The organism is Lentzea flaviverrucosa, from assembly GCF_003350445.1.
GTDB lineage: Bacteria > Actinomycetota > Actinomycetes > Mycobacteriales > Pseudonocardiaceae > Lentzea > Lentzea californiensis.
On record NZ_QQAU01000009.1, the window covers coordinates 172,430 to 228,104 of the forward strand.

Below are 55,675 nucleotides of genomic sequence, written 5' to 3' on the forward strand. Positions count from 1 at the left end.
CACTCCTGACGGCCCACCACGACGCTCGTGTTGTTGACCGCCTCCGGGTAAACGTGCTGGAACGGTTCCACAGGCCCGGGCAGCACGCGCAGGGCGCTGTTCACCCAGAGCACGCCGCGATCCATGTTCACGTCGTCGTAGGACCCGACGATCCGGCTGTTGTTGGTGCTGCTGCCTTCCGTCCACGCACTGGTGACGCCGGCGGGCAGCGGCAGGTCCTGCCGGCTGTACACGCACTCGGCGGCAGCCGCGGCCTGAGGTGATGCGACGACCGACATGACCGCGACCAGGCTGACCAGGCTCGCGAAGACTTTGCGCTGTTTCATCTTTCCTCTGCTTGCAGTGATCAACTGCAGGTCCAGACCCAGCGAGCCGGGTGAGAGCTGTCGTCGGCGTCCCGATAGGTGCCGATCAACGTGGCCGCGTCGGTGACGTCGGCGTGATAAGCGGGGTCGGGCAGCTTGTCCGCCACGACGCCGGTGCGACCGGTCTTGCGCCACAGACTCGGCGCGGTGGTGCCGAACGTGCCGAAGACCGTGCCGCTTCCGTTGCGGCCGTAGGGGTTGACGCCACCCTCGTACGTCGCGACGCGCGCGCCGCCGAGGTCCCACTCGACGAGTTGGGTGCCGGTGGCGGTGAACTCGAAGTGCAACGCCCTGTCGTTGTCGAACACCATCGGTGTGCGCGCACCGGGCAGCTTCGTCTTCGCGCCGGTGTCGCCGTCGATGATCCACCCCGACATGTCAGGGCCCTGCGGGTCGACCATCACGATCTTGCGCTGGGCGTTGACGCCGATCGCCTGCCCGGCACCGAACGACTTGCGCGGGCCGGTCCGCGGCCACATCACCACGGTCCGCTGCGCCGGCGTCGCCTCCTGCCACACGAGGCCGAGCACGTCACCGCCGTCGTTGATCGCGACACCCTCGGAGTGCTCGCCCGGCTCGGCGGGGAGGAACTCGTAGGCGTTGTTCTCGTAGCGGAACGCCCGGTGCAGGTCCGGCCCACCGCGGTAGATCTCCTGGTGGCCGGTGACGACACCGGTGTTGTTCACCCCACTCGGATGCACGCTGTCCTGAATGGACGCCGGTGGCGCCATCAGCCGCAACGCGCTGTTCGTCCACACCGCGCCGCGACTGCCGTTCTGCCAGTACGCGCCCACGATGCGGCTGTTGTTGGTGCTGCTCCCCTTGGTGTGCGGGTAGGTTCCGCCCGCGGGAACCGGGAGGTCCTGCCGCGTGTACTGGCACGCGGCGGCCACGGCCTGCGGTGTGACGACCGCGGACGCGAGGACCAGCGCGCCGAGCACACCGGCGGTGAGACTTCGACTCATGTTGTTCTCCCCCAGCACGAAATCAGCTGCAGATCCAGAGCCACCGCGCCGGGCGTGCGACGGAGTCCGCACCGGAGTAAGTGCCGATCAACGTGGCCGCGTCCGTGACGTCGCTGTAGCTGGAGTCACTGGGCAGGAAGTCCGCGACCACGTCGGTCCGGCCGGTCTTGCGCCACAGGGCCGGAACGTTGGCGCCCGTACGTCCGGGGTGTCCACCGAACACCGTGCCGCTCCCGTTGCGCCCGAACGGCTTCGCCCCGCCTGGGTGGGTGGCGACCTTCGTGCCCGCGAGGTCGTACTCGCTCATCTCCCAGCCGACCTGGTCGACGTACTCGCTGATCAGCACGCGGTCGTTGTCCAGCACCACCCACGAGGGACGGCCGGGGATCTCCACCACCGAGCCGGTGTTGGTGTCGATCACGTCCGTGGTCACCACTCGCTGGACCACGACCTTGCGGTCGGCGGTGATGCCGATGGGCTTGCCGGAGGAGACCAGCTTGCGAGGTCCGTTGCGGGGCCACAGGTACACGTCGCCGTAGTACTCCGAGGTGCCGGAGAACTGCAGGCCGATGACGTCACCGGTGTCGTTGATCGCATACGCGGTCGAACTCTGACCCGGATCCGTCTCCAGGTACTGGTAGGCGCCGTTCTCGTAGCGGAACGCCTTCTTCGTCCTCTCGCCGTCGCGCTGCTCGTACCCCGCCACGACGCTGGTGTTGTTGATCCCGGTGGGAATCACGTGGTACCACGTCGACAGGGGCGACGGCGGCATCTCCCGCAGCGAGCTGTTGACCCAGTAGGCGCCCCGGCCGAACTGGCCCTTCATCACCAGGCCGGCGATGCGGCTGTTGTTCGTGCTGCCGCCCATGGTGCTGACGTGCCCGGACCCGGCGGGCACGGGCAGGTCCTGGCGGTTGTACTGGCAGGTGGCGGCGACGGCCTGCGGCGCGGCACCCACCGACGCGAGCACCAGAGCGCTCAGCAAAGTGGCCGTGGTTCTCGGCTTCATCGGTTCGTTTCCCCAGTGTTCCGGTGAATCAGCTGCAGACCCAGAGCCACCGCGCCGGCCGCACGACGTCACCCGTCGTCCGGTAGGTGCCGATGAGCGTCGCGGCGTCGGTGATGTCGGAGTAAGTGCTGATCAACGGCATCGGGTCCGCCACCACGTCGGTCCGGCCGGCCGGGCGCCACAGGCCGTGGACCTGGGTGTTGGTGCCGGGCGTGATGTAGGTGCCCCACAGCGTGCCGCTGCCGTTGCGCCCGAACGCCCTCTGGGCGCCGGGGTGCGAGACGATCTTCGTGCCGTTGAGGTCGTACTCCGCGATCTCACGCTCACCGGACGCCAACCGCTCGGTGAGGAACACGCGGTCGTTGTCGAAGGTGGCCGTGCCGGCGCCACCGCCGGGGATCTGCACCGTCGGGCCACCGTTGGTGTCGTGCACCAGCACCCCCGAGGAGCCGCGGGCGACGATCTTCCCACCGTCGGTGATGCCGATCACGCTGCCGCCGTCGGCGGCGATCAGCTTCCTGGCACCGTTGCGCGGCCACAGGTACACGCCGCCGTCCTGCTGGGTACCGGCGACGTCACCGGCGTTGTTGACCGCCTGCGCCAGCGAGTTCTTGCCCTGATCGGTCTCCAGGTACTCGTACGCGCCGTTCTCGAAGCGGAAGGCCCGCAGCGTCGACGGCTGGCTCCCCAGCTCCTGCTCGAAGCCGACGACGACGCTGGAGTTGTTCACGTCGATCGTGAAGACGTTGTCCGCGCCCGTGGACGGCTGTGGCAGCTGCCGCAACGTGCTGTTCACCCAGTAGGCGCCGCGGGTGAACTCACCGTCCTGGACATGGCCGGCGATCCGGCTGTTGTTCGAGCTGCCACCGTTCAGGTACACGTTGCTCACCCCGGCGGGGACGGGCAGGTCCTGCTTGACGTAGGTGCAGGTGGCGGCCGAGGCCTGAGGCGTGGCGACGAGCGTCGCGAGCACAACGAGGCATGGCAAAACCGCGCGGGTGCGCTTCATGTGATTCCCCCAGAACAGATGTTTCCGACGCACACCCTAACTCGCCAGGTCGCCAGGTCAAGAGGTCAAGAGGTCAGCCGAGCTTGTTCAACCTCTCCACGGCCTGGGCGAACTCAGCCAGCAGGTCCGCCATGACGTCCGCCACAGGCCGCACCTCGTTCATCCGCCCGACGATCTGCCCGACCGGCATCGAGACCACGGACGGGTCGTCGGACCGGGCGATGCGCAGGTGCGCCTCGCTGACCAGGATGTTCTGCAACGGCATCGGCAACGGTTCCGGCGCCTCCGCGGACGTCCACGCCTCGGTCCACCGGGTCTTGAGCAACCGCGCCGGCTTGCCGGTGTAGATGCGGGTGCGGACGGTGTCGCTGGAACCGGCGGCGAGCAGGGCCTCCTGCGTGCTGGAGTTGCCCAGCGCGTACTCGGCGGTGGTCAGCCAGTACGAGCCCATCCACACGCCGGACGCACCGAGCGCCATCGCGGCGGCGGCCTGCCGTCCCGACCCGATGCCCCCCGCGGCGAGCACCGGGACGTCCACCGCGTCGACGATCTCCGGCACCAGCACCATCGTCGCTACCTCACCGGTGTGGCCGCCGGCCTCGTAGCCCTGGGCCACCACGATGTCGACGCCGTTGGCCACGTGCCGTCGTGCGTGCTCGGCCTTGCCCGCCAGCGCCGCCACCGGGACTCCGGCCGCGTGCACCTGCTCGATGACGTCGGTGGGTGGCGAGCCGAGGGCGTTCGCGATGAGCCGGATGGGGTGGCTCAGGGCGACGTCGACGTGGGATCGCGCGACCGAGTGCAGCCAGCCGAGCACGCCCTCGCCGCCTTCACCGTCGGGCAGCGGGGGGACTCCGAGCTTCAGCAACGTCTGTTGCACGAACTCCTTGTGGCTCTGCGGGATGAGGCTCGCCAGGTCGATCTGCGTGCCCTCCTTCGGCACGGTGGCGGGCATGACGATGTCGACGCCGTACGGCTTGCCGTCGGTGTTCTCGTCCATCCACGTCAACGCGCGGTCGAGGTCGTCCGCGTCGTTGAACCGCACGCACCCGAGGACACCGAGCCCGCCTGCCCGGCTGATCGCCGCCGCCACGTGCTCGGACGGCGTGAAGCCGAAGACGGGGTGCTCGATGCCCAGCTCGTCACACAGGCTGGTGCGCATGATCCTCCACGTGGCGCTTCGCCCACTGGTAGTCGGGTTTGCCGCTGGGAGTGCGGCCGATCTCGGCGACGAGCCACAGCGACCGCGGCACCTTGTAGCCGGCGAGGGTCTCGCGGACGTGAGCGTCCAGTTCGGACAGTGTCGGCGTCGCGCCGTCGCGAGGCTGGACGATCGCACCGACGCGCTGGCCGAGCAGGTCGTCCGGGATGCCGATGACGAGCGCGTCGAACACGTCCGGGTGCGACTTCAGCACCCCTTCGACCTCTTCGGGGAACACCTTCTCGCCGCCGGTGTTGACGCAGGTGTTGCCGCGCCCCAGCAACGTGATGTCGCCGTCCTCCTCGAACCGGGCGAAGTCACCGGGCACCGTGAACCGCCTGCCGTCGACCTCGACGAACATCCGCGCGGTCTTCTCGGGGTCCTTGTAGTAGCCGAGCGGGATGTGCCCGCCGCGGGCCAGCTTGCCGATGACGCCGGGCTTCGGCTCCAGCCTGTTGCCGTCCTCGTCGATGACGATGGTGTCCTCGTTGAGCTTCACCTTGGTGCCGTCGGTCTTCACGATCTCCTTGGGCACCGCGCCGATGCCGGTGGACCCGGTCTCGCTCGACCCGATCGACTCCAGCAGCGTCGTGTGCGGCAGGTGTTCGTGGTACTGCTTCTTCACGGTGTAGGAGAACAACGCGGCACTGCTGTTGAGGATGTACAGCGACGAGCCGTCGTACGTGCCGCGCTGGAACTCCTCGATCAGCGGCCGGCCCATGGCGTCGCCGGTGATGACGGCGACCTGGACCTTTTCCCTTTCGATCACCCGCCAGATCTCGGCGGGGTCGAACTTGGGCACCAGCACCACCGTGCTGCAGCTGAACAACGCGCCCAGCACGGCCCACTGCGCCGCGCCGTGGATCAGCGGCGGCAGGCACAGCCTGATGAGCCCGTAGTCCTTGCCCGCCTTGGCCTGCTGCCACTCGTCGGTCAGCCGTTCGCCCGTGACGAAGTCGATGCCGCCGCCGAGCGTGCGCCACACGTCCTCGTGCCGCCACATCACGCCCTTGGGCATGCCGGTCGTGCCACCGGTGAACAGGATGTAGAGGTCGTCGGGGCTGCGCGGCTCGAAGTCACGCTCACCGGACTCCTCGGCGAGTGCCGTTTCGTAGTCGGCGCCGGCGAAGTCCTCGTCCGTCTCGTCGTCGATCACGACCGCGTGGCCGGGCACGCCGACCTCCGCGACCAGCGGCGAGTACCGCCGTTCGTGTACGAGAGCGGTCAGATCCGCTTCACCGAACAAGTATTGCAACTCGTTCTTGGTGTAGCGGTAGTTGACGTTGATCGCCACGGCGCGCAGCTTGTAGACGGCGAGCATGGCTTCGACCAGTTCGATCGAGTTGCGCGCGTAGAGCCCCACGTGCGCACCCTGCGTCACGCCGTTCTTTGCCAGGTGGTGAGCCAGTTTGTTGGCTCGCGACTCAAGCTCGGCGTAGGTGACCCGCTTGGACCCGCACACGAGCGCGGTCCTGTCGGGCACGGTGTCGGCGGCGTGTTCAACGAGGTCTGCGACGTTGAGGGCCATGGTGTGCAAAGTAGAACGTGTTACTGTTCTGGACAATCCCCCGTGCGGTCAGACTCGATCCAGGAGGCGCGCGAATGACGACCACGACAGAACCACATGCCCTGGTGGAACTGGCCGGCAACGTCCTGGTCGTCACGATGAACCGCCCGGAGGTCCGCAACGCCCTGTCCGGCCCGATGCTGGCCATCATGAGACAGGCGTGGGACCGGGTGGACGCCGATCCGGACGTCCGCGTCTGCATCCTGACCGGAGCGGGCGGAGCGTTCTGCGCGGGCGCCGACCTCAAGGCGATGACGTCCAACCACCCCAGCGAGAACGCCGGCAAGTTCGACTTCTCCGTCATCGAACCGCTGCTCAAAGGACGTCGATTGACGAAACCGCTGATCGCCGCGGTGGAAGGTCCCGCAGTCGCCGGCGGCACGGAGATCCTTCAAGCGACCGACATCCGCGTGGCCGGTGAGAGCGCGCGGTTCGGCGTTTCGGAGGCGCGCTGGGGCCTGTTCCCCCTGGGCGGCTCGGCGGTGCGGTTGCCGCGCCAGATCCCCTACACCGTCGCGGCCGATCTTCTGCTGACCGGACGGCACATCCGTGCGGCGGAGGCCAAGGAGATCGGGCTGATCGGGCACGTGGTGCCGGACGGTCAGGCCCTGGACAAGGCCATGGAACTGGCCGGGCTGATCACGGCCAACGGGCCCGTTGCGGTGCAGAAGATCCTGCAGACCATGCGGGAGACCGAGGTCATGCACGAGAACGAAGCGTTCACAGTGGACGCCCGGCTCGGCATGGAGGTGTTCTCCAGCGAGGACGCCAAAGAGGGGCCGCGGGCGTTCGCAGAAAAGCGCAAGCCGGAGTTCAAGGGCCGGTAGACAGCTCGCGAACGAATCCGTTCGTACCCGTAACACTTCTCGGCACCGCTCCGATCTGCGAGTCAAACATCCGCAGTCCGGGGCAGGGGTCAGTCGTGGCACACGTCGATCGGGAGACCGACAACGAGATCGAGGGCAACGTCAGCGGCACGGCGTTCCAGGCCGGGTCGATCGCGTTCAACCTCGGTGTCGCCGACAAGTCCAAGCGGGGCCGGGCGTTCTGGGGTGTCACCGCCTCGGTCGCGGTGGTCGCCGTCGCGGGTGTGTCCACAATGGCGATGAACCTGACGTCTCCCGGCGAGTCGACGGGAGAGACGCCCGCGGCGGTCACCAGCGCGCATTCGACTGAGGCCACCGTCACCTCGGCACCGGTCTCCGCCGGAATCCCGCCCGCCACGACCACGGCCGGCCGACCGGCCCCGATCGTCACGACGGCGCGCCGGACCGTCAGCGCCCCGCCCGTCGTCCCGCCGGTCGTCACGACGACCGCCGCCGAGGCGGCCACGCTCCCACCCGCGTCCACCGGCGACGGCGTGCGGTTCAGCGGCACGGTGCCGTTCGGCAGCTACAACCTCGATCTCGAACAACCTCGCGGCATGGACGGCATGAACGTCTGGCCCCTGACGCCCGGCCGTCTGCACGGGGACGAGAACTACTGGCTGGCGGAGTGGGCCGGCGACGGCACGCCGGGCAGGGCCGAGTGCGACACCGACATCTCCCAGCGCGGCACGAGGGACGCCACGAACCTGGTCGCCGGCAGCCGGGTCTGCGGGAGGACACCCGGCGGCCGGATCTTCCTGGTCGACGTCACGGCCGTGGACAGCATGACGATCACCGGTCAGGTCACGGTGTGGGAGTGATGCTCCTGTGTGCCAAGGTCTGTTCATGAACCACGCCGTCGTCCTCGTCGATCTCGACGACTGCCTGATCCCGGACGGGGCGGCGGTGCGCGCCGCCATCCGGGCGGTGCTGGAAGAGCTCTCGATCGTCGCCGACGAGCAGGCGGTGGACACGGTGCTGGCCGCCGCCCGGCGTGAGTGGCGCGGCAACCCGCACTGCGGCCATCCCGAGGTGCAACGGGTCGCTTCCTGGGAGGCGCTCTGGGCGGACTTCCACGACCTGCCCGTGCCCGAGGCGGTGGTCAGGGCGCTGGTCGGCAACGACGTGCGGGCGTGGCGTCTCGCTCTCGACGACCTGGACAGCTCCGCGGACGCCGAAGCAGCCGCGCTGGCCTTCCGCAGGCTGCGCAGCGCCCTGGTGATCCCGTTCCCCGGCGTGGAGTCCGCATTGGACTCGCTCGGCGAACGCCACGAGCTGTGGCTGGCCACGGACGGCTGCCGGTCGCTGCAACGCGCGAAGCTGCGCCTGTCCGGTCTCGCCGGCCGGTTCCAGCGCGTGTTCGTCTCGGGCGAGGTCGGCCATCCCAAGGGGACGCCGGAGTTCACGGCCGCCGTCAGCACGGCGTTGACCGGGGGACGAACCGTCTGTTTCGTCGTAGGTGACAGCGTGACCACCGATCTCCTGCTCGCGGAGACCGGTGGCTGGCCGTTCGTGCGCATCACCGACGAACTGAGGTTCGCCGGCGCGCCCGCGTTCTGCCGTTGCCCCTAGATGTTGTTGGCCGCGATGTACCCGAACGTCATGGCGGGCCCGATCGTCGACCCCGCCCCGGCGTAGCTCCGCCCCATCACGGCCGAACTGACGTTGCCCGCCGCGTACAGCCCGGGGATCACCGAACCGTCGGCCCGCAGCACACGGGCACGAGCGTCCGTCACGAGTCCGCCCTTGGTGCCCAGGTCGCCGGGCACGATCTTGAAGGCGTAGAACGGCGGCGCCCACAGCGGTGCGAGGCACGAGTTCGGGAAGACCGCCGGGTCGGTGTAGTAGTGGTCGTAGGCACTGTCGCCGCGCTTGAAGTCGGGGTCGCGGCCGGTCAGGGCCTGGTTGTTGAACCGGCTGACGGTCGACCTCAGGTTCGCGCCGGGGACGCCGATGGCCGAGGCCAGTCCGTCGAGCGACCAGTTCTTCACCACGGCACCGGACTGGTACCAGCCGTCCGGCAGCGGCAGGGCCGGTGCCACGTCGGCGAACAGGTACCTGTTGCGGTAGTTCTGGTCGACGACGAGCCAGGCCGGGATGCACGGGTCAGTGGGGTTCTTGTCGTACATGACGTGCACGACGTCGCTGTAGGGCGCGGCCTCGTTGACGAAGCGGCGGCCGGCCGCGTTGATCATCAGGCCACCGGGCAGCGTGCGTTCGGCCAGACAGAAGTACGGCGTGCCGGGCACCGGGATCGCGGGACCCCACCAGGCGTCGTCCATCAGGTCGAGCGCCGCGCCCGCCCGTTGGCCCGCCCGGTGACCGTCACCGGTGTTCTCCTTCGCACCGACCGTCCACTGAGTACCGATCGGCTGGCGCTGGTACTGGGCGCGCATGGCCGCGTTGTGCTCGAAGCCGCCGGAACCCATGATCACGCCACGTCGTGCGCGCACGGCTCCCCGGGAGGTCAGCACTCCCTTGACGGCGCCGTTCTCCACGATCAGGTCCTGCAGTCCCGTGTTCAGCCAGACCGGGACGTTCGACCGCAGCAGACCGGCCCGCAGCCCGCCGGCCAGCGCCTGGCCCATGGTGAGCGGTTTCTGCCCGGCCAGGGCGGCCGCGGTGCCGCGTGCCAGTGCCGCGGCCGCCGTCGCCGCGCCCTTCGCGTTGACCAGGGCCAGTGCGAGCCACTTGTAGTCCGCGCCGTAGATGACCATGCCGGCCGGTGTCGCCAGGTAGGGGGCGTTCAGGTTCGCCAGTTCGGCGCCGAGGACGCGGCCGTCGAGTATCTCCGGCTCGATCGAACGGCCCTTCGCGATGCCGCCGGGGTACTCCGGGTAGTAGTCGCTGTAGCCGTCCATGTGCCGGAAGCGCAGCGGGCTGTTGCGCATGACGAACGAGATCATCTGCGGCCCGTGCGCCAGGTAGGCCTGCTGCCGCGCGAGCGGGATGTCACCGACGACCGCCGCCAGGTACTGCGCGGCCTTCGCGGGCGTGTCCGGGATGCCCGCCGCCAGGATCACCTCGTTGTTGGGGATCCAGATGCCCGCGCCCGAGCGGGCGGCCGAGCCGCCGTAGGTCGGCGCCTTCTCCACGACCACGCAGCTCAGGCCGCGTTGGGCGGCGGTCAGCGCGGCGGTCATGCCGGCCGCGCCGGCACCGACCACCACGACGTCGAACTCGCCGAGATCGGCGGAGGCGGTCCCAGGTCTGACCAGTCCGGAGGCCAGCGCGAGACCGGCTCCGGCGAGCACCTGACGGCGGTTCAGGTTCACGGGTTCACTCCAGACATCGTCTTCCGGTGGTCCCAGCTGGCGGTCTTGGTCGGACGGAAGATCACGGCGACGCGTCTCGACATCGCCTTCCGCAGTGCTTCACGGGCTTCGGGATCGGCGCCGACCTCGCCGAAGTTGCGCGCCACGACGGCGTCCACGACCCGGCCGAGATCCGGCGTGAACTCGGTGACGCCCTCCATGTGCACGCCGCGCAGCTGGTCGTAGGTCTCCCCCGCCTCGGCCAGCACGCTGCAACGCGGATCGCGTCGCAGGTTCACGATCTTCTGCGACTTGCGGTCCGTGCAGAACACCAGCTCGCCGTCCACCCACGCGAACCACATCGGCGCGAGGTGCGGCAGGCCGTTGCGGCCGATGGTCGCCACGATCAACGTCTTCTGGCCCTCGAGGAAGGTCTCGACCTCGGCCGGCGTCATCTTGATGAGATCACGCAAGGTCGCGCAGCTTTCGCTTGTAGAGCTTGCCGTTCGGGTCGCGCGGTAGCTCGGCCGTGTACTCGATCGTCCGTGGCAGTTTGAACTTCGCGAGGCGGGTACGAGCGAACTCCAGCAGTTCCCCGGTCAGGGCCTCGGAGGCCTCGACGCCGTCCGCGGGCTGCACCACGGCCTTGATCGACTCACCCCAGTCCGGGTGCGGCACGCCGAACACCGCCACGTCCGCGACCTTGGGGTGGCAGATCAGCTCGCCCTCGATCTCCGCCGGGTAGATGTTCACGCCACCGGAGATGATCATGTCGTTCTTGCGGTCGCACAGGAACAGGTAACCGTCCTCGTCCAGGTAGCCGATGTCCTGCAACGTGAACAGCTTGCCGACGCGCGCGGCCCGGGTCTTCTCCGCGTCCTTGTGGTACTCGAACGTCGCGTCGCCCATCCGCATGTAGACCAGGCCCTGCTCGCCCACCGGCAGCTCGGTGCCGTCCTCGCCGAGGATCTTGATCTCGGACGTGGGCCACGGCAGGCCGACCGATCCCGGCTTGCGCAGCCATTCCTGAGCGGTGATCGCGGTGCCGCCACCCTCGGTGGCCGCGTAGTACTCGATCACGACCGGCCCCCACCAGTCGAGCATGCGGCGCTTGACCTCCAGCGGGCACGGTGCCGCGCCGTGGATCATCGCGCGGAGCGATCCCATGTCGTACTTGGCTTTCACGTCGTCCGGCAGAGCCAGCAACCGGTGGAACTGGGTCGGCACCATGTGGCTGTGGGTGACCTTGTGGCGTTCGATCAGGCGCAGCATGTCCTCGGGCGCCCAGTGGTCCATGAGCACCGTGGTGTGGCCGAGCTGGATCGAGATGACGACGAAGTTGAGAACCGCCGTGTGGTAGAGCGGCGACCCGCACAGGTGCACGTGCCCGTCGTGCGGCTTGATCCCGAAGACGCCGAAGAACCAGGCTGCGGACGGCGGCACGACGTCCGGGTCGGCACCGGTCAACGGCCTGCGCACGCCCTTGGGGCGGCCGGTCGTGCCGGAGGTGTAGAGCATCGGTGACCCCGTGGTGCGGCCGTCGGGCCTGCGTTCCTCGCCTTCGCCGAGCTTCGCCAGCGGGGTGAAGTCCGCGATCTCACCGACGGCGAACTTCGCCGCGGGCGGAAGACTCGACGCGGCTTCGACGGCCGCCGCGGCGAACCGCTCGTGCGCGACGAAAGCCTTGGCACCGCTGTCCTGCACGAGGTACGCGACCTCGGCACCGGTCAGGTGCCAGTTGGCCATCACGACGTAGAGGCCGGTCTGGAAGGCGGCGAAGTACACCGCCACCAGGTCGGCGCTGTTGGGCAGCATCAGCACGATGCTGTCGCCGGGTTCCAGCCCCAGCGCCCGGAACCCGCGCCCGTAGCGGTTCGCGGTGCCCGCGAGCTCCGAGTAAGTGATCTCTCGACCACTCGGATCGACCAGCGCGGTCAGGTCCGGCTGATCGGCAGCGATGTTCCAGAGTCCTGTGACCACACCCTCAAAGTAGAACGCGTTTCACCTACTGACAAGCCTCCGACAAGGCCTTGATCGAAGCAACGTCGCGGCATCCGACGAGCAGCGTCGTGACACCCGCCTTCTCCCAGCGACGGACCTCGTCGCGCACGTGCTCGGCGTTGCCGACGATGCTGATCTCGGCCACGAGCTCGTCCGGAACCACCTGCGCCGCCTCGTCCTTGCGCCCGGCCTGGAAGAGCTCGCCGACGTCCTGGACGACCTCGCCGTATCCCATGCGGGTGAACACCTCGGCGTGGAAGTTCATCCCTGGCGCGCCCATTCCGCCGATGTACAAAGCGACGAACGGCTTTAGCATCGCCCGCACGGCCGCCGGATCGTCCGTCACGACGACCTGGCAGGTGGCGGCGACCTCGAAGTTCTCCCTGCTGCGAGGAGAATCCTTTTGGCGCGATTTCGCGAAGCCTTCGTCGAGCCACTCGTCGTACATGCCGGCAAGCCTTGGCGCGTAGTAGATCGCGAGCCACCCGTCCGCGATCTCCGATGTCAGCGCGACGTTCTTGGGACCCTCCGCACCGAGCCAAATGGGCAGGTCAGCGCGCAGCGGGTGGGTGATGGGCTTGAGCGGTTTGCCGAGCCCCAGAGCACCGGGCCCCTGGTAGGGCAACGGGTAGTGCGGGCCGTCGTTGCGGACCGGCGCCTCGCGGGCCATCACCTGACGCAGGATCGACACGTACTCCCTGGTCCTGGCCAGGGGTTTCGCGAACGGCCGCCCGTACCAGCCCTCCACGACCTGCGGCCCGGACACGCCCAGCCCGAGCACGAACCGCCCACCGGAGAGGTGGTCCAGCGTCAGCGCGTGCATCGCGCAGGCGGCCGGCGTGCGTGCCGACATCTGCACGACAGACGTACCCAGCCGCACCCTCGAAGTCTCGGATCCCCACCACGCCAACGGGGTGAACGCGTCCGATCCCCACGCCTCTGCGGCGAACACCGCGTCGAAGCCGAATTCCTCCGCCGCCGCCACGAGTTCGGCGGCGTTCTGGGGCGGACCGGCGCCCCAGTACCCGAGCTGCAGACCGAGCTTCATGCACCCATCTTGCCACCATTTCGAGAACCTGTTTCACTTTGATCTGTGACTCGGCCGCTGAGTGCTCCGCTCGACGTTGGCTTCGACTACACGCGCTCCCTCGGTCCGACGCTGGGCCGGTTCCTCTCGGATCTCCGCCGCCGCAAGGTGACCGGGATCCGCGGCAGTGACGGGCGCGTGCACGTGCCGCCGCTCGAGTACGACCCCGTGACCGCCGAACGTCTGCACGAGTTCGTGGACGTGACGGCGACCGGTGTCGTGCGCGGGTGGTCGTGGATTCCCGAGCCCCTCGAAGGACAGCCGCTCGACCGGCCGTTCGCGTGGGCGCTCATCCAGCTCGACGGCGCGGACACCTCGCTGCTGCACGCCGTGGACGCGGGCTCACCGGACCGGATGGCGACCGGAACACGGGTGCGTGCGAGGTGGCGTCCAGAACGCGTCGGCGCGATCACCGACATCGAGTGCTTCGAGATCTCCGACGAACCGGCCGACCCGCCAGCGGAGGCCGACGACGTCACCATGGTCACCACGCCGGTGAACCTGCACTACACACATTCGGCGTCACCGACGGAGGACCCGTTCCTGCGCGGCCTCATGGAGGGCACGCTGATCGCCCAGCGCTGCCCGGTGTGCGAGAAGGTCTACTTCCCGCCGCGCCCCGCCTGCCCCGTGGACGGCGTGCCGACGACAGACCAGATCGAGCTGTCCGACCGCGGCACCATCACGACGTACTGCGTGGTCAACGTCCCGTTCCTGGGTCAGCGCATCCCGCCGCCGTACGTCTCGGCGTACGTGCTGCTCGACGGCGCGGACATCCCGTTCCTGCACCTGCTGCTCGGCGTCGCACCGGAGGACGTGCGGATGGGCATGCGGGTCGAGGCGGTCTGGAAGCCGCGCGAGGAGTGGGGCCCGACGATGCAGAACATCGACCACTTCAAGCCGTCCGGCGAGCCGGACGCGCCGTTCGACTCCTACTCCCAGCACCTGTGAGGCTCGCGTGCGTGACATTGCGGTAGTCGGCTTCGCGCAGACGCCCTGCGTGCGCGAGACCGACGGCACCACCAACGGTGTCGAGATGCTGGTGCCGATCTTCCACGAGGTGCTCGGCGGGCTCGGGATCACCAAGACCGACATCGGGTTCTGGTGCTCGGGTTCCTCGGACTACCTGGCCGGGCGCGCGTTCTCGTTCGTCTCGGCGGTCGACGCGATCGGCGCCTTCCCGCCGATCGCCGAGTCGCACGTCGAGATGGACGCCGCGTGGGCGCTCTACGAGGCGTGGGTGAAGCTGCTCTGCGGCGAGATCGACACCGCCCTGGTCTACGGGTTCGGCAAGTCGTCGGCCGGGCAACTGCGCCGGGTCATGGCCATGCAGCTCGACCCGTACCTCGTGACACCGCTGTGGCCGGACTCCCTCGGCCTGGCGGGCATCCAGGCGCGCATGGGCATCGAGAACGGTCTCTGGGACGAACGCGCGATGGCCTCCGTGGCCGCGCAGAGCCGTTCCGCCGCCCTCTCGAACCCACTGGCGCAGCTGTCCGGCGAGGTCGACGCCGACGAACTGCTCGGCCTGCCCTACGTCGCGGACCCGTTGCGCCGTCACGACTGCGCGCCGATCACCGATGGCGCGGCCACGATCGTGCTCGCAGCGGGCGACAGGGCGCGGGAGCTGTGCGAACGTCCGGCGTGGATCACCGGCTTCGAACACCGCACCGACTCGCCGTCGTTCGGCACGCGTGACCTCACGACCTCCCCCTCCGCGGTCGCCGCAGGTAAGGCGGCGGGCGCCGACGGCGTCCAGGTCGCGGAACTGCACGCGCCGTTCACCCATCAGGAGATCCTGCTGCGCCAGGCACTCGGGCTCGGCGACGACGTGACCGTGAACCCCTCCGGCGGTGTGCTGGCGGGCAACCCGATGTTCGCGGCCGGGCTGGCGCGCATCGGCGAGGCCGCGCGCAGGATCCACGACGGCTCGGCGACCAAGGTCCTCGGACATGCCACCAGCGGACCGCTCCTCCAACAGAACCTCGTCTGCGTGATGGAAGGGCGTGAGTGATGCGACCGGCAGCAGTGGTCGGCGTCGGCCAGACGCACCACGCCGCGAAGCGCCTCGACGTGTCGATGGCGGGCCTGTGCCGCGAGGCGATCGACCGCGCGATGGCCGACGCGGGCGTGGACTGGCCCGACATCGACGCCGTGGTCCTCGGCAAGGCACCGGACCTGTTCGAGGGCGTGATGATGCCCGAACTGTTCCTCGCGGACGCGCTGGGCGCGGTCGGCAAACCGTTGCTGCGCGTGCACACCGCCGGTTCGGTCGGCGGCAGTACAGGCAACGTGGCCGCGTCCCTCGTCCAGTCCGGCGTGCACGACCGCGTCCTGGCCGTGGCGTTCGAGAAGCAGTCCGAGTCGAACGCGATGTGGGCGCTGTCCGTGCCGACGCCGTTCACCATGCCGGTGCACGCGGGCGCGGGCGGCTACTTCGCGCCGCACGTGCGTTCCTACATCCGCCGCGCGAGCGCTCCCGAGCACATCGGCGCGATGGTCGCGGCCAAGGACCGGCGCAACGGTGCTCGCAATCCCTATGCGCACCTCAAACAACCGGACATCACCGTCGAGTCGGTGCAGGCCTCGACCATGCTGTGGGACCCGATCCGTTACGACGAAACGTGTCCGTCCTCGGACGGCGCCTGTGCTGTCGTCATCTCCTCGGAACCCACCTCGGGCCAGGCCGCCTGGATCCGCGCGACCGCGATGCGCACCGAGCCCACGACGTTCGCCGGCCGTGACCAGGTCAACCCGCAGGCGGGCCAGGACGCCGCCAGGGCGTTGTGGAAGCAGGCGGGCATCACCGACCCGCTGTCCGAAGTGGACGCCGCCGAGATCTACGTGCCGTTCTCGTGGTTCGAGCCGATGTGGCTCGAGAACCTCGGCTTCACCGACATCGGGCAGGGCTGGAAGCTCACCGAGGCCGGCGAGACCGAGATCGGCGGCCGCCTGCCGGTGAACCCGAGCGGCGGCGTGCTGTCGTCCAACCCGATCGGCGCCTCCGGTCTGCTGCGCTTCGCCGAGGCCGCCATGCAGGTCATGGGCACCGCGGGAGACCACCAGGTCGACGGCGCGCGGGTCGCGCTGGGCCACGCGTACGGCGGTGGTTCGCAGTTCTTCGCCATGTGGGTCGTCGGATCGGAGAAGCCGTGAAGTTCACCGTGGGCATCGCCATGAGCCCGCTCGACCAGCTGACCGAGTTGGCCCGGTGCGCCGAGGAGTGCGGCTACGCCTCGATCGCGTTGCCGGACTCGCTGTTCTTCTCGGAGAAGGTCTCCGCGGACTACCCGTACACCCCGGACGGTTCCCGCATGTGGAACGCCGACACCCCGTGGGTGGACCCGTTCGTCGCCGCGGCCGCGATGGGCGCCGTGACGTCCCGGATCAACTTCTACACGCAGGTGCTGAAACTGGGCTCCCGCAACCCGTTGCTGCTCGCCCGTCAGGTCGGCTCGGTCGCGCACATGACCGGCAACCGCTTCGGCTTCGGCGTCGGCCTCGGCTGGTCGCCGGAGGAGTTCGAGTGGTGCGGTGTGCCGTACAAGAACCGCGGCCCGCGCGTGGACGAGATGATCGACGTGCTGAAGCTCGTGCTCGGCGGCGGGATGGTCGAGTACCACGGTGACTACTTCGACTTCGACCGGCTGCAGATGTCGCCGGCACCCACTTCGCCGGTGCCGTTCTACGTCGGTGGCCACTCCCCCGCCGCGTTGAAGCGCGCCGCCCGCGTCGGTGACGGCTGGACGTCGGCGATGATCAAGTTCGAGGAGCTGAAATCGGTGATCGCCCAGCTCACCGATCTCGGCTGCTTCGAGCGGCCGTTCGAGGTCCAGGCGGTGTGCATCGACCGCTTCGGGCTCGACGGGTACAAGCAGCTCGACGAGATCGGCGTGACCGACACGATCGTCGTGCCGTGGCTGTTCTACGGCGTCGGCTTCGACGGCAGCCTGCAGGCCAAGAAGGACGGACTTCGGCGCTTCGCCGACGAGGTGATCGGAGAGTTCGCGTGACCGCTCTGACTTGGACTGCGTCCAAGACCGAAACCCCTGCCCGCGTGGCCTCCTGGCGTTCCATGGAGGCCGTCTCGAGCGGCAAGAAGGACGAGTGGCTGGCCCTGTTCGCCGAGGACGCCGTCGTCGAGGACCCGGTGGGACCGTCGATGTTCGACGCCGAGGGCAAGGGCCACCACGGCAAGGAGGCGATCGCCGCCTTCTGGGACCTCGCCATCGCCAACGTCGAACGCTTCGAGTTCGCGATGCACGACTCGTTCGCGGCGGGCTCGGAGTGCGCGAACGTGGGCACGATCAGCGCGTTCCTGCCCGGCGGGGCGCGCGTCGACACCGAGGGCGTGTTCGTCTACAACGTGGGCGAGGACGGTCTGATCAAGTCGATGCGGGCGTTCTGGGAGACCGAACGAGCACTCGCGACCCTGCGCGTCGAAGCCTGACGCCACCCAGCATGAGGCCCCTCCATCCGCAGGTGGAGGGGCCTCAGTCGTCTGTCACGCGTACTGGACGCGGAACTCCTTGATGCCGTTGAGCCAGCCCGAACGCAGCCGGCGCGGTTCCGCGACCTGCTTGATGTTCGGCATGGCGTCCGCGATCGCGTTGAAGATCAGGTCGATCTCCAGCCTGGCCAGGTTCGCGCCGACGCAGAAGTGCGCGCCGCTGCCGCCGAACCCGAGGTGCGGGTTGGGGTCGCGGGTGATGTCGAACTCCTGCGGGCGGTCGAAGACCTCCTCGTCGAAGTTGGCCGACGAGTAGAACATCCCGACGCGCTGTCCCTGCTTGATCTCCACGCCGCTCAGTTCGGTGTCGGCCATCGCGGTGCGCTGGAACGACACCACCGGCGTGGCCCACCGGACGATCTCGTCGCCGGTCGTGGCGGGCCGCTGGTCCTTGTACAGCTCCCACTGCTCGGGGTGGTCGAAGAACGCCTTCATGCCGTGCGTGATGGCGTTGCGCGTGGTCTCGTTGCCCGCCACGGCGAGCAGCAGCACGAAGAAGCCGAACTCCTCCGACGCGAGCCCCGCGCCGTCCACGTCCGCCTGGACCAGCTTGGTGACGATGTCCTCGCGCGGGCACTTCCGCCGGTCCTCGGCCATCGTCCACGAGTAGCCGAGCAGCTCGGTGGCGGCGGTGAGCGGTTCGATCTCGAACTCGGGGTCGTCGTAGGCGATCATCTGGTTCGACCAGTCGAAGATCTTGCGGCGGTCGTCCTGCGGGATGCCGATCAGTTCCGCGATGGCCTGCAACGGCAGCTCGCAGGCGACGTCGGACACGAAGTCGCCGCTGCCCTTGTCCAGTGCCTCCGCGACGATCCGCTCGGCGCGTGCGGTCAGCGCCTCGCGCAGGCTGTTGACCGCGCGCGGGGTGAAGCCGCGGGAGATGATGCCGCGGACCTTCGTGTGCGTCGGCGGGTCCATGTTCAGCAACAGCAACCGCTGCATCTCGATGTTGTCGCGCGGCATGTCCTCCTTGAACCGGATGATCGCCGTGTTCTCGCGACTGGAGAACAGCTCGCTGTTGCGCGAGACCTCCTTGACGTCGCGGTGCTTCGTCACCACCCAGAAGCCGTCGTCGGGGAACCCCGCCGACCCCTGAGGTATGGAGTTCCACCAGATCGGCGCGGCCTGGCGCAGCTCCGCGAACTCCTCGAACGGCAGCCGGTTCGCGTACATGTCGGGGTCGGTGAAGTCGAAGCCATCAGGGATGCGCGGCCTGCCCACAGGAACCTCCTAGGTGGAACGCGTTCTATCCGATTCAAACACGCTTGCGGCTTGTGTTGAAGCCCCCACACGGCCAATCTGGAACCACGCAGGAACGTGTTCTAGTTTCCAGGAGGCTCGCGTGGGCAGTCCGGTGATCGTGGGAGCGGTGCGCACGCCCATCGGCAGGCGCAACGGCTGGTTGTCCGGCCTGCACGCCGCCGAGCTCCTCGGTGCGGCACAGCGGGGACTGCTCGACCGGACCGGTCTCGATCCGTCCACCGTCGAACAGGTCATCGGCGGCACCGTCACCCAGGCGGGCGAGCAGTCGAACAACATCACCAGGACGGCGTGGCTGCACGCGGGCCTGCCGCAGACCACCGGCTGCACCACCGTCGACGCCCAGTGCGGCTCGGCCCAGCAGTCCACGCACCTCATCGCCGGCCTGATCGCGGCGGGCGCCATCGACGCGGGCATCGCCTGCGGCGTCGAGGCGATGAGCCGCGTGCCGTTGCGCAGCAACATCGGTGACACCGGCATGCCGCGCCCCGACTCGTGGAGCATCGACCTGCCGAACCAGTTCGTCGCCGCCGAACGGGTCGCGGAACGGCGGGGAATCGGGCGCGAGGAGGTCGACCGGTTCGGCGTCCAGTCGCAGAACCGGGCACGGGCCGCGTGGGCGGCGGGCCGGTTCACCGCCGAGGTCGTGCCGGTGAAGGTCGGAGAGGACCTCGTGGACACCGACCAGGGCCTGCGCGAGACGTCACTGGAGGCGTTGGCGGCCTTGAAGGCCGTCGTGCCGGACGGCGTGCACACCGCCGGAACGTCGTCGCAGATCTCGGACGGCGCGTCGGCCGTGATGGTGGTGGACGAGGAGTTCGCGCGGGCGCACGGACTCAAGCCGCGCGCCCGGATCGTCACGCAGTGCCTGGTCGGGTCGGACCCGTACTACCACCTGGACGGGCCGGTCGACGCCACCGCGCGGTTGCTGAAGCGCAGCGGCATGAAGATGGCGGACATCGACCTGTTCGAGGTCAACGAGGCGTTCGCGTCCGTCGTGCTGTCGTGGGCGGCGGTGCACCGGCCGAACCTGGACCGGGTCAACGTCAACGGTGGCGCGATCGCGATCGGTCACCCCGTCGGCAGCAGCGGGACCCGGCTGATCACGACCGCGCTGCACGAGTTGGAGCGCAGGGACGCAACGACGGCGCTGATCACGATGTGCGCCGGCGGGGCCATGGCCACCGGCACGATCATCGAACGGATCTGAGGTCCGCGGCGGGGTACGGCGTCCGCCTGCTCTCGTGCTGGAAGCGGCGGTAGAAGTCCTTCATCACCACCGCGACGTCGTTGTGGCGGTGGAGGACCGCCGCGACCCGTGGCGGAACTCCCTGCGAGCGCAGCTGGTACGCGAACCACATCACCAGGTGCGTGACCGTGTAGTTGCGGTCGTAATCCTGGTTCTCGGCGAAAAACGCGATCTCCTCCTCGGACAGGTCGAACCGGGAGGAGATCGCGAGGCCGTAGTCGGCGAAGTACAGGCGTTCGCCGTCGGTCAGGACGTTCTGGAAGTGGCCGTCGAAGTGCAGCAGGCCGCGGGAGTTCATGAACTCCACCGTGGCGGCCATCTCGCGTTCGACCATCTCGCAGGCGCTTTCGAGGTCGTCCTGGCCGTTCAGCCAGTCGTGCAGGTTCTGCGGGACGTACTCCAGGAACAGCGCGATGCTCGCGGTCGACTTCTTCAGCGCCTCGATGCGGGGACCCACCTCCGGTCCCCAGTAGTCGACCGCCTGGTCCAGTTCCGCGGACAACGTCTGGTCCGGGTGCGGCAGGACCCGCCAGTGGTACGTCAGCGGAAAGCCCTCGTGCTCACCCGCCAGCACCCAGTCCGTCGTCATGGTGTGCACGGCCAGCTCACGCCAGGCGCCGAAGCCCGCCGACCCGACCAGCCCGACGCCGTAATGGGCGTGCACGGGCAGGTCGTAGAGGTTCGCCGTCGATCCGGTGTGCCGCAGTTCCAGGTCGGTCAGCGGCAGCCGCTTCACGAAGACCGGGATCCCGCCGACGTCCGCCAACGCCGTCGGCCCGCCGATTCCCGCCCCTCTCGGCTCGGCGCGGTTCACCAGGTCACCGAGTTCGCGGTCGCTGAGCAGCGACAACGCGGCCGAGACGGTCCTGTGGGCGTCCAGACGGGTCACATGATCGAACCTACTCGGCTCCGTAGACCGGCGTCGGGTGGTCGTCGGCGACCAGCTTGCGCACAACGCCGCCCAGCTCCTCGGGCGACCACCGCTCGCCCTTGTCGACCTCCGGCCCGCGCTGCCACCCGTGCACGACGCAGACGCGTCCACCGTCGACCTCGAACATCCGCCCCGTCACGTCCCCGGCCTCCTCGCTGCCCAGCCACACGACCAGCGGTGAGATGTTCTCCGGGGCCATCGCGTCGAACCCGTCCTCCGGCGCCGCCATCGTCTCCGCGAACGTCGCCTCGGTCATCCGCGTGCGGGCGGCCGGGGCGATCGCGTTGACCGTGATCCCGTAGCGGGCCAGTTCGGCGGCCGCGACCAGCGTCATCGAGGCGATGCCCGCCTTGGCCGCCGAGTAGTTCGCCTGCCCGACGCTGCCGAAGATCCCCGCGCCGGACGACGTGTTGATCACCCGGCCGGACACCGCGCCACCGGCCTTGTGCACGGCACGCCAGTGCGCGGCGGCGTGGTGCAGCGTCGCGAAGTGGCCCTTCAGGTGGACGCGGACGACCTCGTCCCACTCGTCCTCGCCGCAGCTCACGATCATGCGGTCGCGCACGATGCCGGCGTTGTTGACGAGCACGTCCAGTCCGCCGAACTCCGACACGGCGGTGTCGACCAGCCGTTTCGCGCCCGCCCAGGTGCCGACGTCGTCGGTGTTGACGACGGCACGGCGCCCGATCAGCTCCGCCACCTCGCCCGCGACCGCCGCGGACAGGTCGTTCACCACGACCCGTGCCCCTGCTGCGCCGAACGCCAGCGCGTGGGCCCGGCCGATGCCACGCCCGGCCCCCGTCACGATCACAACCCGGTTCATGAAGAGCCCCCATCGGCAGCGGTCAGGAACGCGGGTGTCTCTCCCCCGCCGTGCACGACCAAGGTCGCGCCGCTGACGTAGGACGCCAGCGGTGAAGCCAGGAACACCGCGCACGCGCCGACCTCGTCCGGCGTCGCGAGACGTCCCAACGGCACGGTCTTCGCCACGGCCTCGATCCCGGCCTCGGAGCCGTAATGCAGGTGCGACTGCTCCGTGCGCACCATGCCGACAACCAGCGCGTTGACCCGCACCTTCGGTGCCCACTCGACGGCCAGCGACGAGGTCAGGTTGTCGAGCCCGGCCTTCGCGGCGCCGTAGGCGGCGGTGCCGGGTGACGGACGACGTCCGCTGACGCTGCTCACGTTCACGATCGACCCACCGGAGTCCTGCTCCTGCATGACCTCGTTGGCCGCCTGGGCCACCAGCAACGGCGCCAGCAGGTTCAGCTCGACGATCTTCGAGTGGAACCGCGGCGAGGCCTTGTCCGCCAACGCGAACGGCGCACCACCGGCGTTGTTGACCACGACGTCGAGGCGGCCGTGCTCAGCGACGATCCCGGACACCAACGCGCCCACCTGATCGGCATCCCGCACGTCACACGGCACGAACGACGCTCCGTCCACCTCCGATGGACGCCGGGCGCACGTGACGACGACGGCCCCGGCCGCGAGGAACGCGCGGGTGATGCCGAGACCCACACCCCGCACGCCGCCCGTCACGAGGACCACTGCTCCGTCGAGGTCCAGTTCCACATGCACCTACCCCGGTCGCTTCGGCACTGCTAAATTACCAAGCAATCGCTTGGTTCGGAAGGCGGCTCCATGGGAATCTCCAGCAGCCACACCGAAAACGGCATCATCGAGGTCACCGTCGACTACCCCCCGGTGAACGCCATCCCGTCGCAGGGCTGGTTCGAGCTGGCCAGGGCGATCACGTCCGCGGGTGAGGACCCGGAGGCACGGGTGGTGATCCTGAGGGCCGAGAACCGCGGCTTCTGCGCGGGCGTCGACCTCAAGGAGATCCAGCGGGCCGAGGGCTACAACGCCCTGGTCGCGGCGAACCGGGGGTGCGCCAAGGCTTTCGCGGCCGTGTACGACTGCGAGGTGCCGGTGATCGCCGCGGTGAACGGGTTCTGCCTCGGTGGTGGCGTGGGACTGGTCGGCAACGCGGACATCATCGTGGCGTCCGACGATGCCACGTTCGGGCTGCCCGAGGTCGACCGCGGCGCGCTCGGCGCTGCCACACACCTGGCCCGGCTCGTGCCGCAGCACCTGATGCGGACGCTGTACTACACGGCCCGCAACGTCAGCGCGCAGACGTTGCACCACCACGGCAGCGTCGTGGAGGTCGTGCCGCGCGCAGAGCTCGACGACGCGGCGCGCGAGATCGCCAAGGAGATCGCGAAGAAGGACACCTCGGTGATCCGGGCGGCCAAGGAGGCCATCAACGGCATCGACCCGCAGCGCGTGCACCAGAGCTACCGCTTCGAGCAGGGCTTCACCTTCGAGCTGAACCTCACGGGTGTGTCGGACCACGCCCGGCAGGCCTTCCTGGACGGAGACCATGCGCGACAAGCGAATGACAGCTGACCAGGTCGTCGGCGAGATCAAGGACGGGATGACCGTCGGCATCGGCGGCTGGGGGTCGCGGCGCAAGCCGATGGCACTGGTCAAGGCGTTGCTGAAGAGTCCGGTCACAGACCTGACGATCGTCACGTACGGCGGACCGGACGCCGGGTTGTTGTGCGCGGCGGGCAAGGTCCGCAAGCTGGTCTACGGCTTCGTCTCGCTCGACTCGATCCCGTACGACCCGTGGTTCAAGCGGGCGCGCGAGACCGGTGCGATCGAGGTGCTGGAGCTGGACGAGGGCATGTTCCAGACCGGGCTGCGCGCCGCCGGGCACCGGTTGCCGTTCCTGCCGATCAGAGCGGGTCTCGGCTCGGACGTGCTGAAGTACGCGCCGGAGCTCAAGACCATCAGGTCGCCCTACGACGACGGCGAAGAGCTGGTCGCCATGCCGGCGTTGAAGCTCGACGTGACACTGGTCCACCTCAACCGCGCCGACAAGCACGGCAACGCCCAGTACCTCGGCCCGGACCCGTACTTCGACGACCTGTTCTGCCTCGCCGCGGACCGGCGTTATGTCTCGTGCGAACAGGTCGTGGAGACGTTCGACGGGCCGCCACAGACGTTGCTGCTCAACCGGATGATGGTCGACGGCGTGGTGGAAGCACCAGGTGGCGCGGGGTTCACCAGCTGCGTGCCCGACTACGGCCGCGACGAGGCCCTCCAGCGCGAGTACGCGGAAGCGGCCTCCGACCTGGAGAAGTGGCCGGACTTCTACGAGAGGTTCCTGCGATGAGCGACATCACGCGAGCCGAGGTCTGCGTCGCCGCGTGCGCCGACCTGTTCCTCGGAGCCGGCGAGACGCTCGCCAGTCCGATGGGCCTCATCCCGTCCCTCGGCGCGAAGCTGGCCCGCCTGACCACCGAGCCCGACCTCCTGCTCAGCGACGGGGAGGCGTTCCTGCTGACACCCGAGTCCAGTGTGGAGGGGTGGCTGCCGTACCGGAAGGTGTTCGACGTCGTCGCGCACGGCCGCCGGCACGTGGTGATGGGTGCGAACCAGGTCGACAGGTTCGGCAACCAGAACATCTCCGCGATCGGCGACCACGCGCGGCCCACCCGGCAGTTGCTCGGATTCCGCGGCGCGCCCGGCAACACCGTCAACCACCGCACCAGCTACTGGGTGCCCCGGCACAGCACGCGGGTGCTGGTCGAGGCCGTGGACGTGGTGTCCGGCGTCGGCTACGACCGCGCGGCGGGCCCGTTCCACGACGTCCACCGCGTCGTCACGCACCTCGCCGTGCTCGACTTCGACACCCCCGACCACTCGATGCGCGTCGTCTCCGTGCATCCCGGAGTGTCCGTGGACGAGGTCCAGAAGCAGACGTCGTTCCCGCTCGTCGCCCAGGACGTCACCGAGACCCGGCTGCCGACCGACGAGGAGCTGGAGCTGATCAGGACCAGGCTCGACCCGAGCAGCAAGCGGGACAGGGAAGTTCCGTCATGAGGACCGCGCTGACCGACCTGGTCGGTGTCCGGCACCCGGTGGTGCAGACCGGGATGGGCTGGGTCGCGGGGCCACGCCTGGTCTCCGCGACGGCCGAAGCGGGCGGGCTCGGCATCCTGGCCTCGGCCACCATGACGTACGCCGAGCTCGAAGCCGCGATCAAGGAGACCCGCTCCCGCACGTCCGAGCCGTTCGGCGTGAACCTGCGAGCGGACGCGCACGACGCCCCGGAGCGGATCGACCTGCTGATCCGCGAACGCGTGAAGGTCGCTTCCTTCGCGCTGGCCCCGAAACCGGACATGATCGCGAAGCTGAACGACGCCGGGGTCGTCGTGATCCCGTCGATCGGTGCGGCCCGGCACGCCGAGAAGGTCGCGAAGTGGGGCGCCCACGCCGTGATCGTGCAGGGCGGCGAGGGCGGCGGTCACACCGGTGGTGTCGCCACGACGTTGCTGCTCCCGAGCGTGCTGGACGCCGTCGACATCCCGGTGGTCGCGGCCGGTGGCTTCTTCGACGGCCGGGGACTGGCCGCCGCGCTCGCGTACGGCGCGGCCGGCATCGCGATGGGCACCAGGTTCCTGCTCACCCAGGAGAGCACGGTCCCGGACGCGGTGAAGCACGCGTACCTGCAACGGGACCTGAACGGCACGGTCGTGACCACGCGCGTCGACGGCCTGCCGCACCGGGTCCTGCGGTCGGACCTCGTCGAGCACCTCGAGAAGTCCGGCCGGGTCAGCAGCCTGGTGAGGGCCGTGAGCAACGCGGCCAGGTTCCGGCAGCACACCGGTCTGAGCTGGCGCGCGATGATCCGCGAGGGCCTGGCCATGAAACACGGCAGGGACCTCACGTGGTCGCAGGTCGTCATGGCCGCGAACACGCCGATGCTGCTGCGCGCCGGCCTGGTCGAGGGCAGGACGGACGCGGGCGTGCTCGCGTCCGGTCAGGTCGCCGGGTTGCTGGGCGACCTGCCGACGTGCGCGGACCTGATCGAGGGCATCGTGAAGGACGCCGAGGCGGCGATCGACCGGCTCAGAGCCGTTCGATGATCGTCACGTTCGCCTGACCGCCGCCCTCGCACATCGTCTGCAGCCCGAACCGGCCGCCCGTCCGCTCCAGCTCGTGCAGCAGCGTCGTGAACAGCTTGGTGCCGGTCGCGCCGATCGGGTGCCCGAGTGCGAGCGCTCCCCCGTTGACGTTCACGCGTCCCATGTCGATCTTGAGCTCCTTGGCCCACGCCATGGCGACCGACGCGAACGCCTCGTTGATCTCGAACAGGTCGATGTCCGCAAGGGACATCCCGGCGCGTTCCAGCGCGTACCGGGTGGCCCGGATCGGCGCGGTCAGCATGTAGATCGGGTCGGATCCGCGCGCCGACATGTGGTGCACACGGGCCCGAGGCGTCAGCTTGTGCTCACGCACCGCCTTCTCCGACACCACCAGCACCGCCGAGGCACCGTCGGAGATCTGCGACGACAGCGCCGCCGTCGTGCGCCCGCCCGGCCGCAACGGCTGCAGCTTCGCCATCTTCTCCGCACTGGTGTCGGGACGCGGGCACTCGTCGGCCGCGACACCGTTGACCGGCGCGATCTCGCGGTCGAACCGGCCCTCCTTGATCGCGGTGATCGCCCGCAGATGGCTCCGCAGCGCGAACTCCTCCATCTCGCGCCGCGACAGGTCCCACCGCACGGCGATCAGGTCGGCCGCCCGGAACTGGTTGACCTCCTCGTCGCCGTAGCGGTGCTGCCAGCCCTCGCAACCCTCGAACGGGCTGACCGTCATGGCCGACCCGATCGGCACCTGCGACATGTTCTGCACACCGCCCGCGACCACGACGTCGGCCGTACCGCTCATCACCGCCTGTGCCGCGAAGTGCAGCGCCTGCTGGCTCGACCCGCACTGCCGGTCGACCGTCACGCCCGGCACCTGCTCCGGGAAACCGGCCGCCAGCCAGGACGTCCGCGCGATGTCGCCGGCCTGCGGGCCGACCGTGTCCACGCAGCCGAAGATGACGTCGTCCACGTCCGTGGGGTCGACGTCGACGCGGTTGAGCAGTGCCGTGATCACGTGCGCGCCGAGATCGGCGGGGTGCACGTGGCTCAGCTCGCCACCACGCCTGCCCGCCGGGGTCCGCACAGCCTCGATGATGTACGCCTCGGCCACGAGGGCCCTCCTTCTACGGCTTTGCTACGTCTTTGAGTTCTTCCGCCGGCCCGTGGCGATGCCGTCGAGCAGGATCGCGAGGTACTGGTCGGCCACCTCGACCGCTGCCAGACCGCCGTCCGGCCGGTACCACCGCACGGCCACCCACACCGTGTCGCGGATGAACCGGTAAGCCACGTCGACGTCGAGGTCGGCGCGGAACACTCCCGTGCTCATGCCCTCCTCCAGCAACACCGTCCACAGCTTGCGGAACTCCACGCTGCGGTCCTCGATGTAGGAGAACCGTTCGAGCGGCGTGAGGTGCTTGGCCTCGTTCTGGTAGATCGCGACGGCGGCGTGCCGGGTGTCGATCGCCTCGAACGACGCCACCACCAGGGCTTTCAACGTCTGCTTCGGGCCGAGGCCTGCCTCGACGACCTCCCGGTAGCGCGTGAACAGCTCGTCCAGGAACGTCCGCAGGATCTCGTCCACCATCGACTCCTTCGAGTCGAAGTGGTGGTAGAGGCTGCCGGACAGGATGCCCGCCGCGTCCGCGATGTCGCGCACGGTCGTCTGCCCGTACCCGCGTTCGGCGAACAGCTGTGCCGCCAACGCGAGCAGTTCCTGCCTTCGGCCACTCATCGGTCTTACCTTCCTCACGGATGCTGACTGCTCACCGAGACGACCTCGCCCGTCAGGTACGACGAGTAGTCGCTCGCGAGGAACACGATCACATTCGCGACCTCCCAGGGCTCGGCGGCGCGCCCGAAAGCCTCACGGGACGCCAGTTCGGTCAGCAACTCCTCACTGGTGACCTTGGCCAGGAACGGGTGCGCCGCCAAGCTCGGGGCGACGGCGTTCACCCGGATGCCGTGCTCGGCCACGTCCATCGCGGCGCACCTGGTCAGCGCCATGACTCCCGCTTTCGCTGCGGCGTAATGGGCTTGACCCCTCTGGGCCCGCCAGCCGATCACACTGGAGTTGTTAACGACGACACCGCTTCGTTGGACGACCATTTGGCGCAACGCGGCCCTGGTGCAGCGGAAGGTGCCGTTCAGCGTGACGTCCAGGACGCGGGACCACTCGTCGTCCGCCATGTCCAGCACGGACTTCTCGCCGCCGAGGCCGGCGTTGTTGACCATCACGTCGATGCGGCCGTAGCGCTCGACCGTCTCGTCGACCAGCCGTTGGACCTGCTGCTCGTTCGTGACGTCGCACGGGACGGCGTGGTCGGTGCCCAGCGCCTCGTGGGTCTCCTCGAGGCGGCGCTCGTGCCAGTCGCTGATGACCACCGTGGCGCCCTCTTCGAGGCACCGTTTCGCGGTGGCCGAGCCGATGCCGGTGCCCGCCGCGGCCGTCACGACGACGATCTTGTCCTTGAGCAGGTCGTGGCCGTTCATCGCGGCAGCCCCAGGATGCGGTGGGCGATGATCTCGCGCTGGATCTCGTCCGAGCCGCCGTAGATCGTCTCCGCGCGGCTGAACAGGAACATCCGCTGCCACTCGTTGTCGTCGATCATCGACTCGGGGCCGAGCGAGTCCATGGCGAGCTCACCGAGCCTGCGGTGCCAGCCCGCCCAGAACAGCTTGAGCACGGACGCCTCCGGGCCTGGGTCGTCGTTCAGCGTTCTCATCGTGTGCGAGCGCATGACGTGCAGTTCGAGCCACGCCCTGGTGAGGCGTTCGTCCTGGGGTGCCTTCGCCATGATCGCGTCGACCTGCCGGCGGAAGCTCACCTGGTGGCCGAGCATGGCGGTGCCGCGCTCGAAGCCGAGGGTGGCCATGGCGATCTTCCAGCCCTCGCCCGGCTGGCCCACGACGTTCTCGCGTGCGGTGAGGGCGCCGTCGAAGAAGACCTCGTTGAACTCGGACGTGCCGGTGAGCTGGCGGATCGGCCGCACCTCGATGCCCGGCTGGTCCATCGGCACGAGGAGGTACGAGAGGCCTTGATGCCGTTGCGAACCGGGTTCGGTGCGGCACAGGACGAAGATCCAGTCGGAGTAGTGCGCGTTCGACGTCCAGATCTTCTGGCCGGTGATCACCCACTGGCCGCCCTCGAGGGTGGCCCTGGTCGTGACCGAGGCGAGGTCCGAGCCCGCGCCCGGTTCCGAGTAGCCCTGGCACCACAGCTCTTCGAGCGTGCGGATCTTCGGCAGGAAGCGTTCCTTCTGCTCCGGTGTGCCGAACGCGACGAGAGTCGGCCCGAGCAGGCCCTCGCCGACGATGTCGACCTTCGCCGGGGCGTCGGCCTCCGCGTACTCCTCGTGGAAGATCACCTGTTCTTCCACACTGCGCTCGCCGGGCCAGCCGAGGCACGTCCACCCGCTCCTGGCGAGGTGCCGGTGCCACCGCAGCCGTCCCTCGAACGCCTCGTGCTCGCGGCCCGGCCCACCCAGGCCGCGCAGCTCAGCGAACTCACCGACGAGGTTGGCGGACAACCATTCCCGCACCTCGCGCCGGAAGGACTCCATGGGCCATACTCTAACCTACCAAGCACTTGCTTTGGAGGGCGTGATGGCGGACGTTCCAAGCAGGCAAACGGTTTCAGCCGTGCTCGACCGCGCTGCTGCTTCGTACATCGACGCGGAGGCGTTGGTGGACGGGGAGGTTCGCCTCACCTGGCTCGAGTTGCGTTCAGCGGTGCTGGACGCGGCGCGCGCACTCGTGGGAATGGGTGTGCAGCCCGGTGATCGGGTGGCTCTGTGCGCGCCCAACTCCGCTCAATGGGTGGTCGCTGCGCTCGGAGCGTTGTGCGCCGGTGCGGCTCTGGTACCGATCAACACCCGGTTCACCGCCACGGAGACGTGGGACGTGGTGCGGCGCAGTGCCGCGCGCGTTCTGGTCGTGGAGGGCGAGTTCCTCGGGCGTGACCGCGAGGCGGAACTGCGGGCGCTGTCGCCGGAACTCCCCGCGGTGGTGCGATTACCGGTCGAGTGGCTCGCCTCGGACGTCGATCTCCCTGAGCTGGCTGAAGACCAGCTCTGCGACGTCATGTTCACGTCCGGCACGACCGGGCGCAGCAAGGGGGCGATGAGCGCGCACCGGCAGTCGCTCGGGGTGGCGGAGGCCTGGGCCGCCTGCGGTGAGCTGACGTCCGCCGACCGCTACCTGATCGTCAACCCCTTCTTCCACACCTTCGGTTACAAGGCCGGGATCCTGGCCTGTCTGATGACCGGGGCGACGATCGTGCCGCAGCCGGTGTTCGACGTCGTGGAGACGATGCGGCTGATCGAACGGGAGCGGATCACCGTGCTGCCGGGGCCGCCGACGATCTTCCAGGCACTGCTCGACCACCCCGACCGAGGCTCGTTCGACCTGTCCAGTCTGCGGCTGGTGGTCACCGGAGCCGCGGTCGTCCCCGTCGTGCTGATCGAGCGGCTGAGGACGGAGCTGTCGCTGACCGTGCTCACGGCCTACGGGCTGACCGAGGCCGTCGTCGCCACCATGTGCCGCCCCGGCGACTCCCCCGAGACGGTCGCGCACACGTGCGGTGCGCCGATGGCGGGGTTCGAGCTCCGGCTGGGCGAGCGGGACGAGGTGCTGCTGCGCGGCCCGAACGTGATGCTCGGCTACCTCGACGACCCCGATGCCACGGCGGCTGCCATCGACGCCGACGGCTGGTTGCACACGGGTGACGTCGGCGTCCTGGACGAGCGGGGCTATCTCTCGATCACCGACCGGCTCAAGGACATGTACATCTGCGGCGGGTTCAACGTCTACCCCGCCGAGGTCGAGCAGGCGCTCGCGCGGTTGCCGGGAGTCGCGGAGTCGGCCGTGGTCGGGATGGCCGACGCACGGCTGGGCGAGGTCGGTGTGGCGCACGTCGTCACGGCTCCTGGTTCCTCGCTCTCCGCGGACGACGTGATCGCGTTCTGCCGGGAGCGGCTGGCGAACTACAAGGTGCCGCGCGCCGTCGAGTTCCACCCCGCACTCCCCCGCAACGCCATGGGCAAGGTCCTCAAAACCCAACTGCGCAAGGAGAACGCGTGACAGTCTCGTATGAGCGGCGGGACTCGGTCGCCGTCGTGACCATGAACCGCCCCGAGTACCGCAACGCGCAGAACTCGGCGATGACCTACGCGTTGGACGAGGCCTTCACCCGTGCGGTGGACGACGACGAGGTCAAGGTGATCGTCCTCGCGGGCGCCGGCGACCACTTCTCCGCGGGCCACGACATCGGCTCGCCCGGTCGTGACGTCGGCACGTCCTTCGAGCGCAGGGCCGTGATGTGGTGGGACCACGTCGGCCGCGAGGGCGGTGACCTCCGCTTCGCCCGCGAGATGGAGGTCTACCTCGGCATGTGCCGGCGGTGGCGGGAGATCCCGAAGCCGACGATCGCGATGGTGCAGGGCGCCTGCGTCGCCGGCGGCCTGATGCTCGCCTGGGTGTGCGACCTGATCGTGGCCGCCGAGGACGCGTTCTTCGCCGATCCCGTGGTGCGCATGGGGATTCCGGGTGTCGAGTACTTCGCGCACCCGTGGATGCTCGGTCCGCGCGCCGCGAAGGAGGTGCTGTTCACCGGTGACCGCTTCTCGGCACAGCGCGCCTACGAGTGGGGCATGGTGTCGCGGGTCGTGCCTCGTTCTTCTTTGGAGTCCTCGACTTTCGAACTGGCGGGGCGCATCTCGGTGATGCCGCGGTTCGGGCTCGCGCTGGCCAAGAAGGCGGTCAACCAGTCCGAGGACCTGATGGGACTGCGTGCCGGCATGGACTCGGTGTTCGGCCTGCACCACTTCGCGCACGCGCACAACGCCGAGGTGAGTTCCGACGCGCTGGCCGGCATGGACGCCCGCGCGATGAAGAAGGCCTCCGGCTGATGGACCTCGACCTGGACGCTTCGACACTGGAATTCCAGGCCGAGGTGCGGTCGTGGCTGGCGGCACACGTCAGGCCACTGTCCTCGATGGACACCGCGCAGGGCTTCGAGGAGCACCGTTCGTGGGAACGGCTGCTGGCCTCCGAACGGCTGTCGGTGGTCTCGTGGCCGTCCTCGTACGGCGGCCGGGAGGCCTCGCTGCTGCAGTGGCTGGTGTTCGAGGAGGAGTACCACGCCTCGGGTGCGCCGGGCCGGGTCTCGCAGAACGGCATCTTCCTGCTGGCGCCGACGTTGTTCGCGCACGGCACCGACGAGCAACGCGCCAGGATCCTGCCGTCGATGGCGCGCGGTGACGAGGTGTGGGCGCAGGCCTGGTCCGAACCCGAGGCCGGGTCGGACCTGGCTTCGTTGCGCAGCACGGCCGTCCGTTGCGATGGCGGCTGGCTGCTGCGCGGCCAGAAGACCTGGAGCTCGCGGGCGGCGTTCGCCGACCGGGCGTTCGGCCTGTTCCGCACCGGCCCCGGCGAACGTCACCGCGGCCTGACCTACCTGCTCTTCGACCTGCGAACCTCCGGTGTGACAGTGCGCCCGATCGACCAGCTGGACGGCGAACCGGGCTTCGCCGAGATCTTCCTGGACGACGTGTTCGTGCCGGACAACGACGTCGTGGGCGAGGTCGGCGACGGCTGGCGCGTGGCGATGAGCACGGCGGGCAACGAACGCGGCCTGACCCTGCGCAGCCCGGGCCGTTTCACCGCCGCCGCATCCAGGCTGGTGGAGCTGTACCGCAAGAACCCGGACCCGGCACTGCGCGACCGCGTCGTGGACGCGTGGATCGGCGCGCAGGCCTACCGCCTCCACACGTTCGGCGCGCTGGCCCAACCGCTGTCCGGGCCCGCGGCCAGCGTCACGAAGGTGTTCTGGTCCGAGCTGGACGTCGCCCTCCACGAAACGGCGCTCGACCTGCTCGGCGAGGTCGCGCCGGGATGGCGGGACGGGTGGCTGTTCTCGCTGTCGGGCCCGATCTACGCCGGCACCAACGAGATCCAGCGCAACGTGATCGCCGAACGACTCCTGGGGCTGCCGCGATGATGTTCACGCTGTCGTCCGAACAGACGGACCTGGCCGGAGTGCTGCACGGCTTCCTGGCCGCGGGGAAGACGGACCTGGCGTCGCTCGGGCTGGACGAGGTGACCGACCCGGTCGACCTCGCGGTGGTGTTCGAGGAGCTGGGACACCACGCGGTCGCCGGACCGTTGATCGAGTCGCTCGCGGTGCTCCCGGCACTCGGCGCCGGCCCTGGCTCGGTCGCCTTCCCGCCGCACGTTCCCCACGCGGTCGAGGCCGACCGGTACTTCCTGGTCGAGGGCGACACCCTCCGCGAGGCCTCCCCCACGGCCGAACTCCAGTCCGTCGACCCCGGCCGCCGCCTCTTCGCACTCTCCGCCGGCCCGGTGATCGCCACCGACGTGCCCGCCGCCCGCGCGTTCGACCTGGGCGTCCTGACCTGCGCGGCCCAACTCCTCGGCCTGGGCCGTGCCATGCTCGACATGAGCACCGCCCACGTGCTGGCGCGCACCCAGTTCGGCAAGCCCATCGGCCAGTTCCAGGCGGTCAAGCACCACCTCGCGAACGTCCTGATCGGCCTCGAACTGGCCCGCCCACTGGTGTTCGGCGCGGCAGTGACCATGACGCCTCGGGACGTCTCCGCCGCCAAGGTCGCCACCTCCGACGCCGCGTGGCAGGCCGCCCGCATCGCGTTGCAGGTGCACGGCGCCATCGGTTACACCGCCGAGCACGACCTCGGCCGGTTCCTGCTGCAGACCCGAGCCCTGCGCACGGCGTGGGGCAGTCCGTCGATGCACCGAGCACGCGTGCTGGAGGCGTTGTGACCCCGGAACAACTCGCGTTGCGCGACGCCGTCCGAAGCCTGCTCGACAAGCACTCGGACGTCCGCGCGGCCATCGAGACCCCGCACGGCTACGACAAGGACGTGTGGTCGCGGCTGTGCGACATCGGCGTCCTCCCGATCCCCGAGCGGCACGGCGGCTCCGGCGCCGGCCTGGCCGAAACCCGCATCGCACTGGAGGAACTCGGCCGCACCCTCACCCCGTCACCACTGCTGGCCTCGACCCTCGCGGCTCAGGCACTGCTGGCGACGGGGAACGAGGAGGCGTGCGACCGGCTGCTGCCCAGAATCGCGGACGGAACCGTCGCCACCCTCGTCTGGCCGTGGGACAACGCCCGGACCAGCCTCGACGGCCCAGCACGCTACGTCCTGGACGGCGACCTCGCCGAGATCCTCCTCGCCACCGACGGCACCGACCTGTACGAGATCGACCTCGCCGGCGTCACCCGCGAACACACACCGACGATGGACCCGACCCGTCGCCTCGCGGTGATCCACCTGGCCGGCGCGGGTGCGACCCGCCTCGGTCGCTGGTCACCCGCGATCCGTGACGTCGCGCTGTCCCTGCTGGCCGCCGAACAGGTCGGTGCCGCGGCTCGAGCCCTCGAGCTCACCGTCGAGTACACCAAGACCCGGGTCCAGTTCGGCAAGCCCATCGGGTCGTTCCAGGCTCTGAAGCACCGCATGGCCGACATGCATGTTTTGGTGGAGACGGCGCGGTCGGCCGCTCTGGCCGCCACCTGCGAGGTGTCTGCGGCGGTGGCCAAGGTCTACTGCTCGGAGGCGTTCTTCAAGGTCGCGGCGGAGATGGTCCAACTGCACGGTGGTATCGCGATCACCTGGGAGCACGACGCGCACCTTTACCTCAAGCGGGCTCATGGCAGCGGGCAGCTGTTCGGGAGCCCGGCCGTGCACCTCGAACGGCTGCGGGCCAAGATCTGACCTGTGGACGTGCCTGGGACTCGGCGCCTCGCCGAGGATTGGCCGATGACTCAAGACCTCGTGACGTTCCTCAGACTTGCCCGACACGCCGCGCCCTACTCCGAGCACCCCCACTAACCCCAGGCAGCCCTGACCGGAGGCAGTCGACGTGCCTCAGGCCTGGCCCAGCACGCGCCGGAACGTCGGGCACTCCATGTGCGTCGGCGCACGGCAGGCCGCCGCGTGCCGCAGGTCGTCCCGCATCAACGCCAGCTTCCGGATCGTCTCGTCCAGCTCATCGGCCTTGGCGGCGAGCATCTCGCGGTTCGGTGACGGGCGGCCGTCCGGTGCGAACATCAGCAGGATCTCGTCCAGCGAGAACCCCGCGGTGCGGCAGACCGCGATCAAGGCCAGCTGGTCCAGCACGGCGACCGAGAACACCCGTGCGAGGCCCTGGCGGCGCACGCAGGTGATGAGGCCGCGTTCCTCGTAGTAGCGCAGGGTCGAGGCGGGCACGCCGGAGCGTCGCACCACCTCGCCGATACCGATCTCGTCCACGACACTTGACCTCAAGCCGACTTGAAGTAGGACGGTAGGAGCATGACAGCAGAGGTGAACAGCGAGCAGGCCGCCTGGTGGAACGCCGCGGGGCAGGGCTGGGCGAACGTGCAGGACATCGTGGACTTGATGCTCCGCCCGTTCCAGGACCTGCTCGTGCAGGCCGCGCTCGAACGGCCGCGCGAGCGGGTTCTCGACGTCGGGTGTGGCACTGGTGGGGTCACGAGGGCGATCACCGAGGCCACCGGAGCGGCCTGTGTGGGTGTCGACATCTCCGAGACGATGCTCGCCGCCGCGCGCGAGCACGGGAAAGCCGAGTACCTCCTGGCCGACGCACAGGTGCACACGTTCGACGAGAGCTTCGACCTGGTCGTGAGCAGGTTCGGGGTCATGTTCTTCGACGACCCCACGGCCGCCTTCCGCAACCTGCTGCGAGCCACGGCGCCGGGAGGCGACCTGTGCTTCATCACGTGGCGCTCCGCGGACGAGAACCCGTTCATGACCACCGCGACCAGGGCCGCCGCCCCGTTCCTGCCTGACGCGCCGGCGCCGGATCCGCACGCGCCGGGTCCGTTCGCCTTCGCCGACCCCGGCAGGACGCGCAAGATCCTCGAAGAGGCAGGCTGGGGCGAGATCGACATCCGGCCGGTGGACCAGCTTCGCGCCCTGCCCGAGGAGCTGCTGGACCCGTACCTGAGCAACCTCGGCCCGATCTCCCGTGCGCTCAAGGAAGCCGCGGAGTCCGAACGGCACCGGATCATGAGCGAACTCCGGGGCGCGTTCGACGGCTTCGTGCACGGCGACGAGGTGCGGGTTCCGGCCGCGGTGTGGCAGGTCACCGCATCAGCTCCACTCTGACTGGCGCTGCCAGGTCAGCAGGTTGTCCAGGACCTCTCCGGACCAGCCGCGGGGGTCCAGCTCGGCGTGCGAGGCGTAGCGGCCGCGGTAGAACAGCAGCGGCTGCGCCTCGCGCACCGGACCGAGTTCGACGACCGAGCCGACGACCATGTGGTGGTCGCCGGCCTCGTGCACCGTCGAGACCTGGCAGTCGACCCACGTCAGCGCGCCGTCGAGCACCGGGGCGCCGGTCGGGGAAGGCGTCCACGACACGGTGGAGAACTTGTCCGTGCCCGCCTTCCCGAACACCGTCGACACCTCGCGCTGGTCCTCCGCGAGGACGTTCACGCAGAACGAGCCGGCCGAGGCGATCGCCGCCCAGCTGCGCGAGGTCCGCTGTGGACAGAAGACGACCAGCGGCGGGTCCAGCGAGAGCGCCGCAAAAGCCTGGCAGGCGAACCCGACCGGTCCGTCCTCGGACATGCCGGTCACCACGGTCACCCCGGTGCAGAAGTGACCGAGGACGGAACGGTAGCGGGCCGTTACTTCTGGACGCCCACGCTGAAGTCGTGTCCCCACAGGCTCACCGCCGTGCTCTCGCGTGCGATCCAGTCCTCATCGTCGACCTGCCGTCCCTCACAGCCGAACTCGACGTCGAACCCGCCGGGTGTCTTCATGTAGAACGACAACATCAGGTCGTTGACGTGCCGGCCCAGGGTCGCGGACATCGGCACCTTGCGCCGTGTCGCCCGGTCCAGGGTCAGGCCCACGTCGTCGGTGTTCTCCACCTCGACCATCAGGTGCACGATGCCGCTCGGCGTCGGCATCGGCAGGAACGCGAGGCTGTGGTGGCGCGGGTTGCAGCCGAAGAAGCGCAGCCACGCGGGTGGTCCGTCGGCGGGCCTGCCGACGAACTGCGGGGGCAGGCGCATCGAGTCGCGCAGCCGGAACCCCAGGACGTCGCGGTAGAAGTGCAGTGCGGCCTCGTCGTCCGAAGTGGACAGCACGACGTGCCCGAGGCCCTGCTCCTCCGTCACGAACCGGTGCCCGTACGGCGACACGACCCGCCGGTGCTCCAAAGCCGCGCCGTGGAAGACCTCCAGGGTGTTGCCGGACGGGTCCTCGAACCGGATCAGCCCGGTGACCCGCCGTTCCGCCAGGTCCTCGGCCGAGCCTTCGACGTACGCGACACCGGCCGATGCCAGGCGCTTCGCGACCTCGTCCAGCTCTGCCTCGGTGGCGGCCTCCCAACCAGATGCCTGCAAACGGTCGGTGTCCCCCGGCACGATCACGAGCCGCGCCGGGAAGTCGTCCATCCGCAGGTACAGCGCGCCCTCAGTCGTTCCCCTGCCCTCCACCATGCCGAGGACCTTGAGTCCGAACTCGCTCCACCGGTTCATGTCGGTGGCCTCGATCCGGAGATACGCCAGCGACCGGATGCTCATGACGCCTCCGTCAGGAAATCGAGGGCGAGCCTGTTGAACTCGTCGAACTTCTCGAGCTGCGCCCAGTGCCCACATCCGCCGAACACGTGCAGCTGCACGCGCGGGATCAGCTTCGTCGCCAGCAGCGCGCCGTCCAGCGGGTTCACCCGGTCCTCGCGGCCCCACACCAGCAACACGCGCTGGCGCAGCATGTAGGCCTCACGCCAGAGCATGCCCTGCTCGAAGTCCGGGCCGGAGAACGACTTGCCCAGCGCGGCCATGGCGCGCAACGACTCCGGCTGCGACGCGGCCTCGAACCGTTCGTCGATCAGCTCGTCGGTGATCAGCGACTGGTCGAACACCATGATCCGCAGGAACTCCTCGATCTTCTCCCGCGTGGGGGTGCGGGCGAACGCGCTGAGCTTGCGCACGCCCTCGGTCGGATCGGGCGAGAAGACGTTCAGCGACAACCCGCCCGGGCCCATCAGCACCAGCCGACCGGCACGTTTCCCGTTGTCCAGCGCGAAGCGGACCGCGGTGCCGCCGCCGAGCGAGTTGCCCAGGATGTGCGCCCGCTCGATCTCCAGCGAGTCCAGCAGGTCCTTCAACGCCCCCGCGGCGAAGGTGAAGTACTGGTCGTGCTCGGCGGGCTTGTCCGACTGGCCGTAGCCGGGCATGTCGACGGCCAGCACCCGGAACGACTTCGCGAACACCGGGATGTTCGCGCGGAAGTTGCTGAGGGCCGACGCGCCGGGCCCGCCGCCGTGCAGCAGGACCAGCGTTTCCGCGTTGTCGGTACCGGCTTCGTGGTAGTGCAACCGCACGCTCATCAACGCCCCCTCAGAACAAGCCGTCGCGGACCTGGATGCCGAGCTCGTTCTTGCCGTACAGCACGAGCACGCGCTCCGGGTCGTTGGCCGCGTGCACGCGTGCGGCGTGCGCGTCGCGCCAGAACCGGGGCAACGGCAGGCCGGCGTTGATGGCCTTGCCGCCCGCGCTCTCGAAGAGCCGGTCGATCGCGGAGATCGCCCGCGCGCTGCCGAGCACCTGGTCGCGGCGGGCCCGCAGCCGCATCTCGATCGGGATCTTCGTGCCGGCGACGGCGTGCTCCCACTCGTCGTTGATGTCCTTCTCCAGCTGCCACCACGCGGTGTCGATGTCGCTGGCCGCCGTGGCGATCCGCACCTGGGCGAACGGGTCGTCGACGGACTTCTCGCCCAGGTAGGCGGCCCGGACGCGCTCGCGGGTCGCGGTGACGTGCAGGTCGTACGCGCCGGTCGCCATGCCGATCATCGGCGCGGTGATCGCGTACGGGTGGATCGTCCCGTACGGCATGCGGAACAGCGGGCCGGGGTTGACCTCCTGCCCAGGGCACTTGCACCGCGCGGTGTGCGACATGCTCAGCGCCCGGTACTCCGGCACGAACACGTCCTCCACGACGATGTCGTTGCTGCCCGTGCCGCGCAGGCCGACCGTGTCCCAGACGTCGTTGATCGTGTAGTCGGCGATCGGCAGCAGGAACGTCCGGAAGTCGACCGGCTTGCCCTCGTCGTTCATCACGAGGCCGCCGAGCAGCACCCACGTCGCGTGGTCGCAGCCGGACGAGAAGCTCCACTTGCCGCTGAACCGGAAGCCGCCCTCCACCGCGGTCGCACGGCCTGTCGGCGCGTAGGAGGACGAGATCCGGGTGTCCTGGTCCTCGCCGAACACCTCTTCCTGCGCTTGAACGTCGAACAAACCGACGTGCCACGGGTGCACGCCCAGCACGGACGCGACCCAGCCCGTCGACCCGCACGCGCTGCCGATCATCCTGACCGCGGTGTAGAAGTCGAGCGGATGCGACTCGAAGCCGCCGTACCGCACGGGTTGCAGCATCCGGAAGAAACCGGTCTCCTGCAACGCCTTCACCGACTCCGGCGGCACCTTGCGCAGCTCCTCCGCCTCGGCCGCGCGTTCGGCGAGCGCCGGCAGCAGTTCCCGCACCTTGCCGAGGATTTCCTGGCTCATCGGACTTTCTCCCTGCTCAGCTCCAGTGCGATGTCGATCAGCTGGTCCTCTTGCCCGCCGACGAGCTTGCGCTCGCCCGCGCGGACGAGGATCTGCGCGCCGGACACGCCATAGCGTTGTGCCTGCGTGTAAGCGTGTTTGAGGAAGCTGGAGTACACGCCCGCGTACCCCATCATCAGCGCCATCCGGTCGAGCAGGCACTCGTCGGGCATGACGGGCCGGACGACGTCCTCGGCCGCGTCCACGATCTTGAAGAAGTCGACGCCGGTCTCGAAACCGAGCTTGTCGCAGACGCCGACGAACGCTTCGAGTGGCGTGTTCCCCGCGCCCGCCCCGAATCCGCGCACGCTTCCGTCGATCTGCACAGCTCCAGCTCGGGCCGCGGCGACGGAGTTCGCGACGCTCAGCCCGAGATTCTCGTGCCCGTGGAAGCCGACCTGGGCGTCATCCCCGAGTTCGGCTACCAGTGCTTCGACTCGCTCCGAAACCTGTTCCAGCACAAGGGCTCCGGCCGAGTCGACCACGTAGACGCACTGACACCCCGCGTCCGCCATGATGCGAGCCTGGCGAGCCAGCGCCTCCGGTGGCTGCGAGTGCGCCATCATCAGGAACCCGACGGTCTCCAGCCCGCGTTCGCGTGCCAGCTGGAAGTGCTGCACGGACACGTCGGCCTCGGTGCAGTGCGTGGCGATCCGGACGATCGAGGCGCCGTTGTCCTGCGACACCAGGATGTCGTCCTTCACCCCGACGCCCGGCAGCATCAGCACGGCGATCTTGGCCTGCTGGGCCGTCTCGACCGCGACCTTGATCAGTTCCTGCTCGGGCGTGTGGCTGAAGCCGTAGTTGAACGACGACCCGCCCAGTCCGTCGCCGTGCGTCACCTCGATCACCGGTACCCCGGCGCCGTCGAGCGCCGCCACGATCGAGCGCACGTCGTCGACCGTGAACTGGTGCCGCTTGTGGTGCGAGCCGTCACGCAGTGACGTGTCGGTCAACCGCAGACTCAGACGCTGCTGCACGGGCGATCTCCTCCCCCACCTTGGTCGCGGCGGCCGTCATGATGTCGAGGTTCCCTGCGTACTCCGGCAGGAAGTCGCCCGCTCCCGCGACCTCCACGAAGATCGCCACCCGGCCGGCGTCGAACTGCGGTTCGCGCAGCAGCCGGAATCCCGGGACGTACGAACGGATGTCGGTCTCCATCCGGGCGATCGAGTCCGTGATCGGATCCGGATCGGCGTCCTCGCCGATCGCGCAGAAGATCGTGTCGCGCATGATCATCGGCGGGTCCGCCGGGTTCAGCACGATGATCGCCTTGCCGCGCCCAGCACCGCCGATCGCCTCGATGCCCCGGCTGGTGGTCCGGGTGAACTCGTCGATGTTGGCCCGCGTGCCCGGTCCCGCCGACACCGACGCGACGCTCGCGACGATCTCCGCGTACGACACCGGAACCACCCGGGAAACGGCGTGCACCATGGGGATCGTGGCCTGGCCGCCGCACGTGATGAGGTTGATGTTGGGCGCGTCCCGGTGCTCGCCGAGGTTCACCGGCGGCACGACGTACGGCCCGACCGCGGCCGGTGTCAGGTCGATCGCCCGGACGCCCGCCTCGGCGTAGCGCGGGGCGTTGGCCCTGTGCACCGCCGCGGACGTCGCCTCGAAGACGATGTCCGGCAGCTCGTCCTGACGCAGCAACCACTCCGCGCCGTCGACCGAGACCTCGAGCCCCAGATCGGCCGCGCGCCGGAGTCCCTCGCTGGCCGGGTCGATGCCCACCATCCAGCGCGGTTCCAGCGCCGGCGAGCGCAGGAGCTTGTACAGCAGGTCGGTGCCGATGTTGCCGGAGCCGACGATGGCCGCCTTCACCCAGTCACCTCATTCGAATTTCAGGTCGACAGAACCGAGTCCGGCGAACTCGGCGCGGAACTCGTCACCCGGCCGGGCGTCGATGGCACGCGTGCACGAACCGGGCAGCACGATGTCGCCTGCCAGCAACCGGACGCCGAAGCTCGCGACCTTCGCGGCCAGCCACGCCACCGCGATCGCCGGATCGCCCAGCACGGCGTCGCCGCGTCCTTCGGCCACCAGCTCGCCGTTGCGCCGCAACGTGGCCGCGACGGCACCGATGTCCAGTTCGGACGGACGCACGCGCTCGGAGCCGAGCATGAACCCCGCCGACGACGCGTTGTCCGCGATGGTGTCCTGCAGGCCGATCCGCCAGTTCTCGATACGGCTGTCGATCAGCTCGATGGCCGGCGCGACGAACTCGGTGGCGTCCAGGACGTCCTCGACCGTGCAGCCCTCGCCGGGCAGGTCGCGGGCCAGCAGGAACGCGATCTCCACCTCGACCCGCGGGTAGAGGTACGCCGACGCGTCCGCGGTGCCGGCGAGTTGCATGTCGTCGAGCAGGTGGCCGTAGTCGGGTTCGTCGACGCCCATCATCTGCTGCATCGCCAGCGACGACAGCCCGACCTTGTGGCCGATCACGTCGCGGTTGCGGTGGCGGACGTTGAGCAGCTGGATCTCGTACGCGTCCACCACGTCGATCTCGGGGTACAGCTCCACCAGCGGTTTGATCGGCACTCGGTCGCGTTCGGCCGCGCGCAGCAACTCGGCGGCAGCCTCCCTGGACTGGATCGTCAGCACCTGGCCTCCTTCGCTGCGTGTTGCCCTGCCCGGCGGCCCGAGAAGACGCAGTCGGCGAGCGCGAGGCCGCTGACGTAGGACTCCGAGCACACCCCGACCGCCGACCGGCCCGCCGCGTACAGGCCTGCGACGCCTTGCACCTGACCGGTGTCCTCGTCCACGACGAGCCCGCCGAGCGTGAGCATCGGGCACGGGTAGCCGAACCCCGCGCGCACCGACACGTTGATCAACGAATAGGGAGGCGACCCGAACGGCTCGGGCGGCGCGATTCCGGCCTTCGCGGCGACTTCCTCGACCGTCGGCGCACTCACCAGGCCGCGGCCGAGCAGGTAGCGGACCTGCCAGCGCTGGAACGGCGCCGTCTGGGTGCGCACCTGGGCGCGCGCGACCTGGAGGATCTCGTCGTCGATCAGCAGCCAGGCCTTGCCGCCGCGTTCGACGATCGCGGTGCCGTTGGCGGCGCCGTACAGGGTCGCGTCGCCGAACCGCTGCCCGGCCGCGTCGACCAGGACCCCGCGCTGCAACGCGCTGGGGGGTGTGATGAACCGCCACACCGAGATCTTGTCCATGCGCGCGGTCCTGCCCCCGGCGGTGACGCCGAGCCGGATCCCGCCACCGTCGTCACCGGGCGTGCCCAGGGCGAGGCCGCCTCGGTAGGCCGGAGCGTGTTCGTGGACCAGGGCCCGGTCGGAGATGAAGCCGCCGGCCGCGATGACCACGCCCTGCCCGGCGTGGACCACCAGCGGCCGGCCGAACCGTTCGAGCCACGCCGCCAGCCCGAACAGCCTCTTGCCCAAAGGCGGGTAGTAGAGCCACGGCTTCGCGCCCGCCCTGGACAACGCCCCGTGCAGAACCCGCGGGAGTCCGGTGAGGGTCCGGCACTTCACACCGGTCACCCGGCCGTCCGTGACGACCAGCTCGACGGCCCGGGTCTGCGGCATGACCCGCACGCCCGCGCGCCGGGTCGCCTCGGCCAGCCGGGTGAAGAAGAGCTTGCCGGACGTGCCTTTCGCCCTGGTCCTGTGCCCGCGCGGGGCCGGGTCGGGCCAGGCGTCCTCGCTGCCGGACAGGTAGAGGTAGTGGTCGTCGGTCGGGTACGACGTCTTGAACGGCGACACGCGCGCGTCGAACGGCACGCCCTGGTCCTCCAGCCAGGCCAGCATCTTCGCGCTGTCCTCGCAGAACCTGCGCAGGGTCTCGGGGGACACCGCGTCCCGGACCTCGTGCCTGAGGTAGGAGTACATCGCGTCGACCGAGTCGGTGACACCGGCCTCGACCTGCTGGCGCGTCCCACCGCCCGCGTAGACGACGCCGCCGGACAACGCGGTCGCGCCACCGCCGGTGAACCGGTCCAGCACCACCACGGACGCACCGGCCGTCGCGGCCTCGACGGCGGCGCACGCGCCGGCCGCGCCGAAGCCGATGACGACCACGTCAGCGGTGACTTCCACGCAACCCTCCAGAAACAGGTTCTTGGTGAGTCGACTTGCCTGGAACTCCTACACCATAGCGCCAAACCGCCTCAGAACTATAACCTGTTCTAGTCTGAGCCCCGTGGAGGTGTGATGTACGACGTGATCGTCGTCGGCAGCGGCGCGGCGGGCATGACAGCCGCGCTCTGCACCGCTCGGAACGGCCTGCGGACCCTGATCATCGAGAAGGCCGCGCACTACGGCGGCTCGACCGCGCGGTCGGGCGGAGGCATCTGGGTGCCGAACAACGCCGTGGTCGCCGCCAACGGCGTGCCCGACTCCCCGGAGCGGGCCAGCACCTACCTCGCGCACATCGCTCCGGACGTCCCGGAGGAGCTGCGGGAGGCGTTCCTGGACGCCGGACCGGCCATGCTGGCGTTCGTCTGCGCTCACACGCCGCTGAAGTTCCGTTGGGTGCGTGAGTACTCCGACTACTACCCGGAGGCGCCGGGAGGGCAGCCGCGCGGCCGCTCGGTCGAACCGCTGCCGTTCACCGCATCGCTGCTGGGCGAGGAGGTCGAGGACCTCGAGCCGCCGTACGTGCCGACGCCCGCGGGCATCGTGATCACCCAGACCGACTACCGCTGGCTGACCCTGATCGGCAGGCATCCGCGCGGCATCCTCACCGCCGCCAAGGTCTTCGCGCGCCGGTTCCTGCCGGGCCGCCACCTCACCATGGGCCAGGCGCTGACGGCAGGCCTGCGTGCCGGGCTCAAAGCGCTCGACGTCGAGGTCAGGCTCAACACCGCGATGACCGACCTGCACCACGAGAACGGTCGTGTGGCCGGAGTTCTGGTCGGCGAGCAGGTGATCCTGGCGAAGCACGTGGTGCTGGCGTCCGGCGGGTTCGAGAACAACGAACGCATGCGCAAGCAGCACCAGGACATCGGTACGGAGTGGACGGTCGGCGCCAAGGCCAACACCGGGGACGGCATCGAGGCCGGGCAACGGGCCGGAGCCGCCGTAGGACTGATGGACGACGCCTGGTGGGGCCCGTCGGTCCCACTGCCGCGCGGCCCGTTCTTCCTGCTCGCGGAACGGTCCCTGCCCGGCTGCGTGCTGGTCGACAAGACCGGCCGCCGGTTCGTGAACGAGGCCGCGCCCTACATCGACGTGGTCAACGCCATGACCGGCGACACCTGGCTCGTCTTCGACCACTCCTACCGCGGGCGCTACCCGTTCTGCGGCATCCCGCCCCGGCGCCCGCTGCCCCGGCGCTGGAAGGACACCGTGCTCACCGCGCCCAGCCTGGAGGAGCTCGCCCAGGAAGCCGACCTGCCGGAGCTGACCGAGACCGTCCGGCGGTTCAACACACTGGCGGTGGACGGCGAGGACGTCGACTTCCACCGGGGCGACAGCGCGTACGACCGCTACTACGGCGATCCGCGCACCAAGCCGAACCCCAATCTCGCGCCGCTGACCACCGGCCCGTTCTACGCGGTCAAGATCGTGCCCGGTGACCTCGGCACCAAGGGCGGCCTGCGCACCGACGTCCACGCGCGCGTGCTGCGCGAGGACGGTTCGGTGATCGACGGCCTGTACGCGGCGGGCAACACCAGTGCTTCGGTCATGGGCCACACCTACGCGGGCGCGGGAGCCACCCTCGGACCGGCGATGACGTTCGGGTACCTCGCCGGCCTCGACATCTCTGGAGGAGAGCGATGACGCAGGACAGCGTGCGGACGATCGACGCGGGCACGCCTCCAGCGAGGTTCGCGCGCGGCTGGCACTGCCTGGGCCTCGCGAGCAGCTTCCGCGACGGCAAACCCCACGCCATCGAGGCTTTCGGCACGAAGCTCGTGGTGTTCGCGACCGAGGACGGCAAGATCAACGTCCTGGACGGGTACTGCCGGCACATGGGCGGCGACCTCACCCAGGGCACGATCAAGGGCAACAACATCGCCTGCCCGTTCCACGACTGGCGCTGGGCGGGCAACGGCAAGTGCGTCGACATCCCCTACGCCAAGCGGGTTCCGTTGAGGGCGCGCACCCGGTCGTGGATCACCCTGGAGGAGAACAAGCAGCTCTTCGTGTGGAACGACCCGCAGGGCAACCCGCCGCCCGAGCACATCACGATCCCGCGCATCGAGTCGGCGTTCAGCGACGAGTGGAGCAACTGGACCTGGGACTCGGTCGTGATCGACAACGCGAACTGCCGCGAGATCATCGACAACGTCGTCGACATGGCCCACTTCTTCTACATCCACTTCGCGTTCCCGACGTACTTCAAGAACGTGATGGAGGGCCACGTCGCCTCGCAGTACCTGACGACGCGCGGCCGTCCGGACGTCGCGATGGGCTCGAACTACACCGGTGACGTGGAAGTCCGGTCGGAGGCCGCGTACCACGGGCCGTCCTACATGATCGACTACCTGTGGAACGACTACAAGGGCATCGAGATCGAGACGGTGCTGATCAACTGCCACTACCCGATCTCGCCGACCTCGTTCAAGCTCCAGTGGGGCGCGATCGTGAAGAAGCTGCCCGGGGTGGACGACGAGCACGCGGACAAGATCGCGAGGAAGTTCGCGCGCGGCATCGGCGTCGGGTTCCTGCAGGACGTGGAGATCTGGCAGAACAAGTCGCGCATCGACAACCCGTTGCTGTGCGAGGAGGACGGGCCGGTGTACCAGCTCCGCCGCTGGTACGAGCAGTTCTACGTCGACGTCGAGGACGTCAGCGACGACATGGTGCGGCGCTTCGAGTTCGAGGTCGACACGAGCCGGGCGATCGAGGTGTGGGAGAAGGAGGTCGCGGAGAACCTCGCGCGCCAGGAGTCGGCGACGTGAGCGAGCGCGACGAGTTCCTCGCCGGTGGCATGGTGCCGGTGGGGTGCGACTGCGGGAACCGGGTGCTGGTGAAGAAGAACAGCCCGCAGCACACGAGCGTGCAGTGGCTGTCCGACACCCGTGACTGCCCTGAGCTGTGCGGCGCGCGGGCGGCGCTCGTGCCGACGTGCCTGCGGTTGCGCGACAGCATCGAGAAGGCCGTGCGCGAGGGAACGCTGGAGGTCGCCGATGGCTGAGGTGCACCGGCTCCGGGTCGACGCCGTGATCGAGGAGACCGCCGACGCGCGCTCGTTCGTGCTGTCCGGGGTGGACTTCGCGGTGAGACCCGGGCAGTTCCTGACCGTGCGGGCCGGTGACGTGGCGCGCTGCTATTCCCTGTCCAGCGCGCCCGGTGAGCCGTTGAAGATCACCGTCAAGCGGACGCCGGACGGGTACGGGTCGCACTGGATGTGCTCGTCGCTGGCCGCCGGGACGGAACTGGACGTGCTCGCTCCGGCCGGGGTGTTCACGCCCTCGTCGCTGGACGGGTCGTTGCTCGCGTTCGCGGCGGGCAGCGGGATCACACCGGTCATGTCGATCGTCCGGGCGGTGCTGACCCAGGGCTCGGGGCGGGTGTTCCTGGTCTACGCCAACCGGGACGAGGCTTCGGTGATCTTCGCGCGCGACCTCTCCGAACTGGCTCGGCAACACCCGGACCGGCTGACCGTGGTGCACTGGCTGGAATCGGTGCAGGGTCTGCCTTCGGTCGCGGGGTTACGGGCGTTCGTCCGCGACTGCGACGAGGCGTTCGTGTGCGGACCCGGTCCGTTCATGGAGGCCGCGCGCAAGGCTCTGCACGACGCGCCGGTCGTGCACGTCGAGAAGTTCGTGTCGCTGTCCAGTGATCCGTTCTCGGCCGTGGTCCCGGTGGTCGACGACCGGCCGGACGCCGTCGTCGAGGTCGAGCTGGACGGTGAACGGCACCGGTTTCCCTGGCCCGCCCGGACGAAGCTGCTCGACCTGCTGCTGGAGAAGGGACTCGACGCACCGTACTCGTGCCGCGAGGGTGCGTGCAGTGCGTGTGCGTGCCGGCTGGTCGAGGGCGAGGTCAAGATGCTCAACAACGACGTGCTCGACTCCGAGGACATCGCCGAGGGCATCGTGCTGGCGTGCCAGTCGGTTCCGGTCACCGACACCGTGAAGATCAGCTACGAGTGAGGGGCGCCTGATGCCGATCGATCCTTCCGTCGCCGTCGGGGCGGAGCTTCCCGAGATCAAGTTCTCCTGGACCGAGTCCGACGTGCTGCTCTACCACCTGGCGCTGGGGGCGACCGAGCTCCGTTACGTCTACGAGCAGGGCCTGCGGGTGCTGCCGACGTTCGGCGTGGTGGCGCCGCGCTTCCACGAGACCGCGCCGCCCGCCGTGTCGTTCCCCGGTGTCGACATCGACCTGGCCCGGGTTCTGCACGGCACGCAGGAGATCACCGTGCACGCGCCGCTGCCCGCCGAGGGCGAGGCCGTGCTGCGGACGCGGATCGCGGACGTGTGGGACAAGGGCAAGGCCGCGGTCATCGTGCAGGAGTCGACGGCCGTGGCGCCGGACGGCGCCGCGCTCTACACGACCCGGTCCAGCATCTTCGCCCGGGGCGAGGGCGGTTTCGGCGGCGACCGGGGACCGTCGGGCGAGGTGGAGGTGCCTGATCGCGAGCCGGACTTCGTGATCGAGACACCGACCCTGCCGCAACAGGCCTACCTGTACCGGCTTTGCGGTGACCGCAACCCGTTGCACGCCGATCCTGACTTCGCGCGGCGGGCCGGGTTCGACGCGCCGATCCTGCACGGGCTGTGCACGTACGGCGTGGTGTGCCGGGCGGTGGTCGACGCGGTGCTCGACGGGCCGGAGCAGGTGGCGTCGTTCGGGGCGAAGTTCGCGGGCGTGGTGTTCCCCGGCGAGACGCTGACCACGCGGGTGTGGCGGGACGGTCCGCGGCTGGTGCTGACGACGTCCGCCGGGGACCGTCCCGTTCTCGCTGACGCGGTGCTAACCCTGGCCGAGCACTAGGCCGCTGGTCGGGACGCCGGTGCCGGCGGTGACCAGGACGTGCTCGACGCCGGAAACCTGGTTCACCGCGGTGCCGCGGATCTGGCGCACTCCCTCGGCGATGCCGTTCATGCCGTGCAGGTAGGCCTCGCCGAGCTGGCCGCCGTGCGGGTTGAGCGGGAGCGTTCCGTCGAGTTCGAGCGCACCGGACGCGACGAAGTCCTTGGCCTCGCCCCGCCCGCAGAACCCCAGCTCCTCGAGTTGGACCAGGACGAACGGCGTGAAGTGGTCGTAGAGCACGGCGACGTCCACATCGGACGGACCGATGCCCGACCTCTCCCACAGCCCTCTCGCAACGACACCCATCTCGGGCAGCCGGGTGAGGTCGTCGCGGTAGTAGCTGGTCATCGTGAACTGGTCCACGCCGCTGCCCTGCGTCGCCGCCCTGACGTGCGCGGGCCTGTTCGGCAGGTCGCGGGCTCGTTCGGTCGAGGTGACGACCAGCGCGACTCCCCCGTCGCTCTCCTGGCAGCAGTCCAGGAGCCGCAGCGGTTCGGCGATCCAGCGGGACGACTGGTGGTCGTCCAGGGTGATCGGCCGGTCGTGGAACCACGCGTGCGGGTTCGTGGCGGCGTGCTTGCGGTCGATCACCGCGATCCGCCCGAAGTCCTCGCTGGTGGCGCCGTACTCGTGCATGTACCGGCGGGCGAACATGGCGACCATCGCGGCCGGCGTGCCCAGGCCCATCGGGTACGACCAGCTGTTGTCGATGTTGGCCGCCGCCGCGGTCTGGACCTGCCCGAACCGGTGCCCGGAGCGTTCGTTGAACGCCCGGTAGCAGACGACGACCTCCGCCGCGCCGGTCTCGACGGCCATCGCGGCCTGCTGGACCGTCGCGCACGCCGCCCCGCCGCCGTAGTGCACGCGGCTGAAGAACGTCAGCTCCGGGATGCCCAGCTCGCGCGCGACGGCGATCTCGGCGTTGGTGTCCATGGTGAAGCTGACCAGGCCGTCCACATCGGACGGTTCGAGTCCGGCGTCGTCGAGAGCGGCCCTGACCGCCTCGGCGGCGAGCTGGAGCTCGCTGCGGCCCGAGTCCTTCGAGAAGTCGGTCGCACCGATGCCGACGATCGCGGCGTTCACGCGGGCACCTCGATCTTCACGGTTCCGGTGACGTGGTCGCCGTGCGCGGTCCGGCCGACGACCTCGATGGTCAGGTCCTGCTGCTCGCGTTCGACGACCTGGCCGAAGAACTTCAGCGTGTCGTAGGCGAAGCAGGGCGCGCCGAGCTTGATGTTCACCTGCCGCACCAACGCCTCCGGGCCCGCCCAGTCCGTGACGTAGCGCTGCACCAGGCCGGTGGTGGTGAGGATGTTGATGAAGATGTCCTTCGAGCCGCGCTGGACCGCCAGGTCGCGGTCGTGGTGCACGTCCTGGAAGTCGCGGGTGGCCAGCGCGGTGCTGATCACGAACGTCGGGGTGGCCTCGACGTGCCACTCGGGCAGGGAATCACCGATCCGCACGGGGCCTCCAGCTGGGCATCGTCAGCTCGTCGTCGACCTTGGTGAACACGACCTCGACTCGTTGCCCGACGCTGGGCTCGCCGTCCAGCTCGCCCAGCATCCGCACGCCCTCGTCCAGTTCGACCAGGGCGATGACGAACGGGGTCTGCTTGCCCGGCACCTGCGGGTGGTGGTGCACGACGTAGCTGTAGACCACGCCGTAGCCCTCCGACACGAGGTACTTCGGTTTGGTGGCACCGCATTCCGGGCACATCGGGCCTGGTGGGTGGCGCAGCAGGCCGCAGCCGCCGCACCGCTGGATCCGCAGCTCGCCCAGCCGGGTGCCTTCCCAGAAGTACTCGGTGTCGCGGTTGACGGACGGCCGGATCGCCTGCGTCTTCGGGGCTTCCTGCTTCGGTTCGGGCTTTCGCGCGGGCTTGAACTTCAGCACCCGGAACCGCATCTCGGCGACGGCCTCGTCGCCGACCCACCAGGTGCTGCGCGTCGTCACGAACCAGCCTTCGCCGAGCCCGGTCCTCTTCGGCCCGGTCACGTCCTCCAGGCTCGTCGTCACCGACAGGTGCTCGCCGACCTTGAGATAACGGTGGTACGTCTGCTCGCTGTTCGTCGCGACGACCGACGTGTAGCCGGCCTCGTCCAGGATGGTCATTATCGCGCCGAGCGGGTCGTCGAGGGTGCGCTGGCCGTGCAGCCCGGCCATCGTCCACACCTGGACCATCGCGGGCGGCGCGACCTCGGTGTAGCCGGGGTGTTCGTCGCCGAGGGCCTCGAGCCAGTTGTTGATCATCGGCAGGTTGACCGGGTCGCGTGCCAGCCGCGGTGCGCTTTCGCCCTGTTCGGCGATGCGCGCGGCCTCCTTCTCGATGTCGATCATCGCACCACCCGCGGTAGTCCGAGCCCGATGTTCGCGATCAGCTCGCGCTGGATCTCCTGCGCTCCCCCGCCGAACGTCAGCACGAGGTTGCGCCGCGCCTGGACGTCGAGCCACTTTGTCAGTTCGGCTGGAGCGCCGTGCCGTCCTACCAGCTCCTCCAGCAACCGGCCGACGTGCTGGGTCCGGTCGGCGGCGAACACCTTGGTCGCCGAGGCGTCCGCGACCTCGACCTCACCTCCGGCGACCTGCCAGTTCAGCAGCTCGTTCACGCGGTGGACCGCCCGTGCCTCGGCCAGCACCCTGCGCACGTCGGGTTCGTCGAGGAGCTGACGTTCCGACGCCCAGCCGTGGACCCGCTCGACCAGCGCGCCGAGCCGGCCGGACGGGCCGAGCATCACGCGTTCGTGGTTGAGCTGGGTGGTGATCAGCCGCCAGCCCTTGTCCTCTTCGCCGACGCGGCGGGACTCGGGCACGCGGACGTCGTTGTAGTAGGTGGCGTTGACGTGGTGGGCGCCGTCGCAGGTGATGATCGGCGTCCAGGAGTAGCCGGGGTCGGTGGTGTCGACGATGAGGATCGTGATGCCCCTGTGCCGCGAGTCCGGCGCTCCGGTGCGGCAGGCCAGCCACACGTGGTCCGCGTCGTGACCGCCGGTCGTGAACGTCTTCTGCCCGTTGACGACGTAGTGGTCGTCTTCGCGGACGGCCTTGGTGCGCAACGCGGCCAGGTCCGTGCCCGCGTCCGGCTCGGTGTAGCCGATGGCGAAGTGCAGGTCGCCGCTGAGTATCTTCGGGAGGAAGAAGTCCTTCTGCTCCTGGGTTCCGTATGTCTGCAGCGTCGGTCCGACGGTCTGCAGCGTCACGTACGGGAGCGGAACGTCCGCGCGGGCCGCCTCGTTGACGAAGATCTGCTGCTCCACCGGCCCGAACCCCAGGCCGCCGTACTCCTTCGGCCAGCCGACGCCGAGCCTGCCGTCGCGACCGAGCCTGCGCACCAGCTCGCGGTACGTCTCGCCGTGCCGTTCGGTGAGCATCGCCTCGCGTTCGGCGTCGGACATGACGGTCGCGAAGTACTCGCGGAGCTCGTCGCGCAACTTGCGTTGCTCCGCGGTGAGGTCAATGAACATCGATGGCTCCCAAGCGGTGCTCCACTCCGCCGACGAACCGCGTCAGCTCCTTGGCCATGCCGTAGTAGCGGTGCATCGGGTAGGTGATGTCGAGCCCGAGGCCGCCGTGCAGGTGGTGACAGGTGTGCACGGCCGGCAGGGTTTCCGCCGCGAGCCAGTAGGCAGCCGTGTCCAGGTCGTTGTCGTCAAGGCTCCACGCGGCGGTCAGCGCGGCCAGGTGCAGGGTGCGCGAGGCGATGTAGACGTCCGCGACCAGCAACGCGGCGGCCTGGAAGGTGGCCAGCGGTTTGCCGAACTGGTGGCGGGTGCCGACGTGCTTCACCGTGAGGTCGAGGGCTCCGGCCAGAACGCCGTCCGCGATCGCGCAGGCTCCGGCCAGCGCGAACCGGCGGATGCCCTCCGCCGCGCCTTCCAGCAGCTCACCGCGGGCGCCGTCAAGACGCACAGTCCCGTCCGATGTGGACACGCCGGGTTGTGCCGGGTCCACGACGAAGACGCCGTTGTCCGTGCTGACGAGGATCCGGGAGGCTTCGGCCGCGTACGGCACGTTGATCTTGACGCCGGAGATGCCGTCCGGACCTGCCGTGGTGGCGGGTGCGGCTGGTAGCGGTCGCGACGGCTCGCTCAGTGCCGCCGTCAGCACGCCGTGCTGTTCGGTCACCAGCGGCAGCAAGGCGTCCTGCTGCCCCGGCGTTCCGTACCGCACGATCGGCAGCACGCCCAGCGCGAGCGTGGCCAGCGCCGGCACGTCCACCGCCCGGCGGCCGACCTCGGTGAGCAGCACGGCCGTCTCCAGCACGCCGAACCCGTCACCACCGAGCCGTTCTGGAACGGCCAGGGCCAGCAGCCCCGCCTCCCCCAACGCCTTCCAGGGGGTGGCGCTCTCCCTGCCCAGCACGTCGGCCGCCAGGGCGGCGATCTCTCGCTGGGTCTCGTCGAGCTGGAAATCCATCACGGCTCCCTCGGTAGACCGAGAATTCGCTCGCCTGCCAGGTTCATCAGCACCTGCGTCGTTCCGCCCGCGATGCTCAGGCAGCGCGACAGCAGGAACTCGTGCATCAGCTCGTTGTCCGTGGCACCGCCCGGCCCGAGCAGCTCCACCGCGAACTCGGCGACGTCCTGCCGCTGCCGCACCCCGGCGAGCTTGCGCACGCTGCTCTCCGCACCCGGCTCCTGCCCGCTCAGCACCCGCAGACTCGCCCGCAGGTCCAGCACCGACACCGACAGACCCTGCGCCACCAGGGCACCCAGCCGTTCCGCGTGGTCAGGAGCGGCCGGGGACTTCAGGACGTTCTCCAGCGGCTCGCCGAGCGCCGAGCCCATCGCGACGCGTTCGTTCGCGAGGGTCGTGCGGGCGAGCCGCCAGCCGTCGTTCACCGCGCCGACCACGCAGTCGTCCGGCACGAACACGTCGTCGAGGAAGACCTCGTTGAACCGCGCGTCGCCGGTGATCTCCCGCAACGGCCGGACGTCGACACCGGCGGACCGCATGTCGACCAGGAAGTACGTGATGCCCTTGTGCTTCGGCACGCTCGAGTCCGTGCGGGCCAGGCAGATCGCCCAGTCGGCCTGGTGCGCGAGCGACGTCCACACCTTCTGCCCGGTGAGCTTCCAGCCGCCGTCTGTTCTGAGAGCCTTGGTGCGCAACGACGCCAGGTCCGAGCCAGCCTCGGGTTCGCTGAACAGCTGGCACCAGGTCAGCTCGCCGCTCAACGTCGGTGGCACGAACCGTTCCTGCTGCTCGGGCGTTCCGTGGCGGAGGATCGTCGGCCCCGCCCAGCCGCCGATGACCAGGTCCGGCCTGCGCACCCCGGCGCGGGCGAACTCGCTGTCGATCACCATCTGCCTGGCCTGGTCGGCGTCCTGCCCGTACGGCCTGGGCCAGTGGGGCACGAGGAACCCGCTGGCCGCCAGCCGTTCCCGTTGAGCGGCGGCGTCGAGTCCGGCGATCTCCTCCGCGAACTTCCGCGCTTCGGGATCCGGCTCGACCTGGACGGTGAGCGACCGCCGTGCCCCGGCCAGCGCCAGCGCGGCGACACGCCGGCGCCAGAAAGCCACACCGCCCGCGAGCTGCTGCAGCGCCAACGCCCGGCGGAGGTAGCGGTGCGCGTCGTGCTCCCAGGTGAACCCGATGCCGCCCAGCACCTGGATGCAGTCCTTGGCGTTGCGGACCGCCGCGTCGAACGCGACGGCACCCGCCACCGCGGCCGCCAGCGGGTGCTCGTCGTCGCCGACCGACCGGGCGGCGTCCCAGGCGACCGACGACGCCTGCTCCGCGCGGCACAGCATCTCCACGCAGAGGTGCTTCACCGCCTGGAACGACCCGATGACACGCCCGAACTGCCGGCGTTGCTTCGCGTGCTCCACAGCGGTGTTCAGGCACCACGCGGCGACTCCGCTCGCCTCGGCGGCCATCAGCGTCACCGCGAGATCCGTCGGGTCGGCCACCGCCTCACCCGGCTCGCCGACCACCACCGACCCGAGCGAACGTGAGTGGTCCACGGCTTCCAGCGGGGTGACGGTCGCCTGCGCGGCGGGCACGAGCATCCAGTTGTCCGTTTTGAGCAACAGGTGCGTCGCTTCGGCGGCACCGACCACGTGGTGCGACGAGAACCCGAACCCGGCGACCCCCTCGAAGTCCGGGAACAGCACCGACACCAGCGCCGTGGGCAGCAACGGCCCCGGCACCAGGTTCTCGGCCGCCCGCTCCAGCATCACCGCGAGATCGGCGACCGTGCCGCCCTCCCTCGTCACCTCGAAGAACCCGACCTCGACGAGATCTGCCCACTCACCCTTGGCGGCGTCCACGCTGTCGCGCAGGGCGCGTTGTTCCCCGGTCGTGGCGATCGGCATGCGGCCTCCTCCAGTACGTGAAGAAGTTTATAGAACGTGTTCTATTTCCGGCAACAGATCATGGCCGCCAAACCGATCGAGTATGATGCGAACGCAGCTGCAACACGTTCCAGGAGGATCATCTCCGTGTCACCTTCGAAGTCGCGCACGGACGCGCTCATGGCGGGCGACGAGCTCAGCTCGGCGGCCCAGCGCGAGCGTCGCAAGCGGATCGTCGACGCGACCATCGCGCTGGCGTCCAAGGGCGGGTTCGACGCCGTCCAGATGCGCGCGGTGGCCGACCGGGCAGACGTCGCGCTGGGCACGTTGTACCGCTACTTCCCCTCCAAGGTCCACCTGCTCGTGTCGAGCCTCGCGGTGGAGCTCGAACGCGCCCAGGAGAAGATGGACCGCACCACCGTTCCCGGCGATTCGCCGTACGAGCGCGTGCTGTTCGTGCTCGGCCGCATCACCAGGGGCCTGCAGCGCAACCCGCACCTCACCGAGGCGATGACACGCGCGTTCACCTTCGCGGACGCCTCCGCGGGCGCCGAGATCGACCGGGTCTCGCTGCTCATGGAGAGCATGTTCACCAAGGCGATGAGCGATGACGCGCCGAC

58 protein-coding genes (2 of these 58 cut by a window edge) are annotated in these 55,675 nt (G+C 69.4%); 25 read left to right on the forward strand and 33 right to left on the reverse strand.

Features of this window, described 5'->3' with window-relative positions; genetic code table 11:
- The 6 genes from DFR72_RS26880 to DFR72_RS26905 all read right to left on the reverse strand — a co-directional run.
- On the reverse strand, positions 1 to 326 hold the start of the coding sequence (locus tag DFR72_RS26880; protein WP_090063258.1) for a hypothetical protein. It extends 667 nt beyond the left edge of the window; 326 of the gene's 993 nt are visible here — the first part of the coding sequence; the start codon lies at positions 324 to 326; the stop codon falls past the left edge of the window.
- A gap of 20 nt (positions 327 to 346) precedes the next feature.
- The gene (locus tag DFR72_RS26885; protein ID WP_143086597.1) at positions 347 to 1,330 is read right to left on the reverse strand and encodes a hypothetical protein; all 984 of its coding nucleotides are present in this window, start codon (positions 1,328 to 1,330) and stop codon (positions 347 to 349) included.
- Positions 1,331 to 1,352: 22 nt separating this feature from the next.
- Positions 1,353 to 2,339, reverse strand: a complete 987-nt coding sequence (locus DFR72_RS26890; RefSeq protein ID WP_090063261.1) for a hypothetical protein — start codon at positions 2,337 to 2,339, stop codon at positions 1,353 to 1,355.
- Positions 2,340 to 2,367: 28 nt separating this feature from the next.
- A complete protein-coding gene (locus DFR72_RS26895) occupies positions 2,368 to 3,348 on the reverse strand; it encodes a hypothetical protein (protein WP_143086598.1) in 981 nt (326 codons plus the stop codon).
- A 73-nt stretch (positions 3,349 to 3,421) separates the two neighbouring features.
- Positions 3,422 to 4,510 (reverse strand): NAD(P)H-dependent flavin oxidoreductase, encoded by a 1,089-nt coding sequence (locus DFR72_RS26900; RefSeq protein ID WP_090063264.1) that lies wholly within the window; start codon positions 4,508 to 4,510, stop codon positions 3,422 to 3,424.
- Positions 4,491 to 6,077, reverse strand: a complete 1,587-nt coding sequence (locus DFR72_RS26905; RefSeq protein ID WP_090063266.1) for an acyl-CoA synthetase — start codon at positions 6,075 to 6,077, stop codon at positions 4,491 to 4,493. Before DFR72_RS26905 ends, DFR72_RS26900 begins: the two co-directional genes overlap by 20 nt.
- Before the next feature lie 74 nt (positions 6,078 to 6,151).
- Here DFR72_RS26905 and DFR72_RS26910 point away from each other — a divergent pair, with 74 nt between their 5' ends.
- The 3 genes from DFR72_RS26910 to DFR72_RS26925 all read left to right on the forward strand — a co-directional run bounded on the left by DFR72_RS26910 (position 6,152) and on the right by DFR72_RS26925 (position 8,554).
- Positions 6,152 to 6,943, forward strand: a complete 792-nt coding sequence (locus DFR72_RS26910) for a crotonase/enoyl-CoA hydratase family protein (RefSeq protein ID WP_090063267.1) — start codon at positions 6,152 to 6,154, stop codon at positions 6,941 to 6,943.
- Positions 6,944 to 7,038: 95 nt separating this feature from the next.
- On the forward strand, positions 7,039 to 7,803 hold the full coding sequence (locus DFR72_RS45720; protein ID WP_170176413.1) for a hypothetical protein: 765 nt from the start codon (positions 7,039 to 7,041) through the stop codon (positions 7,801 to 7,803).
- 25 nt (positions 7,804 to 7,828) lie between these two features.
- Entirely contained in the window at positions 7,829 to 8,554 is a 726-nt protein-coding gene (locus DFR72_RS26925; RefSeq protein ID WP_143086599.1) for an HAD family hydrolase, read from the forward strand.
- Here DFR72_RS26925 and kstD read toward each other — a convergent pair.
- From kstD to DFR72_RS26945, 4 genes are read right to left on the reverse strand one after another with little or no spacing between them, the layout of a single operon-like run.
- Entirely contained in the window at positions 8,551 to 10,257 is a 1,707-nt protein-coding gene (gene kstD, locus DFR72_RS26930) for a 3-oxosteroid 1-dehydrogenase (RefSeq protein WP_090063274.1), read from the reverse strand. The genes DFR72_RS26925 and kstD overlap by 4 nt on opposite strands.
- Positions 10,254 to 10,709: a pyridoxamine 5'-phosphate oxidase family protein gene (locus tag DFR72_RS26935; RefSeq protein WP_211335546.1), complete on the reverse strand. Its 456-nt coding sequence runs from the start codon at positions 10,707 to 10,709 to the stop codon at positions 10,254 to 10,256. The genes kstD and DFR72_RS26935 overlap by 4 nt, the downstream gene beginning before the upstream one ends.
- Positions 10,702 to 12,216 carry an acyl-CoA synthetase gene (locus DFR72_RS26940; RefSeq protein ID WP_090063276.1) on the reverse strand — a complete coding sequence of 505 codons (1,515 nt, stop codon included), beginning with the start codon at positions 12,214 to 12,216 and terminating at the stop codon, positions 10,702 to 10,704. The genes DFR72_RS26935 and DFR72_RS26940 overlap by 8 nt, the downstream gene beginning before the upstream one ends.
- Before the next feature lie 25 nt (positions 12,217 to 12,241).
- Positions 12,242 to 13,285 carry an LLM class F420-dependent oxidoreductase gene (locus DFR72_RS26945; protein WP_090063278.1) on the reverse strand — a complete coding sequence of 348 codons (1,044 nt, stop codon included), beginning with the start codon at positions 13,283 to 13,285 and terminating at the stop codon, positions 12,242 to 12,244.
- Positions 13,286 to 13,330: 45 nt separating this feature from the next.
- Between DFR72_RS26945 and DFR72_RS26950 the strand changes: the two genes are divergently transcribed.
- From DFR72_RS26950 to DFR72_RS26970, 5 genes are read left to right on the forward strand one after another with little or no spacing between them, the layout of a single operon-like run.
- On the forward strand, positions 13,331 to 14,275 hold the full coding sequence (locus DFR72_RS26950; protein ID WP_090063279.1) for a Zn-ribbon domain-containing OB-fold protein: 945 nt from the start codon (positions 13,331 to 13,333) through the stop codon (positions 14,273 to 14,275).
- Between the two features lie 7 nt (positions 14,276 to 14,282).
- A complete protein-coding gene (locus DFR72_RS26955; RefSeq protein ID WP_090063280.1) occupies positions 14,283 to 15,338 on the forward strand; it encodes a thiolase domain-containing protein in 1,056 nt (351 codons plus the stop codon).
- Positions 15,338 to 16,480, forward strand: a complete 1,143-nt coding sequence (locus DFR72_RS26960) for a thiolase domain-containing protein (RefSeq protein WP_090063282.1) — start codon at positions 15,338 to 15,340, stop codon at positions 16,478 to 16,480. The genes DFR72_RS26955 and DFR72_RS26960 overlap by 1 nt, the downstream gene beginning before the upstream one ends.
- On the forward strand, positions 16,477 to 17,337 hold the full coding sequence (locus DFR72_RS26965; RefSeq protein WP_090063284.1) for a TIGR03619 family F420-dependent LLM class oxidoreductase: 861 nt from the start codon (positions 16,477 to 16,479) through the stop codon (positions 17,335 to 17,337). The genes DFR72_RS26960 and DFR72_RS26965 overlap by 4 nt, the downstream gene beginning before the upstream one ends.
- Positions 17,334 to 17,774: a nuclear transport factor 2 family protein gene (locus DFR72_RS26970; RefSeq protein ID WP_245983538.1), complete on the forward strand. Its 441-nt coding sequence runs from the start codon at positions 17,334 to 17,336 to the stop codon at positions 17,772 to 17,774. Before DFR72_RS26965 ends, DFR72_RS26970 begins: the two co-directional genes overlap by 4 nt.
- Before the next feature lie 54 nt (positions 17,775 to 17,828).
- On the opposite strand, the gene DFR72_RS26975 is transcribed toward DFR72_RS26970, so the two are convergent.
- Positions 17,829 to 19,055 carry a cytochrome P450 gene (locus DFR72_RS26975; protein ID WP_090063285.1) on the reverse strand — a complete coding sequence of 409 codons (1,227 nt, stop codon included), beginning with the start codon at positions 19,053 to 19,055 and terminating at the stop codon, positions 17,829 to 17,831.
- Between the two features lie 121 nt (positions 19,056 to 19,176).
- Here DFR72_RS26975 and DFR72_RS26980 point away from each other — a divergent pair, with 121 nt between their 5' ends.
- Positions 19,177 to 20,304, forward strand: a complete 1,128-nt coding sequence (locus DFR72_RS26980; RefSeq protein WP_090063287.1) for a steroid 3-ketoacyl-CoA thiolase — start codon at positions 19,177 to 19,179, stop codon at positions 20,302 to 20,304.
- On the opposite strand, the gene DFR72_RS26985 is transcribed toward DFR72_RS26980, so the two are convergent.
- Genes DFR72_RS26985 through DFR72_RS26995 form a run of 3 tightly spaced genes read right to left on the reverse strand, consistent with a single transcriptional unit; the run spans position 20,288 to position 22,855 of the window.
- Positions 20,288 to 21,232: a BUD32 family EKC/KEOPS complex subunit gene (locus tag DFR72_RS26985; protein WP_090063288.1), complete on the reverse strand. Its 945-nt coding sequence runs from the start codon at positions 21,230 to 21,232 to the stop codon at positions 20,288 to 20,290. The genes DFR72_RS26980 and DFR72_RS26985 overlap by 17 nt on opposite strands.
- Positions 21,233 to 21,242: 10 nt before the next feature.
- The gene (locus DFR72_RS26990; RefSeq protein WP_090063290.1) at positions 21,243 to 22,097 is read right to left on the reverse strand and encodes an SDR family oxidoreductase; all 855 of its coding nucleotides are present in this window, start codon (positions 22,095 to 22,097) and stop codon (positions 21,243 to 21,245) included.
- Positions 22,094 to 22,855 carry an SDR family oxidoreductase gene (locus tag DFR72_RS26995; protein ID WP_090063292.1) on the reverse strand — a complete coding sequence of 254 codons (762 nt, stop codon included), beginning with the start codon at positions 22,853 to 22,855 and terminating at the stop codon, positions 22,094 to 22,096. Before DFR72_RS26995 ends, DFR72_RS26990 begins: the two co-directional genes overlap by 4 nt.
- Before the next feature lie 63 nt (positions 22,856 to 22,918).
- Between DFR72_RS26995 and DFR72_RS27000 the strand changes: the two genes are divergently transcribed.
- Genes DFR72_RS27000 through DFR72_RS27015 form a run of 4 tightly spaced genes read left to right on the forward strand, consistent with a single transcriptional unit; the run spans position 22,919 to position 26,214 of the window.
- A complete protein-coding gene (locus tag DFR72_RS27000) occupies positions 22,919 to 23,686 on the forward strand; it encodes an enoyl-CoA hydratase family protein (protein WP_090063618.1) in 768 nt (255 codons plus the stop codon).
- Positions 23,661 to 24,458: a CoA transferase subunit A gene (locus tag DFR72_RS27005; protein ID WP_090063294.1), complete on the forward strand. Its 798-nt coding sequence runs from the start codon at positions 23,661 to 23,663 to the stop codon at positions 24,456 to 24,458. The genes DFR72_RS27000 and DFR72_RS27005 overlap by 26 nt, the downstream gene beginning before the upstream one ends.
- Positions 24,455 to 25,168, forward strand: coding sequence for a CoA-transferase subunit beta (locus DFR72_RS27010; protein WP_090063296.1), 714 nt, complete (start codon positions 24,455 to 24,457; stop codon positions 25,166 to 25,168). Before DFR72_RS27005 ends, DFR72_RS27010 begins: the two co-directional genes overlap by 4 nt.
- Positions 25,165 to 26,214 (forward strand): NAD(P)H-dependent flavin oxidoreductase, encoded by a 1,050-nt coding sequence (locus tag DFR72_RS27015; RefSeq protein WP_090063297.1) that lies wholly within the window; start codon positions 25,165 to 25,167, stop codon positions 26,212 to 26,214. Before DFR72_RS27010 ends, DFR72_RS27015 begins: the two co-directional genes overlap by 4 nt.
- Here the strand turns inward: DFR72_RS27015 and DFR72_RS27020 are convergent.
- The 4 genes from DFR72_RS27020 to DFR72_RS27035 are packed head-to-tail and all read right to left on the reverse strand — an operon-like array spanning position 26,198 to position 29,777.
- Entirely contained in the window at positions 26,198 to 27,328 is a 1,131-nt protein-coding gene (locus DFR72_RS27020) for an acetyl-CoA C-acetyltransferase (protein WP_090063299.1), read from the reverse strand. The two genes, DFR72_RS27015 and DFR72_RS27020, sit on opposite strands and share 17 nt — an antisense overlap.
- A gap of 24 nt (positions 27,329 to 27,352) precedes the next feature.
- Positions 27,353 to 27,949 carry a TetR/AcrR family transcriptional regulator gene (locus DFR72_RS27025; protein ID WP_090063301.1) on the reverse strand — a complete coding sequence of 199 codons (597 nt, stop codon included), beginning with the start codon at positions 27,947 to 27,949 and terminating at the stop codon, positions 27,353 to 27,355.
- 14 nt (positions 27,950 to 27,963) lie between these two features.
- A complete protein-coding gene (locus DFR72_RS27030; protein WP_090063302.1) occupies positions 27,964 to 28,707 on the reverse strand; it encodes an SDR family oxidoreductase in 744 nt (247 codons plus the stop codon).
- Positions 28,704 to 29,777 carry an acyl-CoA dehydrogenase family protein gene (locus DFR72_RS27035; protein WP_090063304.1) on the reverse strand — a complete coding sequence of 358 codons (1,074 nt, stop codon included), beginning with the start codon at positions 29,775 to 29,777 and terminating at the stop codon, positions 28,704 to 28,706. Before DFR72_RS27035 ends, DFR72_RS27030 begins: the two co-directional genes overlap by 4 nt.
- Before the next feature lie 43 nt (positions 29,778 to 29,820).
- Here DFR72_RS27035 and DFR72_RS27040 point away from each other — a divergent pair, with 43 nt between their 5' ends.
- Genes DFR72_RS27040 through DFR72_RS27060 form a run of 5 tightly spaced genes read left to right on the forward strand, consistent with a single transcriptional unit; the run spans position 29,821 to position 34,973 of the window.
- On the forward strand, positions 29,821 to 31,296 hold the full coding sequence (locus DFR72_RS27040; RefSeq protein ID WP_090063305.1) for a FadD3 family acyl-CoA ligase: 1,476 nt from the start codon (positions 29,821 to 29,823) through the stop codon (positions 31,294 to 31,296).
- Positions 31,293 to 32,123, forward strand: coding sequence for an enoyl-CoA hydratase (locus DFR72_RS27045; protein ID WP_090063307.1), 831 nt, complete (start codon positions 31,293 to 31,295; stop codon positions 32,121 to 32,123). Before DFR72_RS27040 ends, DFR72_RS27045 begins: the two co-directional genes overlap by 4 nt.
- Positions 32,123 to 33,214, forward strand: coding sequence for an acyl-CoA dehydrogenase family protein (locus tag DFR72_RS27050; RefSeq protein ID WP_090063309.1), 1,092 nt, complete (start codon positions 32,123 to 32,125; stop codon positions 33,212 to 33,214). Before DFR72_RS27045 ends, DFR72_RS27050 begins: the two co-directional genes overlap by 1 nt.
- Positions 33,211 to 34,014: an acyl-CoA dehydrogenase family protein gene (locus DFR72_RS27055; protein WP_090063310.1), complete on the forward strand. Its 804-nt coding sequence runs from the start codon at positions 33,211 to 33,213 to the stop codon at positions 34,012 to 34,014. Before DFR72_RS27050 ends, DFR72_RS27055 begins: the two co-directional genes overlap by 4 nt.
- On the forward strand, positions 34,011 to 34,973 hold the full coding sequence (locus tag DFR72_RS27060) for an acyl-CoA dehydrogenase family protein (RefSeq protein ID WP_090063312.1): 963 nt from the start codon (positions 34,011 to 34,013) through the stop codon (positions 34,971 to 34,973). Before DFR72_RS27055 ends, DFR72_RS27060 begins: the two co-directional genes overlap by 4 nt.
- A gap of 153 nt (positions 34,974 to 35,126) precedes the next feature.
- Here DFR72_RS27060 and DFR72_RS27065 read toward each other — a convergent pair whose 3' ends face one another.
- The gene (locus DFR72_RS27065; protein WP_090063313.1) at positions 35,127 to 35,510 is read right to left on the reverse strand and encodes a helix-turn-helix domain-containing protein; all 384 of its coding nucleotides are present in this window, start codon (positions 35,508 to 35,510) and stop codon (positions 35,127 to 35,129) included.
- A gap of 42 nt (positions 35,511 to 35,552) precedes the next feature.
- Here DFR72_RS27065 and DFR72_RS27070 point away from each other — a divergent pair, with 42 nt between their 5' ends.
- Positions 35,553 to 36,368, forward strand: coding sequence for a class I SAM-dependent methyltransferase (locus DFR72_RS27070; RefSeq protein ID WP_090063315.1), 816 nt, complete (start codon positions 35,553 to 35,555; stop codon positions 36,366 to 36,368).
- Here the strand turns inward: DFR72_RS27070 and hsaB are convergent.
- The 8 genes from hsaB to DFR72_RS27110 are packed head-to-tail and all read right to left on the reverse strand — an operon-like array spanning position 36,354 to position 43,872.
- Positions 36,354 to 36,926, reverse strand: coding sequence for a 3-hydroxy-9,10-secoandrosta-1,3,5(10)-triene-9,17-dione monooxygenase reductase subunit (gene hsaB, locus DFR72_RS27075; RefSeq protein ID WP_256237605.1), 573 nt, complete (start codon positions 36,924 to 36,926; stop codon positions 36,354 to 36,356). The two genes, DFR72_RS27070 and hsaB, sit on opposite strands and share 15 nt — an antisense overlap.
- Positions 36,890 to 37,792, reverse strand: a complete 903-nt coding sequence (gene hsaC / locus DFR72_RS27080) for an iron-dependent extradiol dioxygenase HsaC (RefSeq protein WP_090063316.1) — start codon at positions 37,790 to 37,792, stop codon at positions 36,890 to 36,892. The genes hsaB and hsaC overlap by 37 nt, the downstream gene beginning before the upstream one ends.
- Positions 37,789 to 38,601: a 4,5:9,10-diseco-3-hydroxy-5,9,17-trioxoandrosta-1(10),2-diene-4-oate hydrolase gene (gene hsaD, locus DFR72_RS27085; protein WP_090063317.1), complete on the reverse strand. Its 813-nt coding sequence runs from the start codon at positions 38,599 to 38,601 to the stop codon at positions 37,789 to 37,791. The genes hsaC and hsaD overlap by 4 nt, the downstream gene beginning before the upstream one ends.
- A 10-nt stretch (positions 38,602 to 38,611) precedes the next feature.
- Positions 38,612 to 39,778 (reverse strand): 3-hydroxy-9,10-secoandrosta-1,3,5(10)-triene-9,17-dione monooxygenase oxygenase subunit, encoded by a 1,167-nt coding sequence (gene hsaA, locus DFR72_RS27090; protein WP_090063319.1) that lies wholly within the window; start codon positions 39,776 to 39,778, stop codon positions 38,612 to 38,614.
- Entirely contained in the window at positions 39,775 to 40,797 is a 1,023-nt protein-coding gene (dmpG, locus tag DFR72_RS27095; protein ID WP_090063320.1) for a 4-hydroxy-2-oxovalerate aldolase, read from the reverse strand. Before dmpG ends, hsaA begins: the two co-directional genes overlap by 4 nt.
- A complete protein-coding gene (locus tag DFR72_RS27100; RefSeq protein WP_090063322.1) occupies positions 40,751 to 41,641 on the reverse strand; it encodes an acetaldehyde dehydrogenase (acetylating) in 891 nt (296 codons plus the stop codon). Before DFR72_RS27100 ends, dmpG begins: the two co-directional genes overlap by 47 nt.
- A gap of 9 nt (positions 41,642 to 41,650) precedes the next feature.
- Positions 41,651 to 42,421, reverse strand: coding sequence for a 2-keto-4-pentenoate hydratase (locus DFR72_RS27105; RefSeq protein WP_090063324.1), 771 nt, complete (start codon positions 42,419 to 42,421; stop codon positions 41,651 to 41,653).
- Positions 42,415 to 43,872 carry an FAD-binding protein gene (locus DFR72_RS27110; protein WP_090063325.1) on the reverse strand — a complete coding sequence of 486 codons (1,458 nt, stop codon included), beginning with the start codon at positions 43,870 to 43,872 and terminating at the stop codon, positions 42,415 to 42,417. The genes DFR72_RS27105 and DFR72_RS27110 overlap by 7 nt, the downstream gene beginning before the upstream one ends.
- A gap of 114 nt (positions 43,873 to 43,986) precedes the next feature.
- Between DFR72_RS27110 and DFR72_RS27115 the strand changes: the two genes are divergently transcribed.
- Genes DFR72_RS27115 through DFR72_RS27135 form a run of 5 tightly spaced genes read left to right on the forward strand, consistent with a single transcriptional unit; the run spans position 43,987 to position 48,723 of the window.
- Positions 43,987 to 45,558, forward strand: a complete 1,572-nt coding sequence (locus DFR72_RS27115) for an FAD-dependent oxidoreductase (RefSeq protein WP_090063327.1) — start codon at positions 43,987 to 43,989, stop codon at positions 45,556 to 45,558.
- Positions 45,555 to 46,682 carry a 3-ketosteroid-9-alpha-monooxygenase, oxygenase component gene (locus tag DFR72_RS27120; RefSeq protein WP_090063329.1) on the forward strand — a complete coding sequence of 376 codons (1,128 nt, stop codon included), beginning with the start codon at positions 45,555 to 45,557 and terminating at the stop codon, positions 46,680 to 46,682. The genes DFR72_RS27115 and DFR72_RS27120 overlap by 4 nt, the downstream gene beginning before the upstream one ends.
- The gene (locus DFR72_RS27125; protein ID WP_030481678.1) at positions 46,679 to 46,918 is read left to right on the forward strand and encodes a hypothetical protein; all 240 of its coding nucleotides are present in this window, start codon (positions 46,679 to 46,681) and stop codon (positions 46,916 to 46,918) included. The genes DFR72_RS27120 and DFR72_RS27125 overlap by 4 nt, the downstream gene beginning before the upstream one ends.
- Entirely contained in the window at positions 46,911 to 47,879 is a 969-nt protein-coding gene (locus DFR72_RS27130; protein ID WP_090063331.1) for a ferredoxin--NADP reductase, read from the forward strand. Before DFR72_RS27125 ends, DFR72_RS27130 begins: the two co-directional genes overlap by 8 nt.
- A gap of 10 nt (positions 47,880 to 47,889) precedes the next feature.
- Entirely contained in the window at positions 47,890 to 48,723 is an 834-nt protein-coding gene (locus DFR72_RS27135) for a MaoC/PaaZ C-terminal domain-containing protein (RefSeq protein ID WP_090063333.1), read from the forward strand.
- Here the strand turns inward: DFR72_RS27135 and DFR72_RS27140 are convergent.
- Genes DFR72_RS27140 through DFR72_RS27165 form a run of 6 tightly spaced genes read right to left on the reverse strand, consistent with a single transcriptional unit; the run spans position 48,703 to position 55,076 of the window.
- A complete protein-coding gene (locus DFR72_RS27140; protein ID WP_090063335.1) occupies positions 48,703 to 49,845 on the reverse strand; it encodes a lipid-transfer protein in 1,143 nt (380 codons plus the stop codon). The two genes, DFR72_RS27135 and DFR72_RS27140, sit on opposite strands and share 21 nt — an antisense overlap.
- Complete coding sequence (locus DFR72_RS27145) at positions 49,842 to 50,225, reverse strand: MaoC family dehydratase (protein WP_090063336.1); 384 nt, start codon at positions 50,223 to 50,225, stop codon at positions 49,842 to 49,844. The genes DFR72_RS27140 and DFR72_RS27145 overlap by 4 nt, the downstream gene beginning before the upstream one ends.
- The gene (locus DFR72_RS27150; protein WP_090063620.1) at positions 50,212 to 51,096 is read right to left on the reverse strand and encodes a bifunctional MaoC family dehydratase N-terminal/OB-fold nucleic acid binding domain-containing protein; all 885 of its coding nucleotides are present in this window, start codon (positions 51,094 to 51,096) and stop codon (positions 50,212 to 50,214) included. Before DFR72_RS27150 ends, DFR72_RS27145 begins: the two co-directional genes overlap by 14 nt.
- A complete protein-coding gene (locus tag DFR72_RS27155; RefSeq protein ID WP_090063337.1) occupies positions 51,096 to 52,223 on the reverse strand; it encodes an acyl-CoA dehydrogenase family protein in 1,128 nt (375 codons plus the stop codon). Before DFR72_RS27155 ends, DFR72_RS27150 begins: the two co-directional genes overlap by 1 nt.
- Entirely contained in the window at positions 52,213 to 53,175 is a 963-nt protein-coding gene (locus tag DFR72_RS27160) for an acyl-CoA dehydrogenase family protein (protein ID WP_090063339.1), read from the reverse strand. The genes DFR72_RS27155 and DFR72_RS27160 overlap by 11 nt, the downstream gene beginning before the upstream one ends.
- The gene (locus DFR72_RS27165) at positions 53,175 to 55,076 is read right to left on the reverse strand and encodes an acyl-CoA dehydrogenase family protein (protein ID WP_090063341.1); all 1,902 of its coding nucleotides are present in this window, start codon (positions 55,074 to 55,076) and stop codon (positions 53,175 to 53,177) included. The genes DFR72_RS27160 and DFR72_RS27165 overlap by 1 nt, the downstream gene beginning before the upstream one ends.
- A gap of 159 nt (positions 55,077 to 55,235) precedes the next feature.
- Here DFR72_RS27165 and kstR point away from each other — a divergent pair, with 159 nt between their 5' ends.
- On the forward strand, positions 55,236 to 55,675 hold the 5' portion of the coding sequence (gene kstR / locus DFR72_RS27170) for a cholesterol catabolism transcriptional regulator KstR (RefSeq protein WP_245983567.1). It continues 136 nt past the right edge of the window; 440 of the gene's 576 nt are visible here — the first part of the coding sequence; its start codon is at positions 55,236 to 55,238; the stop codon falls past the right edge of the window.

Bases quoted from the DNA above. Each gene is read 5' to 3' on its own strand.
- DFR72_RS27030 (WP_090063302.1), bottom strand. From the start codon at position 28,707: ATGAACGGCCACGACCTGCTCAAGGACAAGATCGTCGTCGTGACGGCC.
- hsaD (WP_090063317.1), bottom strand. From the start codon at position 38,601: ATGAGCGTGCGGTTGCACTACCACGAAGCCGGTACCGACAACGCGGAA.
- DFR72_RS26895 (WP_143086598.1), bottom strand. From the start codon at position 3,348: ATGAAGCGCACCCGCGCGGTTTTGCCATGCCTCGTTGTGCTCGCGACG.
- DFR72_RS27050 (WP_090063309.1), top strand. From the start codon at position 32,123: ATGGACCTCGACCTGGACGCTTCGACACTGGAATTCCAGGCCGAGGTG.
- DFR72_RS27165 (WP_090063341.1), bottom strand. From the start codon at position 55,076: ATGCCGATCGCCACGACCGGGGAACAACGCGCCCTGCGCGACAGCGTG.
- DFR72_RS27120 (WP_090063329.1), top strand. From the start codon at position 45,555: ATGACGCAGGACAGCGTGCGGACGATCGACGCGGGCACGCCTCCAGCG.
- hsaA (WP_090063319.1), bottom strand. From the start codon at position 39,778: ATGAGCCAGGAAATCCTCGGCAAGGTGCGGGAACTGCTGCCGGCGCTC.
- DFR72_RS26900 (WP_090063264.1), bottom strand. From the start codon at position 4,510: ATGCGCACCAGCCTGTGTGACGAGCTGGGCATCGAGCACCCCGTCTTC.
- hsaC (WP_090063316.1), bottom strand. From the start codon at position 37,792: ATGAGCATCCGGTCGCTGGCGTATCTCCGGATCGAGGCCACCGACATG.
- DFR72_RS26990 (WP_090063290.1), bottom strand. From the start codon at position 22,097: ATGAACCGGGTTGTGATCGTGACGGGGGCCGGGCGTGGCATCGGCCGG.
- DFR72_RS26910 (WP_090063267.1), top strand. From the start codon at position 6,152: ATGACGACCACGACAGAACCACATGCCCTGGTGGAACTGGCCGGCAAC.
- DFR72_RS27005 (WP_090063294.1), top strand. From the start codon at position 23,661: ATGCGCGACAAGCGAATGACAGCTGACCAGGTCGTCGGCGAGATCAAG.
- DFR72_RS26945 (WP_090063278.1), bottom strand. From the start codon at position 13,285: ATGAAGCTCGGTCTGCAGCTCGGGTACTGGGGCGCCGGTCCGCCCCAG.
- DFR72_RS26885 (WP_143086597.1), bottom strand. From the start codon at position 1,330: ATGAGTCGAAGTCTCACCGCCGGTGTGCTCGGCGCGCTGGTCCTCGCG.
- DFR72_RS27015 (WP_090063297.1), top strand. From the start codon at position 25,165: ATGAGGACCGCGCTGACCGACCTGGTCGGTGTCCGGCACCCGGTGGTG.
- DFR72_RS26925 (WP_143086599.1), top strand. From the start codon at position 7,829: ATGAACCACGCCGTCGTCCTCGTCGATCTCGACGACTGCCTGATCCCG.
- DFR72_RS26960 (WP_090063282.1), top strand. From the start codon at position 15,338: ATGCGACCGGCAGCAGTGGTCGGCGTCGGCCAGACGCACCACGCCGCG.
- DFR72_RS27070 (WP_090063315.1), top strand. From the start codon at position 35,553: ATGACAGCAGAGGTGAACAGCGAGCAGGCCGCCTGGTGGAACGCCGCG.
- DFR72_RS27025 (WP_090063301.1), bottom strand. From the start codon at position 27,949: ATGAGTGGCCGAAGGCAGGAACTGCTCGCGTTGGCGGCACAGCTGTTC.
- DFR72_RS26890 (WP_090063261.1), bottom strand. From the start codon at position 2,339: ATGAAGCCGAGAACCACGGCCACTTTGCTGAGCGCTCTGGTGCTCGCG.
- DFR72_RS27130 (WP_090063331.1), top strand. From the start codon at position 46,911: ATGGCTGAGGTGCACCGGCTCCGGGTCGACGCCGTGATCGAGGAGACC.
- DFR72_RS27155 (WP_090063337.1), bottom strand. From the start codon at position 52,223: ATGTTCATTGACCTCACCGCGGAGCAACGCAAGTTGCGCGACGAGCTC.
- DFR72_RS27115 (WP_090063327.1), top strand. From the start codon at position 43,987: ATGTACGACGTGATCGTCGTCGGCAGCGGCGCGGCGGGCATGACAGCC.
- DFR72_RS27135 (WP_090063333.1), top strand. From the start codon at position 47,890: ATGCCGATCGATCCTTCCGTCGCCGTCGGGGCGGAGCTTCCCGAGATC.
- DFR72_RS26905 (WP_090063266.1), bottom strand. From the start codon at position 6,077: ATGGCCCTCAACGTCGCAGACCTCGTTGAACACGCCGCCGACACCGTG.
- DFR72_RS27040 (WP_090063305.1), top strand. From the start codon at position 29,821: ATGGCGGACGTTCCAAGCAGGCAAACGGTTTCAGCCGTGCTCGACCGC.
- DFR72_RS27035 (WP_090063304.1), bottom strand. From the start codon at position 29,777: ATGGAGTCCTTCCGGCGCGAGGTGCGGGAATGGTTGTCCGCCAACCTC.
- DFR72_RS27055 (WP_090063310.1), top strand. From the start codon at position 33,211: ATGATGTTCACGCTGTCGTCCGAACAGACGGACCTGGCCGGAGTGCTG.
- DFR72_RS27160 (WP_090063339.1), bottom strand. From the start codon at position 53,175: ATGGATTTCCAGCTCGACGAGACCCAGCGAGAGATCGCCGCCCTGGCG.
- DFR72_RS27010 (WP_090063296.1), top strand. From the start codon at position 24,455: ATGAGCGACATCACGCGAGCCGAGGTCTGCGTCGCCGCGTGCGCCGAC.
- DFR72_RS27000 (WP_090063618.1), top strand. From the start codon at position 22,919: ATGGGAATCTCCAGCAGCCACACCGAAAACGGCATCATCGAGGTCACC.